Origin of the sequence: Amycolatopsis sp. WAC 04182, assembly GCF_003947465.1 — a bacterium.
GTDB lineage: Bacteria > Actinomycetota > Actinomycetes > Mycobacteriales > Pseudonocardiaceae > Amycolatopsis.
In genome coordinates, this window is sequence record NZ_QHJJ01000004.1 from 738,199 (window position 1) to 794,389 (window position 56,191).

Annotated in this window: 59 protein-coding genes (2 of these 59 running past the window's edge); 26 read left to right on the forward strand and 33 right to left on the reverse strand. The window is 68.5% G+C overall.

Annotated elements, in window-relative coordinates; genetic code table 11:
• A protein-coding gene (locus DMH01_RS23735; protein ID WP_125679430.1) for an FtsX-like permease family protein crosses the window boundary here: on the forward strand, positions 1-1,174 show its 3' portion. Its footprint begins 1,076 nt before the window's first position; only the last 1,174 of its 2,250 coding nucleotides appear in the window; its start codon lies beyond the left edge, outside the window; its stop codon occupies positions 1,172-1,174.
• A gap of 220 nt (positions 1,175-1,394) precedes the next feature.
• On the opposite strand, the gene trmB is transcribed toward DMH01_RS23735, so the two are convergent.
• The 6 genes from trmB to DMH01_RS23765 form a co-directional block, all read right to left on the reverse strand.
• Complete coding sequence (gene trmB, locus DMH01_RS23740; RefSeq protein WP_233621664.1) at positions 1,395-2,078, reverse strand: tRNA (guanosine(46)-N7)-methyltransferase TrmB; 684 nt, start codon at positions 2,076-2,078, stop codon at positions 1,395-1,397.
• 44 nt (positions 2,079-2,122) lie between these two features.
• Complete coding sequence (locus DMH01_RS23745) at positions 2,123-2,638, reverse strand: hypothetical protein (protein WP_125679432.1); 516 nt, start codon at positions 2,636-2,638, stop codon at positions 2,123-2,125.
• Between the two features lie 195 nt (positions 2,639-2,833).
• Entirely contained in the window at positions 2,834-3,586 is a 753-nt protein-coding gene (locus tag DMH01_RS23750) for a hypothetical protein (RefSeq protein WP_125679433.1), read from the reverse strand.
• Complete coding sequence (locus DMH01_RS23755) at positions 3,583-4,500, reverse strand: ABC transporter ATP-binding protein (protein ID WP_125679434.1); 918 nt, start codon at positions 4,498-4,500, stop codon at positions 3,583-3,585. The genes DMH01_RS23750 and DMH01_RS23755 overlap by 4 nt, the downstream gene beginning before the upstream one ends.
• Before the next feature lie 148 nt (positions 4,501-4,648).
• Positions 4,649-5,380, reverse strand: a complete 732-nt coding sequence (locus DMH01_RS23760; RefSeq protein WP_125679435.1) for an ABC transporter permease — start codon at positions 5,378-5,380, stop codon at positions 4,649-4,651.
• A gap of 40 nt (positions 5,381-5,420) precedes the next feature.
• Positions 5,421-6,359: an ABC transporter ATP-binding protein gene (locus DMH01_RS23765; protein WP_125679436.1), complete on the reverse strand. Its 939-nt coding sequence runs from the start codon at positions 6,357-6,359 to the stop codon at positions 5,421-5,423.
• Positions 6,360-6,549: 190 nt separating this feature from the next.
• Here DMH01_RS23765 and DMH01_RS23770 point away from each other — a divergent pair, with 190 nt between their 5' ends.
• Together DMH01_RS23770 and DMH01_RS23775 are read left to right on the forward strand one after the other, a co-directional pair.
• A complete protein-coding gene (locus DMH01_RS23770; RefSeq protein WP_125679437.1) occupies positions 6,550-7,128 on the forward strand; it encodes a TetR/AcrR family transcriptional regulator in 579 nt (192 codons plus the stop codon).
• Positions 7,129-8,040 (forward strand): SDR family NAD(P)-dependent oxidoreductase, encoded by a 912-nt coding sequence (locus tag DMH01_RS23775; protein WP_125679438.1) that lies wholly within the window; start codon positions 7,129-7,131, stop codon positions 8,038-8,040.
• Positions 8,041-8,226: 186 nt separating this feature from the next.
• Here the strand turns inward: DMH01_RS23775 and DMH01_RS23780 are convergent, their stop codons facing one another.
• The 3 genes from DMH01_RS23780 to DMH01_RS23790 form a co-directional block, all read right to left on the reverse strand.
• Positions 8,227-8,640, reverse strand: coding sequence for a VOC family protein (locus DMH01_RS23780; protein ID WP_125679439.1), 414 nt, complete (start codon positions 8,638-8,640; stop codon positions 8,227-8,229).
• A gap of 213 nt (positions 8,641-8,853) precedes the next feature.
• Positions 8,854-9,510 carry a response regulator transcription factor gene (locus tag DMH01_RS23785; RefSeq protein ID WP_125679440.1) on the reverse strand — a complete coding sequence of 219 codons (657 nt, stop codon included), beginning with the start codon at positions 9,508-9,510 and terminating at the stop codon, positions 8,854-8,856.
• Positions 9,507-10,685 carry a sensor histidine kinase gene (locus DMH01_RS23790; protein WP_125679845.1) on the reverse strand — a complete coding sequence of 393 codons (1,179 nt, stop codon included), beginning with the start codon at positions 10,683-10,685 and terminating at the stop codon, positions 9,507-9,509. The genes DMH01_RS23785 and DMH01_RS23790 overlap by 4 nt, the downstream gene beginning before the upstream one ends.
• A gap of 209 nt (positions 10,686-10,894) precedes the next feature.
• Between DMH01_RS23790 and DMH01_RS23795 the strand changes: the two genes are divergently transcribed.
• From DMH01_RS23795 to DMH01_RS23850, 12 genes are all read left to right on the forward strand, one after another.
• Positions 10,895-12,421, forward strand: a complete 1,527-nt coding sequence (locus DMH01_RS23795) for a dynamin family protein (RefSeq protein WP_125679846.1) — start codon at positions 10,895-10,897, stop codon at positions 12,419-12,421.
• 47 nt (positions 12,422-12,468) lie between these two features.
• Entirely contained in the window at positions 12,469-12,948 is a 480-nt protein-coding gene (locus DMH01_RS23800) for a hypothetical protein (protein ID WP_125679441.1), read from the forward strand.
• Positions 12,945-13,601, forward strand: coding sequence for a TetR/AcrR family transcriptional regulator (locus tag DMH01_RS23805; RefSeq protein ID WP_125679442.1), 657 nt, complete (start codon positions 12,945-12,947; stop codon positions 13,599-13,601). Before DMH01_RS23800 ends, DMH01_RS23805 begins: the two co-directional genes overlap by 4 nt.
• Before the next feature lie 39 nt (positions 13,602-13,640).
• Positions 13,641-14,126: a nucleotide exchange factor GrpE gene (grpE, locus tag DMH01_RS23810; RefSeq protein WP_125679443.1), complete on the forward strand. Its 486-nt coding sequence runs from the start codon at positions 13,641-13,643 to the stop codon at positions 14,124-14,126.
• The gene (locus DMH01_RS23815; protein ID WP_125679444.1) at positions 14,123-15,964 is read left to right on the forward strand and encodes a dynamin family protein; all 1,842 of its coding nucleotides are present in this window, start codon (positions 14,123-14,125) and stop codon (positions 15,962-15,964) included. The genes grpE and DMH01_RS23815 overlap by 4 nt, the downstream gene beginning before the upstream one ends.
• The gene (locus tag DMH01_RS23820) at positions 15,961-16,251 is read left to right on the forward strand and encodes a hypothetical protein (protein ID WP_125679445.1); all 291 of its coding nucleotides are present in this window, start codon (positions 15,961-15,963) and stop codon (positions 16,249-16,251) included. Before DMH01_RS23815 ends, DMH01_RS23820 begins: the two co-directional genes overlap by 4 nt.
• 109 nt (positions 16,252-16,360) lie before the next feature.
• The gene (locus DMH01_RS23825) at positions 16,361-17,080 is read left to right on the forward strand and encodes a DUF6802 family protein (RefSeq protein ID WP_125679446.1); all 720 of its coding nucleotides are present in this window, start codon (positions 16,361-16,363) and stop codon (positions 17,078-17,080) included.
• Positions 17,081-17,487: 407 nt separating this feature from the next.
• Complete coding sequence (locus DMH01_RS23830; protein WP_125679447.1) at positions 17,488-19,311, forward strand: phosphoenolpyruvate carboxykinase (GTP); 1,824 nt, start codon at positions 17,488-17,490, stop codon at positions 19,309-19,311.
• 86 nt (positions 19,312-19,397) lie between these two features.
• The gene (locus DMH01_RS23835; protein WP_125679448.1) at positions 19,398-20,270 is read left to right on the forward strand and encodes an LLM class F420-dependent oxidoreductase; all 873 of its coding nucleotides are present in this window, start codon (positions 19,398-19,400) and stop codon (positions 20,268-20,270) included.
• The gene (locus DMH01_RS23840; protein WP_125679449.1) at positions 20,267-20,872 is read left to right on the forward strand and encodes an ABC transporter ATP-binding protein; all 606 of its coding nucleotides are present in this window, start codon (positions 20,267-20,269) and stop codon (positions 20,870-20,872) included. The genes DMH01_RS23835 and DMH01_RS23840 overlap by 4 nt, the downstream gene beginning before the upstream one ends.
• Entirely contained in the window at positions 20,866-22,113 is a 1,248-nt protein-coding gene (locus DMH01_RS23845; RefSeq protein ID WP_125679450.1) for a DUF6297 family protein, read from the forward strand. Before DMH01_RS23840 ends, DMH01_RS23845 begins: the two co-directional genes overlap by 7 nt.
• Before the next feature lie 76 nt (positions 22,114-22,189).
• Positions 22,190-22,765, forward strand: coding sequence for an EndoU domain-containing protein (locus DMH01_RS23850; protein WP_233621647.1), 576 nt, complete (start codon positions 22,190-22,192; stop codon positions 22,763-22,765).
• Here the strand turns inward: DMH01_RS23850 and DMH01_RS23855 are convergent.
• A complete protein-coding gene (locus DMH01_RS23855) occupies positions 22,762-23,037 on the reverse strand; it encodes a helix-turn-helix domain-containing protein (RefSeq protein WP_125679452.1) in 276 nt (91 codons plus the stop codon). The genes DMH01_RS23850 and DMH01_RS23855 overlap by 4 nt on opposite strands.
• Before the next feature lie 217 nt (positions 23,038-23,254).
• Positions 23,255-24,871: an alpha/beta hydrolase gene (locus DMH01_RS23860; RefSeq protein ID WP_125679453.1), complete on the reverse strand. Its 1,617-nt coding sequence runs from the start codon at positions 24,869-24,871 to the stop codon at positions 23,255-23,257.
• A 203-nt stretch (positions 24,872-25,074) separates the two neighbouring features.
• On the opposite strand from DMH01_RS23860, the gene DMH01_RS23865 reads away from it, so the two are divergent.
• A complete protein-coding gene (locus DMH01_RS23865; RefSeq protein ID WP_125679454.1) occupies positions 25,075-25,353 on the forward strand; it encodes a DUF3311 domain-containing protein in 279 nt (92 codons plus the stop codon).
• Complete coding sequence (gene mctP / locus DMH01_RS23870) at positions 25,350-26,993, forward strand: monocarboxylate uptake permease MctP (RefSeq protein ID WP_125679455.1); 1,644 nt, start codon at positions 25,350-25,352, stop codon at positions 26,991-26,993. Before DMH01_RS23865 ends, mctP begins: the two co-directional genes overlap by 4 nt.
• Before the next feature lies 1 nt (position 26,994).
• Here the strand turns inward: mctP and DMH01_RS23875 are convergent, their stop codons facing one another.
• From DMH01_RS23875 to DMH01_RS23910, 9 genes are all read right to left on the reverse strand, one after another.
• Positions 26,995-27,615 carry a hypothetical protein gene (locus DMH01_RS23875; RefSeq protein ID WP_125679456.1) on the reverse strand — a complete coding sequence of 207 codons (621 nt, stop codon included), beginning with the start codon at positions 27,613-27,615 and terminating at the stop codon, positions 26,995-26,997.
• Between the two features lie 298 nt (positions 27,616-27,913).
• Entirely contained in the window at positions 27,914-29,134 is a 1,221-nt protein-coding gene (locus DMH01_RS23880; RefSeq protein WP_125679457.1) for an RNA polymerase sigma factor, read from the reverse strand.
• 7 nt (positions 29,135-29,141) lie between these two features.
• Entirely contained in the window at positions 29,142-29,498 is a 357-nt protein-coding gene (locus DMH01_RS23885) for a YciI family protein (RefSeq protein WP_125679458.1), read from the reverse strand.
• A gap of 57 nt (positions 29,499-29,555) precedes the next feature.
• Positions 29,556-29,831: a hypothetical protein gene (locus tag DMH01_RS23890; RefSeq protein WP_125679459.1), complete on the reverse strand. Its 276-nt coding sequence runs from the start codon at positions 29,829-29,831 to the stop codon at positions 29,556-29,558.
• 1 nt (position 29,832) lies between these two features.
• Positions 29,833-30,756, reverse strand: coding sequence for a helix-turn-helix domain-containing GNAT family N-acetyltransferase (locus tag DMH01_RS23895; protein WP_125679460.1), 924 nt, complete (start codon positions 30,754-30,756; stop codon positions 29,833-29,835).
• 235 nt (positions 30,757-30,991) lie between these two features.
• Positions 30,992-31,141, reverse strand: coding sequence for a hypothetical protein (locus tag DMH01_RS43065; protein WP_007032374.1), 150 nt, complete (start codon positions 31,139-31,141; stop codon positions 30,992-30,994).
• A gap of 213 nt (positions 31,142-31,354) precedes the next feature.
• Positions 31,355-32,593, reverse strand: coding sequence for an FAD-binding oxidoreductase (locus DMH01_RS23900; RefSeq protein ID WP_158633256.1), 1,239 nt, complete (start codon positions 32,591-32,593; stop codon positions 31,355-31,357).
• Positions 32,594-32,663: 70 nt separating this feature from the next.
• Positions 32,664-33,854 (reverse strand): ATP-binding protein, encoded by a 1,191-nt coding sequence (locus tag DMH01_RS23905; protein WP_007032375.1) that lies wholly within the window; start codon positions 33,852-33,854, stop codon positions 32,664-32,666.
• A 279-nt stretch (positions 33,855-34,133) separates the two neighbouring features.
• Positions 34,134-34,895, reverse strand: a complete 762-nt coding sequence (locus DMH01_RS23910; RefSeq protein ID WP_125679462.1) for a MerR family transcriptional regulator — start codon at positions 34,893-34,895, stop codon at positions 34,134-34,136.
• Positions 34,896-34,966: 71 nt separating this feature from the next.
• Between DMH01_RS23910 and DMH01_RS23915 the strand changes: the two genes are divergently transcribed.
• Entirely contained in the window at positions 34,967-35,998 is a 1,032-nt protein-coding gene (locus DMH01_RS23915; RefSeq protein WP_125679463.1) for a glycerophosphodiester phosphodiesterase family protein, read from the forward strand.
• A 129-nt stretch (positions 35,999-36,127) separates the two neighbouring features.
• Positions 36,128-36,634 carry a DoxX family membrane protein gene (locus tag DMH01_RS23920; RefSeq protein WP_037307370.1) on the forward strand — a complete coding sequence of 169 codons (507 nt, stop codon included), beginning with the start codon at positions 36,128-36,130 and terminating at the stop codon, positions 36,632-36,634.
• Between the two features lie 60 nt (positions 36,635-36,694).
• Here the strand turns inward: DMH01_RS23920 and DMH01_RS23925 are convergent, their stop codons facing one another.
• The 4 genes from DMH01_RS23925 to DMH01_RS23940 all read right to left on the reverse strand — a co-directional run bounded on the left by DMH01_RS23925 (position 36,695) and on the right by DMH01_RS23940 (position 40,299).
• Entirely contained in the window at positions 36,695-37,066 is a 372-nt protein-coding gene (locus tag DMH01_RS23925) for a YciI family protein (RefSeq protein ID WP_125679464.1), read from the reverse strand.
• A 120-nt stretch (positions 37,067-37,186) separates the two neighbouring features.
• The gene (locus DMH01_RS23930; RefSeq protein ID WP_125679465.1) at positions 37,187-37,990 is read right to left on the reverse strand and encodes an ABC transporter permease; all 804 of its coding nucleotides are present in this window, start codon (positions 37,988-37,990) and stop codon (positions 37,187-37,189) included.
• Complete coding sequence (locus tag DMH01_RS23935; RefSeq protein WP_125679466.1) at positions 37,987-38,940, reverse strand: ATP-binding cassette domain-containing protein; 954 nt, start codon at positions 38,938-38,940, stop codon at positions 37,987-37,989. Before DMH01_RS23935 ends, DMH01_RS23930 begins: the two co-directional genes overlap by 4 nt.
• 69 nt (positions 38,941-39,009) lie before the next feature.
• A complete protein-coding gene (locus tag DMH01_RS23940) occupies positions 39,010-40,299 on the reverse strand; it encodes an acetyl-CoA C-acetyltransferase (protein ID WP_125679467.1) in 1,290 nt (429 codons plus the stop codon).
• Positions 40,300-40,392: 93 nt separating this feature from the next.
• Here DMH01_RS23940 and DMH01_RS23945 point away from each other — a divergent pair, with 93 nt between their 5' ends.
• Together DMH01_RS23945 and DMH01_RS23950 are read left to right on the forward strand one after the other, a co-directional pair.
• Entirely contained in the window at positions 40,393-41,727 is a 1,335-nt protein-coding gene (locus tag DMH01_RS23945) for a 3-oxoacyl-ACP reductase (RefSeq protein ID WP_125679468.1), read from the forward strand.
• A gap of 2 nt (positions 41,728-41,729) precedes the next feature.
• Positions 41,730-42,575 carry a MaoC/PaaZ C-terminal domain-containing protein gene (locus DMH01_RS23950; protein WP_125679469.1) on the forward strand — a complete coding sequence of 282 codons (846 nt, stop codon included), beginning with the start codon at positions 41,730-41,732 and terminating at the stop codon, positions 42,573-42,575.
• Here the strand turns inward: DMH01_RS23950 and DMH01_RS23955 are convergent.
• A complete protein-coding gene (locus DMH01_RS23955) occupies positions 42,558-43,223 on the reverse strand; it encodes a TetR/AcrR family transcriptional regulator (RefSeq protein WP_125679470.1) in 666 nt (221 codons plus the stop codon). The genes DMH01_RS23950 and DMH01_RS23955 overlap by 18 nt on opposite strands.
• Positions 43,224-43,350: 127 nt before the next feature.
• On the opposite strand from DMH01_RS23955, the gene DMH01_RS23960 reads away from it, so the two are divergent.
• Together DMH01_RS23960 and DMH01_RS23965 are read left to right on the forward strand one after the other, a co-directional pair.
• Positions 43,351-43,986 carry an SCP2 sterol-binding domain-containing protein gene (locus DMH01_RS23960; RefSeq protein WP_125679471.1) on the forward strand — a complete coding sequence of 212 codons (636 nt, stop codon included), beginning with the start codon at positions 43,351-43,353 and terminating at the stop codon, positions 43,984-43,986.
• A 29-nt stretch (positions 43,987-44,015) separates the two neighbouring features.
• Positions 44,016-44,663, forward strand: a complete 648-nt coding sequence (locus tag DMH01_RS23965) for an SCP2 sterol-binding domain-containing protein (RefSeq protein WP_370323551.1) — start codon at positions 44,016-44,018, stop codon at positions 44,661-44,663.
• A 69-nt stretch (positions 44,664-44,732) separates the two neighbouring features.
• Here DMH01_RS23965 and DMH01_RS23970 read toward each other — a convergent pair whose 3' ends face one another.
• The 7 genes from DMH01_RS23970 to pdhA form a co-directional block, all read right to left on the reverse strand.
• Complete coding sequence (locus DMH01_RS23970) at positions 44,733-45,215, reverse strand: FxsA family protein (protein ID WP_125679472.1); 483 nt, start codon at positions 45,213-45,215, stop codon at positions 44,733-44,735.
• A gap of 58 nt (positions 45,216-45,273) precedes the next feature.
• On the reverse strand, positions 45,274-45,774 hold the full coding sequence (locus DMH01_RS23975; RefSeq protein ID WP_125679473.1) for a DNA topology modulation protein FlaR: 501 nt from the start codon (positions 45,772-45,774) through the stop codon (positions 45,274-45,276).
• A gap of 2 nt (positions 45,775-45,776) precedes the next feature.
• Entirely contained in the window at positions 45,777-47,720 is a 1,944-nt protein-coding gene (locus tag DMH01_RS23980; protein ID WP_125679848.1) for an ABC transporter ATP-binding protein, read from the reverse strand.
• A 23-nt stretch (positions 47,721-47,743) separates the two neighbouring features.
• Positions 47,744-48,313, reverse strand: coding sequence for a TetR/AcrR family transcriptional regulator (locus DMH01_RS23985; RefSeq protein WP_125679849.1), 570 nt, complete (start codon positions 48,311-48,313; stop codon positions 47,744-47,746).
• A 148-nt stretch (positions 48,314-48,461) separates the two neighbouring features.
• Positions 48,462-49,793 (reverse strand): dihydrolipoamide acetyltransferase family protein, encoded by a 1,332-nt coding sequence (locus DMH01_RS23990; RefSeq protein WP_125679474.1) that lies wholly within the window; start codon positions 49,791-49,793, stop codon positions 48,462-48,464.
• Between the two features lie 16 nt (positions 49,794-49,809).
• Positions 49,810-50,802: an alpha-ketoacid dehydrogenase subunit beta gene (locus DMH01_RS23995; RefSeq protein WP_125679850.1), complete on the reverse strand. Its 993-nt coding sequence runs from the start codon at positions 50,800-50,802 to the stop codon at positions 49,810-49,812.
• Position 50,803: 1 nt separating this feature from the next.
• Positions 50,804-52,009 (reverse strand): pyruvate dehydrogenase (acetyl-transferring) E1 component subunit alpha, encoded by a 1,206-nt coding sequence (gene pdhA, locus DMH01_RS24000; RefSeq protein WP_125679475.1) that lies wholly within the window; start codon positions 52,007-52,009, stop codon positions 50,804-50,806.
• 373 nt (positions 52,010-52,382) lie between these two features.
• On the opposite strand from pdhA, the gene DMH01_RS24005 reads away from it, so the two are divergent.
• Together DMH01_RS24005 and DMH01_RS24010 are read left to right on the forward strand one after the other, a co-directional pair.
• Positions 52,383-53,795: a M20/M25/M40 family metallo-hydrolase gene (locus tag DMH01_RS24005; RefSeq protein ID WP_199745605.1), complete on the forward strand. Its 1,413-nt coding sequence runs from the start codon at positions 52,383-52,385 to the stop codon at positions 53,793-53,795.
• A gap of 84 nt (positions 53,796-53,879) precedes the next feature.
• Positions 53,880-54,737, forward strand: coding sequence for an alpha/beta fold hydrolase (locus DMH01_RS24010; RefSeq protein ID WP_125679477.1), 858 nt, complete (start codon positions 53,880-53,882; stop codon positions 54,735-54,737).
• A 159-nt stretch (positions 54,738-54,896) separates the two neighbouring features.
• Here DMH01_RS24010 and DMH01_RS24015 read toward each other — a convergent pair whose 3' ends face one another.
• Entirely contained in the window at positions 54,897-55,895 is a 999-nt protein-coding gene (locus DMH01_RS24015) for an ABC transporter substrate-binding protein (protein ID WP_125679478.1), read from the reverse strand.
• Positions 55,896-55,961: 66 nt separating this feature from the next.
• Between DMH01_RS24015 and DMH01_RS24020 the strand changes: the two genes are divergently transcribed.
• Positions 55,962-56,191, forward strand: partial view of an iron ABC transporter permease gene (locus DMH01_RS24020; protein ID WP_233621648.1) — the 5' end (the start) only. 802 nt of this gene lie beyond the right edge of the window; 230 of the gene's 1,032 nt are visible here — the first part of the coding sequence; it begins with the start codon at positions 55,962-55,964; its stop codon lies off the right edge, out of view.

Genomic DNA, 56,191 nt, shown 5'->3' on the forward strand with positions numbered 1-56,191 from the left:
CCTGCTGGTCGGGTCGGCGGCGATCATCGGACCGTGGGTCACCTCGGCGGTCGGCGGCACGTTCGTCCGGATCTGGCGCAAACCGGCGTCGCTGCTGGCCGGACGCAGGCTCCGCGACGACCCGAAGAGCGCCTACCGCGCCACCGCGGGTGTCGTGCTGGCCGTCTTCACCGGATCGATGGCGCTGACCCTGCTGCCCTCGTTCGAATCGATGGCGGGCGGCGGCCGGACCTTCAAGGACAACGTCCTCTACGCCGACTCCGACGCGGCCCACGCGCAGCAGACGGCCGACCAGACCAACGCCTCTCTCGCCCGCTACGGGATCACCGAGAAGGCCGTCCCGGTCGGGCAGGTCTACCTGGCCACCGGCGAAACGGGGACCCGCTCCGAGCGGTTGAACCGGGCGTTCGTGATGAGCTGCGAGGACGCCACCCAACTCCTGCGGGTGAACATCGCCGGTTCCTGCCAGGCGGGTCCCGCGATCTACAGCGGGTCCGTGCTCGACCCGGCGGCGTATCGCGTGACGTCGGAGTACGACAAGGCCGGCGCGCCGCTGGACCCGAAGGCCACCGTGCACGTCCTCCCGCGGGGTGACGAAGACACGTCCAGCACGATCGTCATCGACCCGGCTCTGGTCCCCGCGGGTGTCACGCCGGAGTTCTTCGACGTGATCGTGCCGACCACGGCGGAGAACGCCGAGGTCGTGCGGACCGCGCTGGTCGGGGCGGCACCCGGCCAGGAGGTCGGCAGCCGCGGCCTGCACCTGATCGGCCAGCAGCAGGAGCTCGGCGACCTGCGCCGGGTCACCGTGATCGGCCTGATCGCCGCCGGCGTGCTCGCCGGGTGCAGCGCGGCCGTGGCGACCGCGGGCTCGGTGATGGACCGCCGTCGCACCTTCGGGGCGCTCATCGCGGCCGGGACACCGGTGCGGGTGCTGTCGAGGGCGCTGCGGATGGAAGCGGCCCTGCCCGCGATGGTGGCCACCATCGGCGCGGGTGTGGTCGGGATCGGGGTCGGCATGGGGCTTTACAGCCTGGTCGAGAAGGAAGCGGTCGTGCTGAGCCCGTGGCTGCTGGCGCCCGTGGTGCTGGGAATCGGGGTGGCGTTGCTCGGGGCATCCGTCTCGACCCCGGCGCTCAAGCGGGTGCAGTCGGAGCCTCTGGCCGACGAGTAAAAAGATTCGCCCGAATGGCGTCATGGCGCCTGGGCGGGCAGGTCTCGTGGGTGGAGTCGGTGGTGATCCACCCACGGGCCGGGTGCCCGGTCGTCTCTCTGTCGGGGGAGGGACGAACGGGCACCGGGGACGCGCAGGGGGCGTTCCAAGGCGCGGGGGTGTTAAGAAAGGGCCGGTCAGGGACGTGGGGACGTCCTGACCGGCCCTTTCTGTGTCGTCGTCAGACCCGCTCGAAGATCAGATCGTGCGAGATCCGGCCTTCGACGTCGGCACGGTTCTCGAACTTCGTGATCGGCCGCCACTCCGGCCGCGGCGCCCAGCCGCCGGGCTCGCCGGCGAACCGGTTGCGCAGGAGCGGCTCGGCCGAACAGACCTCCATCATCTGTTCGGCGTAGTTCTCCCAGTCGGTCGCCATGTGGAAGGTGCCGCCCGGCGCCAGCCGCGAGGCCACCAGCGAGACGAACTCCGGTTGCACGATCCGCCGCTTGTGGTGCCGCTTCTTCGGCCACGGGTCCGGGAAGAACAGCCGGACCCCGGCCAGCGAACCCGGCTCCACGTGCGAGGTCAGCAGCACGACGGCGTCACCGTGCATCAGCCGGAGGTTCTTCACCCCGAGCTTCTCGGCGCGCAACATCAGCTGGCCGAGCCCCGGGTCGTAGACCTCGACCGCGACGTAGTTGAGTTCCGGCGCGGCGGCGGCGAGCTGGGACGTGGTCTCGCCCATGCCCGAACCGATCTCCACCATCACCGGCGCCTGCCTGCCGAACCAGTCGTCGAAGTCCACCGGTCCTTCGGGCAGTTCGCCGACGGTGCGGCCGAGCGACGGCCAGAGTTCGTTCCAGGCTCGCTGCTGCCCGACGGTCATCCGGCCGCCGCGTTTGACATAGCTGACCACGCTGCGCATCCGTGGCTGGTCCTCGTTTTCCACCAGCCCATTAAACGTGGTTGTTACCGGACGGCTTCGAACTCCCCCAGCCGCGACCGCAGTCCGGCGAATCCGGCGACCGCGATCGGCGACGGTGTCGTACTGGAATGGGCGGGGAGGACGTCGATCCAGCCGTCGTGGCGGCTGGTGTTGAGCACCGTGGTCGGGATCGAATGCCCGGACGCTCCGCGTTCGGAAGGCATGAACTCCCAGTAACCGGATTCTCCGTCCGCGGCCCACGGGACGAATTCCCAGCCGGGCCGCCTGCCGAGCAGGCCGGCGATCCGATCTTCGATGCGGAAACCGAGTTCCCGCGATTCGAGCCTGCCGTCCACGACGGCGCGCAGCCACCACGGCGCGGGGATTTCGCCGTGCATTCCACTGGACGCGCGGTACAGCGCGACAACGAGATCTTCGGGTGCGCGGTGTACCCAGGCGCGGCGGATATCGGATGGCCGGGTCGCGGACGCGACCGTGCGGGGCAGTTCGATCGCCTGTGACCATTCGAGGTCGAGCATGGGCTCGAGCCGGGGCTGCATACTTTCCGTGCGGGCTTGCGGGATCGTGCGTTCTACTCCCTGACCGGAATCCACCGTCAAGGATCACCTCCGGGGCCGAGAGCCGAAAATAGGCTCGTCCCGAGCATCGCCCGGTCGGGAACAGTATGTCCGCTCCGTGTGAGAGAAGCCACAGGCTCTTAACGTGGACTTAACTCCTTTGGCCGCGGTAAAAGCTCACGCATCCCTTCGATGGGTGATCATCAGCCCGGCCGCATAGACAATCACGCAGATGCCGCCGAAATAAGCCAAATATCCCCACGGCCCCAGCGGCGGTTCGAGTTTCAACATCGACACCGTGAGATCCGGCCCGGAAAACTGATTCGCCGCGAAGAACGGCATCCACTGGTAGATGTCGTCGCCCACTTTCGGAATCAGCACGACGAGTCCCTCGAGCATCTGCGTCCAGGCCAGCGCGAACCCGAGCGCGAACGCGGGGCTGCGGAACAGCAGTCCGAGGCCGACGCCGAGCAGTCCGGTCAGGAAGAAGGTCAGGCCCTGGCCCGCCACCGCACGCCAGTCGGCGCCCGAAGCCAGGCCCAGGTCGGCGGCCGGTTTGATCAGGTAAGCGACCGCCCACGAGCCGAAGCCCACCAGCAGCCCGATCAGCCCGGAGAACACCCCGACGACGGCGCCCTTCGCCAGCAGGGCCGGCACGCGCGACGGCACCGCCTGGAAGGTCAGCCTCAACGTGCCCCAGTTGAACTCCGTCGCCGCCGCGAGGATGGCGAGGACCAGGACCACGGTGCGGCCGAGCGCGCTGGCGACCTGCGTCGAGGTGACGCCCGACTGGCCTTCCAGCGGAACGAAGCCGAAGAAGAGCGCGGTGTAGGCCAGTGCGACCACCACCGCGATGGCCGCGCACCACCACGGAGCGCGCGTGCTCAGCAGCTTGATCCGCTCCGCGCGGAGCATGTTCGCCGCGGTCATCGGGCCACCTCCGGTACGCCGGCGCCGTACTCGACGGACTCGGCGGTGAGTTGCATGTACGCCTGTTCGAGCGAGCCGGCGAGCGGCTTCAGCTCGTGGAGGGTCGCGCCGGCGGCGAACGCGAGTTCGCCGATGGTGTCACTGTCCATTTCGGACACGACGAGCGCGCCGTCCTCCTCGCGGAACTCGGCGCCCTTGTCGGTGAGCGCGGTCCGCAGTTCGGGCAGATGCGGGCTGCGGACCCGCACGCCGAGGCCCTTCGCCCGGCCGACGAACTCCTCCATCGTGCCCTGGTAGATCAGCTTCCCCCGGCCGATCACGACGAGGTCCTGCGCGGTCTGCGCCATCTCCGGCAGCAGGTGGCTGGACACGAACACGGTGCGCCCCTCGGCGGCGAGCGCGTGCATCAGCTTCCGGATCCACACGATGCCCTCGGGGTCGAGCCCGTTGACCGGCTCGTCGAACAGCAGCACCCGGGGGTCGCCCAGTAGCGCCGTGGCGATCCCGAGCCGCTGCGACATCCCGAGCGAGAACTGCCCGGCCCGTTTGCGGGCGACCGAGTCGAGCCCGACCAGCCGGAGTACCTCGTCGACGCGCTTGTCCGGGAGGCCGTTCGTCGCGGCTATCCACCGGAGGTGCTCGCGGGCGGTGCGGCCGGGATGCCGCCAGGTGGCGTCGATCATGCCGCCGACCGTCCGAAGTGGATCACGAAGCTCGCGGTAGGCCATGCCGTCGATCGTCACCGAGCCCGCCGTCGGGTTGTCGAGCCCGAGCATCATCCGCATGGTGGTGGACTTCCCCGCCCCGTTGGGGCCGAGGAATCCCGTCACCCGGCCCGCTTCGGCGGTGAAGGAAAGTCCGTCGACGGCGAGCTTGTCGCCGTAGCGTTTCGTGAGTCCGGTGGCCTCGATCATCAGCCTCCCTCCAGTGGATTCGACATTACGCGGGAAAGGACCGGGCTGCCCCCCGATAGGCGGCCCGGTCCTTGTTCCCCTTTTTCTCCCCGTCCGGATGCCTCACTCCCCCGAGCGGGACATCCGGCTTTCTCCCCTGTGGAAGTCCTTACGCGTCGCGCTTGTTCGCGACGACCAGCGAGATGACCAGCAGTACCAGCGCGAAGCCGGCGAAGTAGGCGAGCGACCCGGCTTGGCTCAGCGGCGCTTCCGCCGCCGCGGGGCCCGAGCCGGTGAGGAAGCGGTCCGCGACGTGGAAGGGCATCCAGTCGTAGATGTCCTTGCCGATCTTCGGGATGAGCTGGATCAGGTTCTCCACCGCGAGGGCGTAGATCAGCACGAGCGAAATGGCCCCGGCGCTGTGCCGGATCAGGATGCCGACGGCGATCGCGATCACCGAGGCGAGTGCGAACACCACGCCCACTCCGGCGACACTGGTCCACTCCGCGGCGGTGTTCAGCGCGAGGTCTTCCGGCCGCATGACCGAGGCGAGGCCCCAGGCACCGAACGCGGCGACCTCGCCGACCACGAGCGACAAGGCCGCGACCACACCGGTCTTGGCCAGCAGCGCCGCGGTGCGGTTCGGTACGGCCTGGAAGGTGGTCCGGATGGTGCTGAAGCGGTATTCGGTGGTCACCGAAAGCGCGGCGAGCACCATGATCACGGCCATGCCGAAGCCGTAACCGAACTGGGTCAGGCTGACGTCGGTGAGTTCCCCTTCGGGTGCGGCACTGGAGACGATGGCGGCGAAACCGATCACGACCGCGAGTGCGGCCAGCGCGCACCACCAGGGTGAGCGGGTGGTGAACAGCTTGATGCGTTCCACGGCGAGCAGAGTCATGGCTTTTCTTTCCTCGGCAGTGTTCTCGAAAGAGTGACGGCTACTGGGCGGCGGTGACCACTTCGGCGGCTTCGGCTTCGAGACCGGTGTGGTACTCGACCGAGTCGCCGGTGATCTGCATGAAGGCCTGCTCCAGGGAGCCGGTCTGCGGGCTGAGCTCGTGCAGCACGATCTGGTTGGCCGCGGCGATCTCGCCGATCTTGTCACTGTCCAAACCGGACACCACGATCGCTCGGTCGGCGTCGGTCACCTGAGCGCTCGCCTGCGTCAGTGCGGCGCGCAGCGCGGGCAGTTGCGGCGACCGCACCTTGACCGTGTTCTCGGCGGCCCGTGCCACGAAGTCCTCGGTGGAGGACTGGGAGATCAGGCGCCCCTTGCCGATCACGACCAGGTGGCTCGCGGTCAGCGCCATCTCCGAGAGGAGGTGCGAGGAAACGAACACCGTGCGGCCTTCGTCGGCCAGCCGGTGCATGAACTTGCGGATCCAGAGGATGCCCTCGGGGTCGAGGCCGTTGACGGGCTCGTCGAAGAGGAGGACCTCCGGGTCGCCGAGCAGGGCCGCGGCGATCCCCAGCCGCTGCGACATGCCGAGGGAGAACCCACCGGCGCGCTTCCCGGCGACGCTGGTCAGACCGACGATGTCGAGCACCTCGTCGACCCGGCCCGCCGGGATCTTGTTGGACCGCGCCATCCACTGCAGATGCGCCCGCGCCGACCGGTTGGGGTGCACCCATTTGGCGTCCAGCAGTGCGCCGACCGTCCGCAGCGGGTCCTTCAGTTCGCGGTAGAGCTTGCCGCCGATGCGGACCTGGCCCGCGGTCGGGTTGTCCAGGCCGAGGATCATCCGCATGGTCGTCGACTTGCCCGCCCCGTTGGGCCCGAGGAACCCGGTGACCTCCCCCGCCGCGACGGAGAAGGACAGGTCGTTCACCGCCAGTGTCTTGCCGTACCGCTTGGTGAGGCCCGCTGCCTCGATCATGTCTGCTCCCCTCGGCGACTGCGAGAACAATCGTCGTCCATGTGGGTGGCCGAGCGCGTCATCCTGAGGTGCCAACCTGGTACCCGACCTGAGACGTAGCTTGCCGTCTTCCGGCGGCGTACGCGATCGGTGATGCCCCTGAGAGTGACCCTGATTCGCCAGGGTTAATGAACCGTGGTTCAATAATGAGGTGGCGAGACCCCGCAGCATCACCGACGAACGACTGCTCACCGCGGCGGAGGCCGTGATCGGCATGGTCGGCCCCGGTTTCACGCTGGCCCAGGTGGCGGCGGAGGCCGGTGTCGCGGTCGGCACCGTCGCCCAGCGATTCGGTTCGAAGAACGGGCTTCTGCTGGCGCTGAGCCGGGCGAACACGCGCTCCGTCGTGGGACGGATGCGGGAATGCGGCGAGCTGGCCGATCCGGTGGAGGCGCTGCGCGCGGCGGTCGTCGTGGTCTACGAGGGCTTGGGCGACGCGGAGACGGCGGCGAACCATCTCGGGCAGCTGGGCGTGGACATCGGCGACCCGGAACTCCGTGCCCTGCTCGGTGAACATTTCACCGCCGTGGAAGCGGAATTACGGCGGCTGGTGCGCGTCGCGGCGCGTGAGCTGCCGGGTGCGCCGGGTGTCGTCCGCGCGGCGCGAGTGCTGCTGGGGGTGGCGAACGGGGCCGCGCTGGACTGGTCGATCCGGCCGAAGGGCCGGATCACCGATCGGATGGGGCAAGACGTGGACGCGGTGCTGACCGCGTGGAAAGGAGTGTCCTGAATGGACCGGAAAGTGGCTGTGGTCACGGGGGCGACCAGGGGATGTGGCCGCGCGATCGCGGTGGAGCTCGGCAGGCTCGGCTGGACGGTGTTCGTCACCGGCCGCACGACGCGGGATCACTCGTCGCCGATGAAGCGGCCGGAGACGATCGAAGACACCGCGGAACTCGTCGACGCGGCGGGAGGCTGGGGTATCCCCGTCCGGACCGATTTCACCAAGGTGTCCGATGTGGACGCGCTGCGGGCCAGGATCGAGTCCGAAGTGGACGGCCGGATCGACCTCCTGGTCGACGACGTCTGGGGCGGCGACCCGTTCGCGGACTTCGAGGGGGCGTACTGGGACTCCAGCCTCGACGACGCGCTCACGCTGGTGCACAACGCGATCGACACGCATCTGATCGCGCTGCACCGGCTGCTTCCGCTGGTGGTGCGGCGCGAGGGCGGCCTCGTCATCGAGGTCACCGACGGCGACCACGACGAGTACGTCGGCGCGGGGGTCCCGTACTTCCTCGCGAAATGCGCGATCCGCGCGATCGGCAGGGCGCTCGGCGCCGAACTGAAGAAGTACGACTGTGTCGGCATGACCGTCACGCCCGGTTTCCTGCGTTCGGAAGCCATGCTCGACCACTTCGGGGTCACCGAGGAGACGTGGCGGGACGCGGTCGGCAAGTCCGCTCCGGTCGATTTCGCCATCTCGGAGACCCCGGCGCTGCTCGGGAGGGGTGTCGCGAAGCTGGCGACCGACCCGGAGGTCTCGCGGTTCGCGGGCAAGACGCTCGCGTCGTGGACGTTGATGAACGAGTACGGCCTGACCGACGTCGACGGTTCACGCCCCGACTTCGGCAAGTGGATGGCCGAAGTCCGGGACGCGGGCAAGGATCCGGAGACCGCGGAGCACGCCCTGTACCGCTGAGACCGTGCTGGCCGGGGCTACTGAAGAGTGGTTACTGAGGAGAAGATCGAACGTGTCGCGTTCGTGGGCCTGTGGTGGGCTGAAGGCTCCCTTCGCCGCGTCTGATGCGGTGAAGGGAGCCTTCAGCCTCGTCGGATACGGGGAGGTAAGAGGCCCTCACGGACACGCCACGTCTGCCTTGCCTCACTACTTCTTCCCGGCCAGCACGTCCAGGTAGTGCTGGTTGAACATGACGCCGAGGACGTTGCCGAACGGGTCGACGACGGCCGCGGTCACGAATCCCGGCCCGCGCTCGATGATCGGCTCGTACTCCTTCGCGCCCTTCGCGAGCAGCTTCGCAAAGGCGTCCTCGACGTTGTCGACGGCCCAGTTCGCGATGGCGCCACCGGGGCCGGGCTGGGCCAGCGGCGGCCGGTAGTCACCCCGGACCAGGCCGAACTCGTGCTGGTAGTCGCCGATCCGGAACTCGACGTACGCCGGCGTCCCGTCGGGACCGTTGCGGACGAAGTACGGCTCGATCCCGAAGAGATCGGAGTACCACTCGATCGCGGCGGTCATGTCGTCGGCGTAGAACGTGGTGGTGGTGAGACCTCGCAGCATTTCCTTCTCCTCAAGTAGTGGCTCTGAAGACAAGGATCCACCGCAAAGTGCTCACCGAATGACCACTTTTCCGAAGACTTGTGTGACGGGAGACCGAACTCGCGTGATCGGAGGCCGAACTCGCGTGATTGGAGGCGGAACTCGCGTGATTGGAGGCGGAACTCGCGTGATCCGGCTGGAAACACGCGTGATCCGACTCCGGAGGACTTTCTCTCAGCTCACCCCGGGACGCGCCAGCCCGGTCTCGTAGGCGAGCACCACGGCCTGCACCCGGTCACGCAGATCCAGCTTCGACAGGATCCGCCCGACGTGCGTCTTCACCGTCGCCTCGGACAGGAACAGCGTCTCGGCGATCTCCAGGTTCGAAAGGCCCTTCGCGATCAGCACGAGCACCTCCCGCTCCCGTTCGGTGAGGACGTCCAGCTCGGCCGCGTCCCGCAGGGGCTTCCCACCGCCGCCGACGAACCGGTCGAGCAGCCGCCTCGTCACCGACGGCGAGACCACGGCGTCGCCCGAAGCGACCGCCCGCAGTGCCGACACCAGGTGATCCGGCTGCGTGTCCTTCAGCAGGAACCCGCTCGCCCCGCCCTGCAACGCCGAATAGACGTACTCGTCAAGGTCGAACGTCGTCATCACGAGCACCCGCGCCGTCCCGGCTTCGACGATCCGCTTCGTCGCCTCGACCCCGTCCAGCACCGGCATCCGGACGTCCATCAGCACGACGTCGGGCCGCAGTTCCTCCGCCAGGCGGATGGCCTGCGCGCCGTCACCCGCCTCGCCGACGACATCGATGTCGGCCTGCGCGCCCAGGACCATCCGGAACCCGACGCGCATCAATTCCTGGTCGTCGACGACCACCACCCGTATCACGTCGCCAACCTAACCGGGAGCCTCGCGTGCACCTGCCACCCTCCACCGGGGGCGGGCCCGACCTCCAGCGTGCCGCCGAAGACGTTCGCCCGTTCCCTCATTCCGATCAATCCGTTCCCACCGGGGACGGTGAGTCTTCGAGGCGGCGCGGCGTGCTTCGCCGCCGCGGGCACCAGCTGTTTCGCGCGGCCGGCGCCGTCGTCGGTGACCTTGACGTCGATCACGTCCGCCTCCCGCCGCACCAGCACCTCGGCCTGCGCGCCCTGGCCGGCGTGTTTCAGCGTGTTCGTCAGCGACTCCTGGACGATCCGGTACACGCCGAGGGACACCCCGGCGGGCAGCCCGTCGAGCGCGTCCGAACCGATCGCCAGCGTCACCGGCACGCCCGCCTGGCGGATCCGGTCCGCCAGGTCGGTCAGCGCGCTGGCGTCGGGCTGTGGCACGCGCGGCTCGTCGTCATCGTCGCTGCGAAGCACGTCCAGCAGCCGCCGCAGCTCGGCGAGCGCGCCGCGGCCGGTCTCCGAAATCGTCTGCAAGGCCCGTTTCGCCATCTCGGGATTCCCGTCGACCGCGTAGGACGCGCCGTCGGCCTGCACGACCATCACGCTCACCGCGTGCGCGACGACGTCGTGCAGCTCACGGGCGATACGCCCGCGTTCTTCGCCGACGGCGATCCTGGTCGCCTGGTCCCGTTCCGTCTCAAGTAGATGCAACCTGGCTTCCACCTCCTCGTGATAGGCGCGCCTCGCGCCGGCGAACTCGCCGAGCGTCCAGCACAGTGCGAAGGAGAAGACGCCGATGATCGCCAGCACCCACACGTCCTCCGGCGGGTCGGCCCACAGCTGGAGCGCCGAGGTGACCAGCGTGATCACCAGGTACAGCAGGCCCTGTTTGCGCCCGACGTAGACCAGCACCGAGTAGATGCTGATCATCATCGCCAGCCCGCTCGCCGCGCCCAGCTCGAGCGCGCTGTGCGGGATGCCGAGCAGTAGCACCAGGTACGCCGACCACAACGTCGCCTTCCGCCGGAAGATCAGCGGCGCGACCATCGCGATGTCCAGCGGCACCGTCACGTACCAGGGCGGCATCGGGACCTCCGGCGTCTCGACCGCGGCCACGTAGAGCAGCAGGTCGGTCAGCAGGAGGACGACGGCGATGACACTGTCCCCCGCCATGGGGTGGGCACGCATCCAGAGGCTCAACCGTCGCACCTGGTAACACTATGTCGGCCGGTGCCGCTCGCGCGTCGGTCGCCGGTACCACCTTCGGTGCGACCCGAGGATGAGCGGCATGGCACGATTCCCCTCGGTGTGCTCGACGACTGGGAGGGGTGGGCACCGTGACCTCAGCGACGGAGCAGGGCCGTCTCGCCGGCCCGCTGTCGATGTCGGTGGCGAACCTCTGCCACCGTCTCCAGCCCCAGGTGTCCGCGCGGACCGCGGCCGGTTTCGCCGAGGTGCTGCGGCGCTTGGGCGGCCCGCTGCAGGTCGCCGTCGCGGGCCGGATCAAATCGGGGAAGTCCACCCTGGTCAACGCCCTGATCGGGCGCCGGGTCGCGCCGACCGACGTCGGCGAGTGCACCCGGCTGGTGACCAGGTTCCAGTACGGCACGGTCGACCGCGTCGAGATCGTCTTCACCGACGGCCGCAAACAGGTGCTGCCCTTCTCCGCCGACGGGATGATCCCGGCCGAGCTGGGCATCGACATCGACAAGGTCTCGCATATCGAGGCGTACCTCACCAACGCGGTCCTGCAGGGCATGACCGTCATCGACACCCCGGGCCTCGGCTCGCTCGACGCCGCTTCGGTGTCGCGGACCGAGGAACTGCTGGGCGCGGCGAAGCACCGTAAGCCCGAAGACGGTGACGAGGAGGACGAAGAAGGCTCCGACGAGCTGGACGACACCTCGCGCAACGCCGTCGCGGGTGCCGAAGCCGTGCTCTACGTGGTCACTCAGGGCGTGCGCGCCGACGACCAGCAGGCGCTCGCCGCGTTCACCGCCGCGACCGCGAGCCGCGAGGCGGGCCCGGTCAACGCGATCGCGGTGCTCAACAAGGCGGACACCATCGCGCCGGAGTCGGTCGAAGGCTCCGGCGGCGACGTGTGGAAGGCCGCGACACTGCTGTCGGAGAAGCAGGCCGCGACGCTGAAGCCCCGCGTCGCGGACGTGCTGCCGGTGATCGGGCTGATCGCGGAGTCGGCCGAGTCCGGCGGGTTCACCTCGCCCGACGCCGAAGCGCTGCGCCAGCTGGCCGAGATGGACGACGACATCCTCGAGACCATGCTGATCTCGGCGGACATCTTCACCAGCTGGGAATGCGACGTCGCGGCGGGCACGCGGCTGCGGCTGCTGGAGAAACTCGACCTGTTCGGCGTCCGGTACGCCGTCGAGGCGATCCGCAAGGACCCCGAGATCACCGCGGGCTCGCTGCGGCGGAAGCTGCTCGACGCCTCCGGGCTCGAAGCCGTCCGCCAGCGGCTGAGCATCGTCTTCGCCGCCCGCGCCGACGGCATCAAGGCGGCCGCCGCCCTGGCCTCGGTCACCGCGCTGGCCCACGCGTCCGGCGACCCGGCCGAACGGCAGCGCGTCCACGACGCGATCGAGGTCCTGCTCGCCAAGCCCGAGGCGCACCAGCTGCGGTTGCTCGAAGCGCTCACGCTGGTCGCGTCCGGCGCCGTCGACATGCCCGAGGACCTGTCCGAGGAGGTCCTGCGGGTCGGCAGCAACGCCGACATCGGCGCCCAGCTCGGCAAGCCGGGTGCTCCGCGCGCCGAGCTGGCGGCCCACGCCCTGGAGCGCGCCGGCTGGTGGCGCTCCTTCGCGTCCTTCGGCGCGACGCCCGCCCAGAGCCGCGTCGCGCACGTCGTGCACCGGGCGTACTTCCTCATCTGGCAGCAGATCCGCGACTGACCTCCCGCGAGTTTGATAAACCGAGCGCTCGGTCTAATAATGGGCGTATGGAAACGATCGTCGACGAGCCCCAGTGGCTGCGCACGGCCTCTTGGCTCGGCTGTCCGCTGGCGGGCGCCGCGCTCGGCTGGTTCCTCCAGTCGATCTCGGGCTGGGTGGCGTCCCTGAGCTGGGTCCCGTTCAAGGGCCCCTTCCAGCTCGTCTCGGACATGCCGCGGCCATGGGGCATGGTCACCGGGATCGGCGTCGGCCTGGCCCTCGGCCTGTTCTTCGCCGCGGTCTGGGCGCACGAACGGCTGATCGTCAAGGTGACGCCGACCCGCATCACGCTGACCACCAAGGGCCGCAGCCGCGCGTACGAAGCACGGCTGGAGGCCGTCTTCCTCGACGGCAAGGAGCTCGTCCTGCTCGCCGCGGACGGCCGGGAACTGGTGCGGCAGAAGGGCGACGTCGACCGCAAAGCCGTCGCCAAGGCCTTCCTCGACCACGGCTACCCGTGGCAGGACGAGCCGCCGGCGGTGAAATGAGGACGGTCGACCCGGCCAAGCACGAGGCGAAACGCCGCGCCATCCTCGACGCCGCCGCGGGCTGCTTCGCGATGAAGGGCTTCGAGAAGACGACGACGGCGGAGATCTGCCGCGCCGCGGGGATCAGCACCGGCAGCCTGTTCCACTACTTCCCCAACAAGCGTGCGGTGTTCGTCGGCATCTTCGAGCAGGACGCCGACGAGACCGCGGCCCTGCTCGCGGCCGCCGAAGAGCTCGAGGATCCGTGGGAAGCCATCCTCCAGGTCATCACGCACGTGTCGGAACAGCTTCTGCACCCGGTCATCGCCAAGCTCGTCCTCGAGGTCGCCGCGCAGTGTTCCCGTGACCCCGAGCTGGCCAGGCTCATCCAGGGCAACGACCGCGCCCTGCGCGACGGTCTCGTCGGCCTGGTGACACGGGCGGTGGACGCGGGCCGGATCGATCCCGGTTTCGAGCCGAAGACGGTCGCCAGCTGGCTCGTCGCCTTGGTCGACGCGCCGCTTTCCCGCGTGATTCTGGAGCCGGACCTCGATCCGGCGGCGGAACTCGCGGTGATGAAGGAGCTGATCGCCAGATTCCTCCGTCCCGTTCTTTCGATTTCGCCCCCGGCTGGCGGACGCGTACCCGACACTGGTGAAATCTCCCCGGGCTGATCGGTAGGCCCGGGACACCAGTTACGGGGGTCGATTCGGGTGGGTGCCTGGCTGCGCAAGAAGCCGGTCGATGACGTGAATCCGGACGACGTGCCGACCGGCCAGATTCCGGCGGCGATCATCGCCGAAGCGGATGGCGAGACTTCGCCGTCCGAGGGAACCGAGGCCGTCGATGCCGCGTCGAAGACCGATGTGGAGTCCACGACCACGGGTCCGGCCGACCTCGAACAGGCTCTCGCCGACAGGCAGGCGCTGATCCAGCTGTGCCTGTACGCCCTCGATCGCGCCCGCAGCGGCGGCGTCGTCGAGCGGCTCGAACACGGGCTCGCCGGGATCGGCGTCCGTGCCCTGCGCCCGGACGGTCAGCGGTTCGACCCCACCGTGCACGAGGCGGGCGGCGCGGTCGCGACCGAGGATCCGGCGCTCGAAGGGCTCGTCGCGGAGACCGAGGTGGTCGGGTTCGCCGATCACGAGCGGGTCCTGCGCGCGCCGATCGTCATCGTCTACGCGAAGAAGGCCCTGTGACGGCTCCGAGCGCGGCCGCCAACCTCCCGGCGGTCGTGAAGAGCACGCGCGAACAACTGCTCACCGTCGTCCGCGAAGCGGATCCTCAGGCCGCGAAGTGGGTCGAGGACATCCGGAAGGCGCGGCCGAAGAAGCCGTCGGTCGTGGTGGTCGGCGAGACCAACCGCGGCAAGAGCTCGCTCGTGAACGCGCTCCTGTCCATGCCGGGACTGTCCCCTGTGGACGCCGACGTCGCCACGGCGACCTATCTCGTCTTCGAGCACGGCGAGCAGTGGTCCGCGCAGGCCTGCTACCCGGGCCAGCTGGCGCCGGTGCCGATCAACCTCAACGAACTGATCCACTGGGTTTCGGCCGCGCACGAACTGCCGGAAGGGCAGATCCCGCCGCGTTACGTCGAGGTCTCCGGTCCGGTCCCGCTGCTCGAACGAGTGTCCATTGTGGATACACCGGGGGTCGGCGGGCTCGACTCGATGCACGGCGAACTGGCGAAGGAGGCCGCCGCCGGCGCCACCGCGCTGCTGTTCGTCGTGGACTCGTCGTCGCCGTTCACCGCGCAGGAACTGCAATTCCTGCAGGACATGGGCGAACGCGTCGAGACCGTGCTGTTCGCCCTGACCAAGACCGACCAGTTCCGCGGCTGGCGCGAGGTCCTCGAAGCCGACCGGCGGCTGCTCGCCGAGCACGCCCCCCGGTTCGCCGACGCGGTGTTCCACCCGGTTTCCGCGCGCATGTTCGAGACGGCGGCCAAGGCCCCGAACGAGCAGATGGCCACGATGCTGCGCGAGAAGGCCGGGATCGCCGCGCTGCAGGGTGCGTTGCAGGAGATGCTGGTCGGCCGCTCGGCGATGCTGGGCGAGGCCAACACCCTGCGCGCGTTGTCGAGCGCTCTCGGCGAGCTCAAGGCGAAGCTTCAGGCGGAAAGCCGCGCGCTGTCGGCCGGCGAGGCCGAAGCCGAACAACTGCGCCAGCGCCGCGACGACCTGACCACCGAACGCCGGTCTTCGACGCGGGGCTGGCAGCTGAAACTGCGCGCGGAGATCCAGCGGACCCGTGTCGAGGTCGGGCACGAGACCAGCAGGCAGATGCGCGACGCGTCGACGCATTTCCGGCAGCTGATCGACGGCGCGAAACGGGACGCCCTCGCCGCGCTGCCGCAGCAGGTCGACATCGCGTTGCAGACGACGTCGCAGCGGATCTCGATGCTGCTCTCCCAGCGGCTCAACCAGGTCACCAACGTCGCGCTTTCCGAGCTGTTCTCGCCCGAAGAGCTCGAAATCATCCGCGGCCAGTTCGCCAGGGCGGGCGGCCCGCCGGTCGTGCTGCGCCCGCCGGACAAGAAACCGCCGACGGCCGAGGACAAGCTCCTCATCTTCATGGGGGTTTCCGGTGGCCTCGGCGCCGGGAAGGTCGCCGCGCTGCCGCTGGCGGGGGTCGCGATCCTGAATCCGGTGATCCTGCCGGCCACGATCATCATCGGCCTCGGCGCCGGCTGGTGGATGGCGCGGACCCGCAAACACGCGTCGGACAAGCAGCATATGAAGCAGTGGCTGGTCGAGGCGATCGCCGACGCGCGGTCCACGCTGGACCAGCTCGTCGCGGAGCAGCTGATCGAGGCCGAACAGCAGCTGTCGATGGCGCTGGACGAAGCACTCGGCCGCCGCATCGACGCGATCGAGGCGGAGCTGAAGGAAGTCGACAAGACGATCAAGATGGGCGCGCAGGAACGGGCGAAGAAGATCTCGGTCGTCGCGAAGCGCCTCAAGGACGTCTCGGACGGCCGAGACCGCGCCGAGGCACTGCTCGGTCGCATTCGGTCACTGCGCGACAATCAGGCGTGACCTTCCCTCAGCGGCCGCAGCAGCCGCCTTACGGACAGCAGCCGCCCTTCGGGCAGCAGTTCCCGCAGCCGGGTCCCGCGCTGAACCCGTTCCCGCCGCTGCCGCCCCAGAAGGGGTTGCCCGCGAAGCTCCAGCGGCTGAGCGAAACGGCCCGTGACCCGCAGGGCCGCAAGAAGCTGATCCTGCGGGTGCTCCTCGCCATCGTGGCTGTGGTGATCCTCGTCGTCGGGGTGGTCTTCCTCGTCGGCGTGGTGATCGCTCCGGCGATCGACCACCTGTCGAAGTAGCCCGCTCCGGACGGCTCGGGCGGGTGGTCCTGTTGTGGACCGGAACCGAACCGGCCTACGGTGAGTCATAAGCTTCGACACACCAGCAGGTCAACGAGGGGGTTATCCCATGTGGGTCGACGAGAGCGGCGGCACGGACACCGAGACGGGCTCCACGGAGGCGGTCACGGTCCACGTTGACGGCGAGGAGTACCAGGCCGAGCTCAACTACGACCTCGACAAGGACGGCGTCAACGACGCCGCGGTCATCCAGCACGAGGACGGCACCGGCCAGGCGTTCGTCGACACCGACGGCGACGGCGAGGCCGACCAGTACGCGGTGCTCGACGAGAACGGCAAGGTCGTCCAGGAGGCCGTCTACGACGAGGCCTCCGGCGCCTGGGTCGAAGCGGGCGGCGGCAGCGGCGACGACGGTTCCGACGCGGGCACCAGCGGCACGATGCACGCCGACATGCCCAGCGGCGACGTCGAGGTCGGCCCGCCGACCATCGACACCGACGGTGACGGAACCCCCGACACCGCCGTCGTCCAGACGGAGGACGGCCGCACGATCGCCTTCACCGACAAGGACGGCGACGGCAGCGCCGACATCGCGGTGGAGACCGACGCCTCCGGCAACTCCAAGACCTACGAGCACACCGGCCCCGGCCAGTGGAGCGAGGTCGGCAGCGGCGTGGTCAACAACGACATCGGCGCGGCCTTCGCGAGCGTCCCGGCGACCGGAGGGGACCCGGCGGGCGACGCGGCGTGGGGTGGCGCGGGCACCGAAACACTCGAAGGTGTGGCGAAGATCGATTCCGCCACCGGCCAGTGGATCAGCCCCAACTGATTCCCGAAATGGCCTGGACCAATACAAGAATGGTCCAGGCCAATTTGAAGCGGCAATTCCTGTAATCCTGGTCACAGAACAGCCCGGTACGACCCCTCGTACCGGGCTTTCTCATGTCCGATTCGTCCTTCGCGGGCCTCGCGCCTGTGCCATCGATCACCGGAAGAATTTCTGCGTATGGCCCATTCCGGTGATACTGAATCGATTCCCTTATCGTTCTTGTGAGAGAACCGACAGGTCAGCTCTCGGTTACCTGCCGGTCATCCGGCTACTCTCGGGGAATCCCAAAACCTGCACACCGGCTTTCCCGCCGGTGTGCGAAGCCATTCGGTCGCCGGCATCGAAGCCCGCATCGGAACAGCGTCGTTCCCGGTGTGGGCTTCTGCCGTCGGAAGTCAGGAGTAGAGATGACCGCAGTCGCCATCCCTGGACTGGAAAATGCGCCGACGACGCACAGTGGCGTGCTGTCCTGGGTCCGGGAGGTCGCCGAACTGACCACTCCGGACCGCGTGGTGTGGGTCGACGGGTCCGACGAAGAGGCCGCGCGCATCAACGCCGAGCTGGTCACCGCCGGCACGTTCGTGCAGCTCGACGCGAAGCCCAACTCGTACTGGGCCGCTTCCGACCCGAATGACGTCGCCCGTGTCGAAGAGCGCACCTTCATCTGTTCGCAGAACGAAGAGGACGCCGGTCCCACCAACAACTGGATGGACCCGGCCGAGATGAAGGCCACGATGACCGAGCTGTACCGCGGCTGTATGCGCGGTCGCACGATGTACGTGATCCCCTTCTGCATGGGCCCCCTCGGAGCCGAGGACCCCAAGCTCGGCATCGAGATCACCGACTTCGCCTACGTCGTCGCCTCCATGCGCGTGATGACCCGCGCCGGCAAGGCCGCGCTGGACAAGTTCGTCACCGAGGACGGCACCGAGCGCGAGTTCGTCCCCGCCCTGCACTCCGTCGGCGCGCCGCTGGAGCCGGGCCAGGAGGACGTCTCGTGGCCGTGCAACACCACCAAGTACATCTCGCACTTCCCCGAGACCCGTGAGATCTGGAGCTACGGCTCCGGCTACGGCGGCAACTCGCTGCTGGGCAAGAAGTGCTACTCGCTGCGCATCGGCTCGGTCATCGCCCGCGACGAGGGCTGGCTGGCCGAGCACATGCTGATCCTCAAGCTGATCTCGCCCGAGGACAAGGTCCACTACGTCGCGGCGGCGTTCCCGAGCGCCTGCGGCAAGACCAACCTCGCCATGCTCCAGCCGACCATCCCCGGCTGGCGCGCCGAGACCCTCGGTGACGACATCGCGTGGATGCGGTTCGGCGAGGACGGCCGCCTGTACGCGGTGAACCCCGAGTTCGGCTTCTTCGGCGTCGCGCCGGGCACCGACTGGCACACCAACCCCAACGCGATGCGCACCATCGAAAAGGGCAACACGGTCTACACGAACGTCGCGCTCACCGATGACGGCGACGTCTGGTGGGAGGGCATGGGCGAGAAGCCCGCGCACGCCACCTCCTGGAAGAAGCAGGACTGGACGCCGGAGTCGGAAGAGAAGGCCGCGCACCCGAACTCGCGCTACTGCACGCCGATGTCGCAGTGCCCGATCCTCGCGCCCGAGTGGGACGACCCGCAGGGCGTGCCGATCTCGGCGATCCTGTTCGGCGGCCGCCGCAAGACCACGGTCCCGCTGGTGAACGAGGCCCGCGACTGGCAGCACGGCGTGTTCATGGGCGCCACCATGTCGTCGGAGACCACTGCGGCCGCCGCCGGCGCGGTCGGCAACGTGCGCCGCGACCCGATGGCCATGCTGCCGTTCCTCGGCTACCACGCCGGTGACTACTTCAAGCACTGGCTGGACCTCGGCAAGAACGCCGACGCTAACAAGCTGCCGAAGATCTTCTACGTCAACTGGTTCCGCCGTGGCGAGGACGGCCGCTTCCTGTGGCCGGGCTTCGGCGAGAACTCGCGGATCCTGAAGTGGGTCATCGACCGCGTCGAGGGCAAGGGCAACGCGAACGAGACCCCGGTCGGCTTCGTGCCGAAGGCCGAGGACCTCGACACCGAGGGCCTCAAGGAGCCGCTGGCCGACATCCAGGCCGCGCTCGACGTCTCCGCCGAAGAGTGGCGCCAGGAGCTGCCGCTCATCGAGGAGTGGTTCGAGAAGATCGGCGACAAGGTCCCGGCTTCGCTGCGTGACGAGCTGGACGCGCTCAAGCAGCGTCTCGGCTGATCGTCCGAACGTAGGAGAAAGGCCTCATCCCCGGAGTCATTCCCGGGGATGAGGCCTTCTTCTTTCGCTCTCGGTACCGTGGCCGCATGGTCAAATTCGGCGTCAACATGGTCGTCCCGGAGACCCGTGCGGCGTGGGTCGGGAAGTGCCGCAAGGCCGAGGACCTCGGATTCGACGTGATCGGCGCGGCCGACCATCTCGGCATGGCGCCGCCGTTCCCGGCCCTCGTGCTCGCCGCCGAGGTGACGAGCCGCCCACGGCTCAACACCTTCGTCATCAACACCGCCTTCTACAACCCGGTGCTGCTGGCCCGCGACGTCACCGGCACGGATCAGTTCACCGAGGGCAGGCTGGAACTCGGCCTGGGGGCCGGTTACGTGAAAGCCGAATTCGAAGCGGCGGGGATGGAGTTCCCGCGCGCCGGAAAGCGCGTCGACCATCTCGAAAACACCATCAAGGTGCTGAACCGGCTCTATGCCGACGAAAGCCACAAACCGCCGACGGTGCAGAAGCCGGGCCCGCCGCTGATGATCGCCGGACGCGGCGACAGGCTGCTCACGCTCGCCGCCGAACACGCCGACATCATCGGATTCACCGGCACGGCGGCCGTTCCCGACGGCGGCGCGCTCGCCGTCGACGACGCGGCCGGAATCGAGGAGCGGGTGAACTTCGTCCGCGGGAAACTGAACGGCCGCGAAGCCGAACTCAATATCCTCTCGCATTTCGTCGCCGTGGTCGAAGACCGGCGAACGGGTTTGGAAAGCCTGCGAGAACTGCTCGACGGCAAGCTCACCGTCGACCAGCTCGCCGAACTTCCGACGGCTCTCGTCGGCACCCACGAGCAGATCGCCGAACAGATCCTGGCGCACCGCGAGCGGTTCGGTTTCACCTATTTCACCGTGCTGGAGCACAACATGGACGCGCTCGCACCGGTGATCGAGCTGTTGCGCGGCAAATGATCGACGTACGCGGGCTCGGCGTCCAGGCCGGGGAGCACTGGCTGTTCGACGGCCTCGATTTCGAGGTCGAGGCGGGCGAATGCGCGGTCATCGTCGGCCCCAACGGGGTCGGGAAATCGACCCTGCTGAGGTGCCTGTACGGAACGCAGACTCCACAGCGGGGCCGCGTCGTCGTCGCGGGCGGTAAGCCTGACGAACGCGAGATTTCCTTCCGCCGCAAGGTTTCTGTGTTGTTCGACGACTCCGACTTCTTCGCCGAGCTGACCCCGTTGCAGCATCTCGAACTGCTGGAAGGCTCGTTCGGTACCGATCTCGGCGATTTCGACGCGCTTCTGGTGGACGCGGGGCTCTCGGAACGCGCGAAGGTCACCGCGGGCAAGTTCTCGGCCGGGCAACGCCGTCGTCTGCTGCTCCTCGGCGCGACCGCGCGCCCGCACGACGTCCTGCTGCTCGACGAGCCCGAGCGGGCGCTCGATGCCGCCGGGAAGGAATGGCTGACGTCGTTGATCAAGCGGTCGACCGACGCCGGGGCGGCCGTCGTCGTGGCCACGCACCATCCCCCGCTGCTCGAAGCGGCCGACTCCACCCTCGAGTTGTGGTGACCACGAAAGCCCCCACGCACGTCCCGGGACGACAGCGATTCGGCGGCCTGTTCAACGGTGACTACCAGACCTTCCTGGCCCTGTTCGGCTTCGGCGCGCTGTTCACCGCCTTCCAGAACCTGCCCAAGCTCAGGAATTTCCTTTTTGGACAGTCCGTTGTGGACTTCCCGGCGGTGTTCGGGCTGCTGATCGTGCTGTGCGCGATGTTCTGGCGCGGCCTGCTGCGCCGCGGCTTCGTCTGGGCCGAACCGGCGGCGCTGACGTGGATGGACTTCGCCCGCGTCGACCGGCGCCGCGTCGTCGTCAAACGGATGTGGACGCTCTGGTCCGGCCTGGTCGTCGTGGTCGGCTACACCGGGGCGCTGGTCACCGCGATCGGTGGCGGTGCGAAGGACGTGTGGGTCGCGATGTCGGCGCTGACCGCATCCGGGGCGATCCTGGCGGCGGTCACCGTGCGGCGGACCGCGATCCGCGGGGAAACGCTCGCGCCGGTCGTGCTCGCCATGGCCGGTTTGGCGTTCGCGGCCGCGGGATGGGGCCCGATCGCCGTCGAGGCGCTGGCAGGCGCGCTGTTCGTGGTGGCGGTCGCGGTGGCCTTCGGCGGCGAGCCGATGTCCGGGGTCGGGCGCCAGGAACTCGTCGACGGCTGGAACGCGCGGCTCCTGCGGGCGATGGCCGCGGTCTTCATGGACCCCATGCTGCTGATCCCGGAATCGAAGCCGGTGCCGTGGCTGTCGCTGCGGCGGCCGACGACGCTGCGTCTTGCGTGGGCCGGGGTGCTCGGCCGCATGCGCTACACGGCGGCCAGTGTGGTGATCGCGTGCCTGGTCGGCGTCGCGCATCTGGCCTTCCCCGCCATCCCGGCCGCGCCGCTGTTCGCGATCGGCGCGTACGCGGCGCTCGTGCCGTTCGTCGGCGGGCTCGGCGAACTGTGGCGCAACCCCGGCCGCAGGCGGTGGCTCGGCGCGTCCGACTGGGAGTTGCGGCTGGTCAACGGCCTGGTGATCGCGCTGCTCGGCCTCGTCTGGGGGATCCTGCTCGGCCTGGTGACGGTGACGCTCGGGGTGGTCCCGGCCTGGCCGGTGTGGCTCGCGGTCCCGCTCGCCGTGGTCGCCGCGGCGCGGACGGCGACCCGGCCGCCGATGAACTACGACGTCAGCGGCGGGGCGGCCGGGCTGCAGGCCCTGCGCGGCGTCGACGTGCTCGTCGTCGGCGCCGTCTTGCTCAGCGTGATCACCTGAGGTCACCCGTTCCCGCGTTCGGATCATTCGAATACTCCGAACGCGGGTTACCCTCGATGCGACGAAAGGAGCACGAGTGGGCGGCGGGCACGCACCGGGAAAGGGACGGCGGGCGACCAGCGAGTTCCCCGCGGGCTGGACCGACGAGCAGATCATCGCGGTGATCAAGGACGTCGCGAACGATCCGAGCGAACCCCGCGTCAGACTCCACAACGGCCGCTGGCGGTGCGCCGGCGAACGGTACGGCGTGCACCTGATCGTGCTGGTCGAGGACAACGGCAACGTCAAGACGGGGTATCCGGTGGCGGGTCCCGGCGTGGTCCGCAATCCCGACACCGCCGCCGACCCGGCGAACCCGACCGTCGCGGACCTGGCCGCCGGCCGGATCAGCTTCTTCGGGGACAGCCTGCTCGACCAGCTCTCCGACCGGATCGCGCCGGACGTCCTGGCGTTCTACCGCACCCTGCACTGGTCGGGCGAGTGGGAAGAGCTGGCCGACGTCCTCGTCGCGCACGCCATGAAGGAAAACCTGCAGCTGGGCGTGGACGAATACGCGACGCTGGAAAGCCTGCTGAACAGCTTCGACCTGCCGATCGACGGCTTCCTCTACCTGAACGACCGGGCCCACGCACTGGACGCCCTGCGCCGCTAACTCGCTTCCGCGACCTGTGTGGTGCCGTGCTCGGCGGCCGCTCGCAGCGCGTCCAGCGGCAGCCCGACCGCGTCCGCGATCGCCATCACCGTGAAGAAGGCGGGCGTCGGGATCCGCCCGGTCTCGATCTTCCGGAGCGTCTCGACCGAGATCCCGGCCTCCGCCGCGACCTCGACCATGCTCCGCGAAGACGCCGCGCGCGCGTCCCGGAGCGCCAGCCCCAGCCGCTCGCCGCGTTCGCGTTCCTCGTCCGTCAACGGCACTCGCACCATGGCGCCAATACTAATACCGGTCCGGCCCGACACACGCGAGTTACGCCTCCAATCACGCGAGTTGCGCCTTCAATCACGCGAGTTCCGCCCCGGCGACCGAGTTGTCCCCACCGAGTTACCCCCAGCCTGTGGACAACTCTGTGCACAGGTCGTGGACAACTCCAAGAAAAGGGCCCCGCCGAGCCGAAGCTCGACGGGGCCACAATCCCTAGTGGCTTCAGGCGCCCGCGGGCACCGGAAGTGGGAGTCCGGGGAGGCTCTGGTCGTTCGGCACCTTGCCGTCGACGAGGTAGTCCTCCACGACCTTGTCCACACCCGCGTTGCCGCCGGCGTAGATACCGTGGTCACCCTCACCGGTCACGGTGATCATCCGCGAACCGGCGAACGCGCGGTGCGCACGGGTCGCGCCCTCGAGCGGGGTCGCCGGGTCGTTCACCGACTGGACGATCAGCACCGGCGGGACACCGCGGCCGTCGAGCTTCGGCAGGTCGACCGGCTTGTTCTTCCAGAAGATGCACGGCTGGATCAGCCAGCCGGCGCCGAGCAGCGGCAGATCGCGGTCGATCAGCTTCTGCGACTGGCGGATGACGCTCTGCCGGTTGCCGGTCCACTTGCCCTCGTTGCAGGGGATGGACCAGAAGCTGGCGTTGTAGGAGTCGCCGTCGGTCGGGACGAACAGTGGCTGCGGGCCGATGACGCCGTCACCGTCCACCGTCTCCGCCTTGACCTTCTGCGCGGCCGTGGCCTTCTGCTGCTGCGTCGAGGTGCCCTCGGTCAGCGTCTTCAGGTTGACCAGGTAGTCGGCCAGCGCGGTGAAGTTGCGCTTCGAGTAGAGGTACGACGCGATGGTCGAGTCGAGGGCGTTGGCCGAAACCGGGACGCCGTCCACCTCGACGGGGTTCTGGGTCAGCGCGAAGCGGACCTTCTCGTAGGTCTGGCGCGCGGCTTCACCGGTCTTGCCGAAGCCGTAGACCTTGTCGTACTTGCCGATCCACGGCAGGAAGTCCTGACGCCAGCGGCGCTCGAAGCCGAGCGGCTGCCAGTCGAACGAGTTCTGCCAGGTGGTGGTGAACTCGGTCGCGGAGTCGAGCAGGAAACGCCCGGTCCGGGTGGGGAACTGCTGCGCGTAGTGCGCGCCCATCCAGGTGCCCGCCGAGTAGCCGACCCAGTTGATCTTGTCGCGGCCCAGCAGGACGCGCAGCAGATCGATGTCGCGGATGGTCTGCGCGGTGTTGATGAGCGGGCCCAGTTCGCCGGACTTCACCTGGCAGGAGTCCGCCGCGTACTTGGTGGCGTCCAGGATCAGGTTGAGGTTCGCCCGGCTGCGGTCGCGCGGGTCGAGGTCCGAGCCGGTGCCGATCGCGTTGCCGCAGGTGATGTTCGTGCTCTTGCCGGTGCCGCGCGGGTCGAGACCGATGATCTCCTGGCTCGCGCGCAGCTTCGTCTGGTTACGCAGACGAGCCGGGAAGTTACGGCCCGGAGCGCCGGGGCCACCCGGGTTCGTGATGACGCTGGCCGTCGCCTTGCCGCTGGTGGCGGCGAGGCGGCTGACGGCGATCGTCAGGTCGATGTTCTCGTTCGTCTTGTACCAGTTACGCGGCGCGCGGTACGTCGCACACTCGATGTTCTCGGCCCCCGGAGGCGGCGCGGACGGCAGCTCACTGGCGGTGCACTTGTGCCAGTCCAGCTTCTGGTCCGCGTACTTCGCCGGAATGTTGGTGGAGTTCAGCGGCTGCTGCCCGGCAGCCTCCGGCCCTGCGAACGCAGGCGTGAACCCGGCCAGCATGGTGCCGGCGACAGCCGGGATCACCACCGCATAGCGGAGTTTCTTCATCCGATGCCCCTTTGATCTTGCGTGCGAAGTTCCTGTTCGCGACTGCGGCTATTGATATCCGGCGGGGACTCCGACGGCAACCGCCCTTCGTCGTATGGGGCGTCGCTGATCAAATCGATATCGGGCACGCGTGACCCGGGCGGGGGAGAGGTTCTAGGGTCATCGGGACCATCCGGGGGTAAGGGAACGTTAGGTGAGGTCCGATGGCGTCAGGTAAGGCAGACGGGAAGGTGAGGGGCTTTCAGTTCAGCCCCTGGAACCTCCTGTTGATCATCCCGTTGCTGGTGCTGATCACGTCCTTGTTCAATTCGGACGGTCCCCGGCTGTTCGGGATGCCGTTCTTCTACTGGTTCCAATTCGTGTTCGTGGTGGTCGGTGTCCTGTGCACCTGGATCGTCTTCGTGATGACCAAGGACAAGCCGACCAGTGAGCGTCCCGACCGGCTGTCCGTGGACGAGCTCGACGAGGGGGACGCCAAGTGACCAACATCCAATGGCCAGAGCTGATCATCTTCACGATCCTCTTCGCGGTGGTCACCGTGCTCGGCTTCGTCGCGTCGCGCTGGAAGGCCGGCAACACCCTCGACCACCTGGACGAATGGGGTCTGGGCGGCCGCAAGTTCGGCTCGTGGATCACCTGGTTCCTGCTCGGCGGTGACCTCTACACGGCCTACACGTTCGTCGCCGTCCCCGCGCTGATGTTCAGCGCCGGCGCGATGGGCCTGTTCGCGCTGCCGTACACGATCATCGTCTACCCGATCGTGTTGATGCCGGCGCTGCGCATGTGGTCGGTCTCGCGCGTCCGCGGCTACGTCACGCCCGCCGACTTCGTTCGCGGCCGGTTCGGTTCGCCGACGCTGGCGCTGCTGATCGCGATCACCGGCATCATCGCGACGATGCCGTACATCGCGCTGCAGCTCGTCGGCCTCGAAGCGGTGCTGCGGACGATGGGCATCAACGGCTCCGGCATCGTCGGTCACCTGCCGCTGCTGGTCGCCTTCATCATCCTGGCGGTCTACACCTACCAGTCGGGTCTTCGCGCGCCCGCGCTGATCGCGTTCGTCAAGGACATCCTGATCTACCTCGTGATCATCGTCGCGATCATCTACCTGCCCTCGAAGCTCGGCGGCTGGTCGGCGATCTTCGACGCGGCGGACGCGAAGTTCGACAAGTCGCCGTCCCCGTCGGACGGCATCCTGCTCAACGCCAACAACCAGTTGCAGTACGCCACGCTGGCGCTCGGTTCGGCGCTCGCGCTGTTCCTGTACCCGCACTCGCTCACCAGCGTGCTCGCCTCGCGTGGTCGCAGCGTGATCAAGCGGAACATGGTCGCGCTTCCGGCGTACTCGCTGGTGCTGGGTCTGCTGGCGCTGCTCGGCTACGTCGCGATCAGCGCGTCGGTCTCGCCGATCACCAACAACGCGACCGGCAAGCCCGACACGAACACCGTCGTCCCGGTGCTGTTCGACACGCAGTTCTCGTCTTGGTTCGCCGGGATCGCGTTCGCCGCGATCGGCATCGGCGCGCTGGTGCCCGCGGCGATCATGTCGATCGCGGCGGCCAACCTGTGGACCCGCAACATCTACAAGGAGTACATCAAGAAGAACGCGACGCCGGGCGAGGAAGCGAAGCAGGCCAAGCTCGCTTCGCTGATCGTGAAGTTCGGCGCGGTGGCGTTCATCCTGTTCATCGACCCGCAGTTCTCGATCGACCTGCAGCTCATCGGCGGTGTGCTGATCCTGCAGACGCTGCCCGCGGTCGCGATCTCGCTCTACACGCGGTGGTTCCACCGCTGGGGCCTGATCGCAGGCTGGGTGGTCGGTATCGGCTGGGGCCTGATCATGCTTTACAACATCCCCAACCCGGCGACCGGCAAGGCGCACTTCGGTGGCTCGGCGCTGAAGCTCGGCGATCTGTCGATCTTCGGCTGGCACCCCCTCAGCGGCTCGCAGCTGCAGATCTACGTCGGTTTCGTGGCGTTGATCGCGAACCTGCTGGTCGCGGTGATCTTCACGGTGATCGCGCGGCAGCTGAAGGTCTTCAACGGCACGGACGACACCGAGGCCGAGGACTACCACGCCGACGAACACGACAAGGATCTCCGCGAAATCGGCGTCCACTGAGTCAGCCGTGAGAAGGGGCCGCGTCCTGCCTGGGCGCGGCCTTTCTCGTGGCCGCGGTCGCCGCCAGGTAGAGGACGAGGCCGTTCAGCAGGTGCCAGAGGAAGTGCGTCCCGGCGGGGAAGTTCCCGCAGACCGTGTGGTCGGCCGTGCGGAACGACAGGGACACCCCGAAGACGCCCGCGGCGAGGGCGAACCTGCGGCGATCTTCACCCCGGAGGATGACGGCGAAGATCACGAGCCCGATCAACGCCGAGAGGTACAGCCCGCCGCCCAGCGACGCGACGACGGCGGTGAAGGCGAGGAACACGGGGATACCGAGCCACGCCAGCCGTCGGCCGACGCCGAAGAAGACGCGCGGGAACACGGCGGCGTAGTACAGGACGAACACCAGGATGAAGCCGGTGTCGGCGGCCGCGGACCAGCGGGTGGCGAGCAGGTGGAACGCCGTGCTGCCGAGGAACACCAGACCGATGAGGACGCCGAACACGCGGCCTTTCGGTTGCCGCCAGACGGCGATCGCCGCGATCAGGAACGCGAGATTGCTGAGGCTGTTGAGCGGCTCGCCCCACAGGCCGGGCGCGAGGCGTTCGCAGTAGCCGTCGACGTACGCCGTCCAGTTCACTCCCCCAGCCAACCCTGCCCGCGTGAACTGCGGATGTCTTCGCCGCCTCCGCTTTCGGGAAGCCGACGCGTTGCGAAAGCCACTTTCGCAACCTTCAACGTTGCGAAAGTGGCTTTCGCAACATGACCACCGTTATCCCTCGTCGAGTTGTCCACACCCACCCGCCATTGTGGACAACTCGCCCCTGAATCCCTCCGAACCCCGCCCCGCGACACCCCCTCCCGATACGCTGGTGCGGGGCGCGCCCCCCTGGGAGTGGTGGGGGTGGGGTACGCGCGGGGCAATGCAGAAGTGCTGGTCAGGGAGTTGTCGCGCAGGCCGTCAGGCGTCGGGTGAGGAAGCGGCGTTGCGGTTCCGAGCAGGGCAGCGCGAGCGCTCGCCGGTAGTGCTCCGCGGCTCGCACGGGGTCGCCGGCCCGCAGCCACAGGGCGCCGAGGACGGCGGGCAGCAGGGTGTATTCCGGCAGGCCGGCCTCGATGGCTTCGAGTTCGGCGATCGCTGAACCCAAAGCGCCGTCCACCATCGAAAGCGCGATCGCGCGGTTCAGCCGCGCCACCGGTGACGGCCGCAGCGCCAGCAGATCGTCGTACAGGCCGACGATCCGGCGCCAGTCCGGCGGCGAAGCCGTGCTGTGGCACAGCGCTATCGCCGCTTCGACGTGATACGCCGACATCTCCGGCCCGGTGCACGCCCGCTCGAACAGCCGCGTCCCCTCGGCGATCATCGCGTGGTCCCAGCGATCGCGGTCCTGCTCGTCGAGCAGCAGCAGGTCACCCTCCCGGTCCACCCGCGCGGGCAGCCTGCTGCCCTGAAGCAGCATCAGCGCGACCAGCGCCCGCACCCTCGGCAGATCCGTCTTCGGCTCGGCCAACAGCAGTCGTCCCAGCCGGATCGCCTCCCCGCACAGTTCGCCGCGCACCGCGACCTCTCCGGTCGTCGCGTCGTAGCCCTCGTTGAAGAGCAGGTAGAGGACGGCCAGCACACTGTCCACTCTGGACTCCAGCGCGTCCGGCCCCGGCAGGGATAGCGGCTTCCCCGACTCCCGCAGCCACTTCTTCGCCCGCACGAGCCGCTGCGCCACCGTCGCCGGTTTCGTCAGCAGGGCCGCCGCGATCTCGTTCACCCCGAGCCCGCCGACGGTCTTCAACGTCAGCGCCACCTGCGAGACCGTCGGCAGCGCGGGATGACAGCACAGCAGCATCAGCACGAGTTCGTCGTCCGTCCCCCGGTCGGCTTCGTGACCGTCGAGTTCCCCGAGCTGCGGGAGCAGGGTGCGCAGAGTCTGTTCGCGCCTGACGACGTCCATCGCCCGGTTCCGCGCGGCCCGGAACAACCAGCCTCGCGGGTTGTCCGGAATCCCGGCCTGCGGCCAGGTGCGCAGCGCCTGTTCCAGCGCGTCGGCGACGGCCTCTTCGGCCAGGTCCAGCCGTTCGGGGCCGAGCGCCCTGGCCAGCGTGGCGACGATCCGTCCGGCACTGTGCCGGAACAGATGCTCCACCACGCCGGCCGGGCGGCTCATGACGGCATCAGTCCTCACAACCGCGTTCGCCGACCTTGCGCACCTCGACCGGCCCGAACGCCAGATGCGGATGCGTCGCGAAGATCTTCTCCGCCTGATCGAGGTCCGCGGCTTCGATCACCTGATAGCCGCCGACGATCTCGGTGGCCTCGGTGTGCGGCCCGTCGGTCGCGCCGACCTCGCCGCCGGAACCGCGCAGCACCCGGCCACTCCTCGACAGCCCGCCGCCGCCGACGAAGCGGCCCTCCTTGGTGCGTTCGTCAGCCCAGGCGATGTAGCTCTCGAGCACGCGTTGCGCTTCGTCGGGGCCGAGGTGATCATGCGAGTCCGACTGGGACCGCAGGAAACCGATGTACTGGGGCATGGCGTCCTCCTTGGGAATCGATGGTCCCTAGACGAACGAGCGCTCCGCGAATCGACATCAGTAGCGGAAGAGCCGGTCGTGCAGTTCCCGCTGCCGCGCGAACCAGGCCCCCAGCCTGGTCCGGCGCCGCCGTCGTTTCAACACCTGCCGGACTTCCCGCACGCAGGGCTCATGGGGCGCGAAGGACTTCCCAGTCAGCAGGACGGCGTAGTGGCCGTCGGGGCAGCGACCGGAAACGGAGATCATGCCCGGGGTCAGGTCGTCGACGAAATCGATTGAGCCGACCCCGACCACGGACCGCCGATCGCAGACGGGGCAGTAGACGACGAACACGTCACAGCTCCAGCCGCCAGGTCTGCCCGGTCAGCTCGTAACCGAAGCCCGTGATCGTCTCTTCGCTCACCAGCTGGAAGCCGGCCTTCCGGTAGATCGCTCGCGCCGCGTCCAGCAGCGAGACCGTCCAGAGTTCCATCGCCCGGTAGCCGGATGCCCTCGCGAACTCGACGCATTCGGCGACCAGGCGTTTTCCGACGCCACGGCCTCGGGCGGCCGGCTCCAGGAGCAGCATCCGCAGCTTCGCGGTGGTGCCGTCTTCGGCGGGCATGCAGAAGATGCTGCCGACGCGCTCGCCGTCGAGTTCGGCGATCCAGCCCGCTTGGCGCGGGTCTCCGCGCCTCTCGACGTACTCGGCGACGACGCGGGCGACGAGTGCTTCGAAGCGTTCGTCCCAGCCGTACTCGCGGGAGTAGAGGGCGCCGTGGCGGTGGACGACCCAGCCGAAGTCACCCGGCCGGGGTGGGCGCAGGACCAGCGCGGGATTCGAGGCGCGCTCGCCGACCAGCGACGAGATCGTTTCCATGGCGCCGAGCAGCCGCTCCTGCTCGTCTTCGCCGAACTTGCCGAGCAGCGAGCCGATCCGGCCCACCGACCGCTGGTCCAGGACGGCGAAGGCCTTGCGGCCGTCCTCGGTCAGCCGGACGATCTGACGGCGAGCGTCCTCGTCACTGCGCTCGCGGGTGAGGAGACCTCGTCCTTCGAGCCTCGCGAGCAGCCTGCTCGCGTATCCGGCGTCGAGGTCGAGACGTTTGCGCAGGTCGGTGACCTGGGTCTGCTCCTGCTGCGCGAGTTCGAAGATGACCCTGGCTTCGCTCAGGGAGTACTCGGCGTCGGCCGGTCCTTCGTCGAGGACGCCGATCACGCCGGTGTACAGGCGGTTGAAGGCCCGGACGGTCGCCACCCGGTCCACGGATAGATTCATTTGACCACCTCAACAGATTCGTTGACTGGGTCAAGTGTTACCCCGCGAAGCGGTGAAGGCAAGAAATCTTTCCGGGGGTGGACATATGGAAACCCCGTGATGCTGCCAGGTCGGGGGTCCGCCAGCATCACGGGGTCGTAATGGGTATCGACGCCACGTTCCGCGGCGTTACACCTCACGCACTATGTGTCGTAGGTCACTCGAATGGGCGACACCTACAACGGTTGTCGTCGGGTCAGCGCATGTGCGTGTGACGCGCCTGGGAGATAGCGATGAGCTCCTGACGAACGGTCGCGGTGGCCGCGGTGTCGATCGCCCGGTTCAGGGCCCGGCGAGTGCGAGCCTCGGCGCGACGGGCACGGAGCTTGGCGGCGATGTTGTTCATCGGTTTTTGTCATCCCCTTGGGAGTAGATCTTGCGTCTTCGTGGCTGTGCTTCTAGTATGCACCCTTTTTCACAAGGAAGCCAACGATTATCCGGTGACTTGGCACACTTGCCGATGAATCATCGGCAACATGAGCGTAAAACCGGAGAGATTTGGTGGTGCCGGTCACTTCTTGGTAACGCTGGACGTCTCTAGCGTCCGCGCGATGAAGCGTTAGAAACCCTCATGGAGCAGGCGCCGGGCGAGTTTCGACGGTCCCCGCCGGAGTGCGCCGAGGACGCCGCGCCACGGGATGGTCGTCGAGGTCATCGCCTCTCGCAGCGCGACCCCTTCCGGATCGGCCGCGCCGGGGCCGAGGACGAGGTCGCGCACGAGCGGCCCCGCGGTCAGGGTCAGTGCCACTCCGCTGCCCGCGAACCCGACGGCGTAGACGACGCGATCGGTGACGGCGGACCGGGCCAGCTGGGGGACCTCCGCCGAAGAGACGTGGAGAGGCCCGCCCCAGCGGTGGGTCGCCGGGGTCCCGGCTTCGGCGGGAAGCCGACGCGCGAGCAGCCTGTCGACCTTGTGATGTGCCCGCGGTAGCGCGTCGGCTTCGGCACCGGGTGTCAGTCCGCCGAGGTCGAGCCCGCCGAACAGCAACCGCCCGCGGTGTCTCCGCCAGTAGGCCATCCCGAGCTCTGGCGCCGTGCGGAACAGGTCGTCGTCCACGTCCTCCGGCTCCCCGGCCCGCATATACGTGTGGACCACCCGGCCCGCCGGTGGATCCGGAAGCGACAAGCCGCCGGTGTACGCGCCCGTGCAGACCACCACGCGGTCCGCTCGCACGACTTGCCCGCTCCGCAAGCGGACGACGACGCCGTCGTCCGCCGGTTCGACCGAGTCGGCCGGGCTGTTCTCGAACAGGGCACCGCCGGCGGCGCTCAGTTCGGCGGCCAGTGATTCGGCGAGAGCGGCAGGCTGGATGGTCCACGATCCGAGCGAGAATCCCGCGGCTTCCTGCTCGACCTCGATCCCCGACGCGGTCACGGCGTCCGCGACCACGTCGAGACCGGCGGCGAGGAAGGCGGAGCCGCCGATCAGCCGCATCCGGGTCCGCGTGATCTCGCCCGCCGGATGGAGGCCGCGCAGTTCCCGCATCCGGGTGTCGATCCGGTCGTGCAGGAGTCGCTGCATCTCACGCGGGTCGTGCGCGCCCGCGCTGCCGGGTAGCAGCCACGGGAGGACGCCCAGCGGGAGCACGCCGCCCGCGTTCCGCCCGCTCGCGCCGAATCCGGCGTGCCGGGCCTCCAGCACGATCACGCGGCCGCCGGGGCGATGTTCCAGCAGGTCGAGGGCGATCGACAGACCGGCGAACCCGGCGCCGATCACCACGATGTCCGCCGAAGCCGGGGGAGGCTCGGGGGCAGAGACTCGCTCCGGCAGGACGTCACGCCAATAAACGCTGGTCACCCTGGCCAGTGTGCCGAAGTAGCGCTCTCTATCGCTTTCTAGCGTCGAGACGATAAAGGCGGATAGAGGCTTAGTCCCGGCCGAGGAGGTAGTGACCGAAGTGCGGGACGGTGAAGGCGATGTGCCCGCGCTCGGCGGAGTACACCAGGCCCTTCTTCATCAGGCTGTCCCGTGCCGGCGACAGGGATGAAGGCTTCCGCCCCAGGTAGACGGCCACATCGGCGGTACCGGCGGACTCGTCCCGGCCCTGGGTCAGCTCGGCCATCGCGAGCAGGTACTCGCGTTCGGCTGGCGTCGCGCGCTCGTAGCGGGAGCCGAAGAAGCCGACCGCGAGCTCCGATTCGGCCTCCGGCGCCGCGACCTGGACGTCCTTCACGGTGATCGGATCCGCCGGCGCGGCATCCCAGGCGGCCTTGCCGTAGGCCTGGATGAAGTACGGATATCCGCCCGACGCGTCGAACAGGGCGTCCAGCGCCTCCGGCTCGATGCCCGCGTCCTCGCGTTCGATGGGCGCCATCACCGCGAGGTCGGCGTCTTCGCGCTCCAGGCGGTCGATACGCGCGTAGCGGAAGAGGCGTTCCGAGTACGACTTCGACGCCGAAAGGACGGCGGGCACGTGCGGCAGCCCCGCGCCGACCACGACCAGCGGCGCCCCGGACTGCGAGAGTTCGTGGCAGGCGGCGCAGAGCGCGGAAACGTCCTCCGGCAGCAGATCCTGGATCTCGTCGATCAGCAGCGCGACCCCGGTGCCGACGTCGGCCGCCAGCTCCGCGACCTCGGTGAACAGCTCGACCAGGTCGATCTCGATGTCGCCCGAATCGGCGCGGCCCTGCGCGGCGGGCACGTCGATGCCCGGCTGCCAGCGGTCACGAAGCTTCGCGTCCGGTTTGTTGGCGCGCAGCGCGAACGCCTTGAGCACGCCGAGCACCTGCTCGACCCGGTCCGGCGCGCGATGGCGCACGGCGAGGTCGCGGATCGCGCGGTGCAGCGCGGCCGAGAGCGGCCGCCTGAGTTCGGTGTCGGGGCGGGCCTCGATCTTGCCCGCGCCCCAGCCGTGCTTGATGGCCCGCGAGCGCAGCTCGCCCAGCAGCACCGTCTTCCCCACGCCACGCAGGCCGGTCAGCATCAGGCTGCGTTCGGGTCTCCCGCGGGCGACCCGTTCAAGTACGACCTCGAAGGCCTGCAGCTCGCGCACGCGGCCTGCCAGTTCGGGCGGCCGTTGACCGGCGCCCGGGGCGAAGGGGTTGCGGATGGGATCCACTCTCACACGCTATCGGCGTTTCTAGCGTGGACCCGATATTCAGTGATACTCGCCTACGGCGTGTCGCAGTAAACGAGGCCGAATGGTCTCCCCAAGGGCGCTCTGCGCCCGACGGAGACTTCACCGTCGCGCGCCTCTTTCGGGCCGGAGGCCCACGGAGACGGTTTGCAGGGCGGCGGCTTTGTCCGTCAGAGGTCTAATCCGGTCTCCGCCCTGCGGGGCGTCTTCGTCAGCGCGCGACAGAGAACAGAGACGGGTCTGCAGCCCCGTCCCTCGTTTCTAGTCGCGCAGGTTGCGCTCGGCGTAGACCGCCATCGCGTCACGGATGTACTCCGCGGTGCCCGCGCCGTGCTTCTCGTCGTACTGCCCGTAGCGCGGGTCGTCGACGTACAGCTGCCCGAGCCCGGCGAAGTAACCCTTCGACACGGCCCGCACGGCCGGCCGAAGCCACTCGTACAGCCGCTGCGTGATCGCCTGGGCCTCGTCGCCGTCGGCGGGCAGGCCCTTGGCGCGGGCCTCACCGAAAGCGGCGGCGATGTCCTTCTGTTCCTGCTGGTGCGCCTTCTTGTCCTCGGCGCTCAGCGACTTCCACCACCGGTCGCCCTGCTTGTAGGCGTCGGCGCCCCAGCGTTCGGTGACCTCCTTCTCGTACTTCGTGTGGTCGAAGCCGTCGAACACTTCCGTTGCCATCAGTCGTTCACCTCTCTCCGTCTTCTTCAAGGTCGTCCTGACCGATTCGATCTGCCGTCCGAGCCGCTGTCGCTCCTGCTCCAGCCACTTCAGGTGCGTGCGCAGCGCCGCTGTCGTGTCCTGCTCCCCTTCGAGGACTTCGCCGATCGCGGGCAGGCTCAGCCCGAGTTCGCGAAGCAGCAGAATCCGTTGCAGCCGCACCAGCGCGTCCTGGTCGTAGTAGCGGTATCCGTTGCTCCCCACCCGGCTCGGTTCGAGCAGCCCGATGTCGCCGTAGTGGCGCAGCGTGCGGCTCGTGGTTCCGGCCGAGCGGGCGATGTCCTGGATCGACCACTCCTTCTCGTTCGGCATGTCCACGAAGGTAGAGGTTGACGTTGCGTCAAAGTCAATCGCAGTTCACCCGTCCGTGGCATGGTTCACGAATGAAGACATTCGCGCTGGTCATCGCCGCTGCGCTGACCTTGACGACGGCCGGGGTCGCCGACGCGCATCCGCGTCGCGCCTTCGACATCCAGGCCCACCGCGGCGGGCTCGGCCTCACGGTCGAGAGCACGCTCGCGTCGTTCGGCAAGGCGATGGAGCTGGGGGTGACCACGCTCGAACTCGACATCCAGATCACCAAGGACAGTCGCGAGGTGATCACCCACGACCGCAAGACGACACCCGCGAAATGCCGCGACACCGCGCCCGCGACACCCGGCGACCCGGCGTACCCGTACGTCGGCAAATACGTGAAGGACCTGACGTTCGCGCAGGTCCGCACGCTGGACTGCGGTTCGATCCGGCAGCCGGCCCACCCCGGCCAGACGCTCTCCCCCGGCGCCAAGATGCCCACGCTCGCCGAGCTGTTCCAGCTGGCAAGGGACCATCGCGCCTGGGGCATCAAGTTCACCATCGAGACCAAGGTCGAGGCGGCGGCGCCGCACGAGACGGCACCGCGTGAGCAGTTCGTCCAGCGGGCGGTGCGCGAGATCGTGCGTGGCGGCTTCGCGCACAACGTCTCGATCCAGAGCTTCGACTGGGGCGCGCTGATGCGGTTCCGCGAGGTCGCGCCGTGGCTCCCGACGGTCGCGCTGACCCAGCCCGAATTCCTGCAGGTGGGGCAGCCGGGCAAGTCTCCGTGGCTCGGCGGGATCGACATCGACGACTTCGGCGGCAGCCCCGTCCGCGCGGTGAAGTCGTTCGGCGCGAAGGCGCTCTCGCCGGTGCACGGCAACCCGCAAGGCGGCAAGGTCGGCGACCCCGACTACCGGCCGTTCACGACGAAGGCGCTGGTCACCGAGGCGCACCGCGCGGGGGTCAAGGTCGTGCCGTGGACGATCAACGACCCGGCCACCATGCACAAGCTCATCGACGACGGCGTCGACGGCATCATCACCGACTATCCGGACCGGCTGCGGCAGGTCGCGGCCGACCGCGGGTTCAAGCTGCCCAAGGCGTATCGGTCCCGCTAACGAAACCTAGCCCTGTCTAGTGCCAGAGAAATATTCCCGGATACACCGTTAGCGCGGTTCGGCGGCGTGGTGGGCGGGAAGACTGGGGTTAGGTTTGTTTCCCGGGTCCGGATCAGAAAGGTTACGACCGTGATTCTCCGTCGCGTCGCACGTCCGCTCCTCGCCGCGATCTTCATCTCCGGCGGGATCGGCGCGCTGAGGGACACCCAGGGGCACGCCAAGGCCGCGGAGCCGTTCCTCACCGAGTCCTTCGACAAGCTGGAGGGCGTGGTGCCGGAATCGGTGCCGCGTGACCCCGCCACCCTCGTCCGGATCGACGCCGCGGTGAAGGTCGGCGCCGGGGTCGCGCTCGCCGCGGGCAAGGCACCGCGCCTGGCCTCGCTGCTGCTGCTCGGCAGCCTCGTCCCGACGACGCTGGCCGCGCACCGGTTCTGGGAGATCAAGGAACCGGCCGAGCGTCAGCAGCAGCAGATCCAGTTCATCAAGAACGCCGGCCTCGCCGGTGGCCTGCTCCTGGCCGCCGCGGACACCGCCGGCAAGCCGTCGCTCGGCTGGCGCGCCCGCCGCGCCGCGTCGAAGACGGAGAAGCGCGCCGAGAAGCTGGCGAAGAAGGCCGAGAAGGCCATCACGAAGTGACGGCCCGCGTTCAGTCCTCTGGATGCGTAAAGGCGCATCCAGAGGACTGAACGCGTGGGGTCATGAGGTGAAGGCGGCGATGTCCTCTTCCTCGACGACAGTGCGCACCTCGACCTCGATCTCGTCGAACAGCGCCGCGTAGGACTCCGCGAACGCGACGGCCTCGGCCAGGTCCTTGGCGTTGATCAGCGCGAACCCGCCGATGACCTCCTTGGCCTCGGTGAACGGGCCGTCGGTCGCGGTGATCTTGCCGCCGCGCACCTTGCGGACCTTCGCGCCCTTCTCCGACGGGTGCACGCCCTCCGCCGTGATCAGGATGCCCTTCTCGAACGAGTCCTGGATGAAGGCGCCCATCTGCTCGATGAACTCCTTGCTCGGGTTCCAGGCTTCCGGGGCGCTCTCGTCGAGCCGGTGCATCATCAGAAACCGCATCGCTGCTCCTCAGTGTCTTGGCGGGGCTGTTTCTACCCCGCCTTCACCGACGCGTCGAGCGGCTCGACGGCGGTTCGACATTTCGTTCAGAAAAATGTTTCAGCTGCATAGAAGTTTTTTCTAGCGGCTCGCCACCTTCTTGTACTGGGCCGTCGCGAGCGGCGCGAAGATCGCGATGATGGCGACGCAGCACAGGATCGCGTACAGCGAAGCGTTCTCGGCAGGCCAGCCCGTCGGCGCCGCGCCGAAGCGGTTCCCGAACAGGTCACGGGCCGAGTTGATCACCGCGGTGAACGGGTTCCAGTCGGCGATGGCCTTCAGCACTCCCGGCAGCTTGTCCGCCGGGACGAACGCCGTCGAGATGAAGCTCAGCGGGAACATCCACATCAGCCCGGCGCTCTGCGCGACCTCGACGCTGCGCGCGACGAGCCCGATCCACGCGCCGACCCAGGACAGCGCCCAGGCGAACATCAGCATCACGAGGTAGCCGAGTACCGCGTCGAGGAAGCTGCCGCGGATCCGCCAGCCGACGAGCAGCCCGCACAGCGACATGACGATCAGCGCGACCACGCTGATCACCAGGTCGGACGTCGTCCGGCCGAAGATCACCGCGAGGCGGGAGATCGGCAGGGAACGGAACCGGTCGATGATGCCCTTCTGCAGGTCGTTCGCGAACCCGATCACAGTGAACGCCGAGTTGAACGCGACCGTCTGCGCGAAGATGCCCGCGATCAGGAACTCCCGGTACGCGAGCCCGCCCGCCTCGCCGCCGATCGCGTCGCCGAAGACGTACGCGAACAGCAGCACGAACATGATCGGCTGCAGGGTCGCCGCCATCAGCCAGTCCGGGTTGCGCTGGACGTTCTTCAGGTTCCGCCAGGTGATCACGCCACCGTCGGAAAAGGCCTTCGCGACCGCGCTCACTTCTTCTCCCCCTCGTCCGTGGCGTGTCCTGTCAGCGAAAGGAAGACGTCGTCGAGCGTCGGCCGGTGCAGCGCGACGTCCTGAATGGCGACGCCGTGGCCGTCCAGCCGCCGCAGTGCCTCGATCAACGCCTTCGGCCCGCCCTCGACCAGGACGTCGACCTTGCGGGTGTGCTCGTCGACCGACGGCGTGCCCGAGCCGACCTCGGTCAGCACCTGCGTGGTGATCGCGAGATCGCTTGTGTTCGCCACGACCAGTTCGAGCCGCTCGCCGCCGATCTCCTGCTTGAGCTCGTCGGCGGTGCCGCGCGCGATGACCTTCCCCTTGTCGATCACCACGATCGAGTCGGCGAGCTGATCGGCCTCCTCCAGGTACTGCGTGGTCAGCAGCACCGTGGTGCCGTCGGCGACCAGCTCCTTGATGACCTCCCAGGTGTCGATCCGGCCGCGCGGGTCGAGCCCGGTGGTCGGTTCGTCGAGGATCACCACGGTCGGCTCGGCGACCAGCGCCCCCGCGAGGTCGAGCCGTCGCCGCATGCCGCCGGAGTACGTCTTGGCGGGGCGGTCCGCCGCGTCCTCCAGGCGGAACCGCGCGAGCAGCTCACGCGCCCGGGATTTCGCCGCGGCCTTCTTGCTCCCGTACAGCCTGCCGACCATGTACAGGTTCTCGAACCCGGTGAGGTTCTCGTCCACGGCGGCGTACTGCCCGGAGAGCCCGATCGACCGCCGGACGGCGTCGGGGTGGGCCAGCACGTCGTGCCCGGCCACCTCCGCCTCACCCGAATCCGGGCGGAGCAGCGTGGTCAGGATGCGGACCGTCGTCGTCTTCCCGGCACCGTTCGGCCCCAGGAGGCCCAGCACCTTGCCCTTCGGGATCGACAGGTCGACCCCGTCGAGCGCCCGTGTGGACCCATAGGTCTTGACCAGCGCTTTCGCCTGAACTGCGAACATGCGCACACGCTAGACCCGGGCACCGACAAAGGCACCCGGGTTTTTCCCCGATCCGCTCCCGGCGAACGGTTACTTTTCGAGGATCGCGGTGACGCCCTGGCCGCCCGCGGCGCAGATCGAGATGAGTCCGCGGCCGGATCCCTTCTCGTTCAACAGCTTCGCGAGCGTGGCGACGATGCGGCCGCCGGTCGCCGCGAACGGGTGCCCGGCCGCGAGCGAAGAACCGTTGACGTTCAGCTTCGCCCGATCGATGGAGCCGAGCGGCTCGTCGAGGCCCAGCTTCGACTTCGCGAACTGCGGGTCCTCCCACGCCTTGAGGGTGGCGAGCACCTGCGACGCGAAGGCCTCGTGGATCTCGTAGAAGTCGAAGTCCTGCAAGGTGAGCCCGGCACGCGTGAGCATCTGCGGGACGGCGTACGCGGGCGCCATCAGCAGGCCTTCGTCACCGTGGACGTAGTCGACGGCCGCGGTCTGCGAGAACGTCAGGTACGCCAGCACCGGCAGTTTCCGCGCCTTCGCCCACTGCTCGGTCGCGAGCAGGACCGTGGACGCGCCGTCGGACAGCGGCGTCGAGTTGCCCGCGGTCATCGTGCCGTCAGGACCACCGAAGGCGGGCTTCAGCTTCGCGAGCTTCTCGACGCTGGAGTCCGGCCGCAGGTTCTGGTCGCGCGCCAGCTTCAGGTACGGCGTCACCAGGTCGTCGAAGAAACCCTTGTCGTACGCGGCGCCGAGGCGCTGGTGGCTGGTCGCGGCGAGTTCGTCCTGCGCCTCGCGCGTGATCTCCCAGACCTTCGCGGTCAGCGCGGCGTGCTCGCCCATGGAGAGGCCGGTGCGCGGCTCGGAGTTGCGCGGGATCTCGGGGACGATGTGGCCGGGACGCAGCTTCGCGGCCAGCTTCAGCCGTTCGGGGAGTGTCTTCGCGGCGTTGAGCTGCACGAGGATCTGACGCAGGTCGTCGTTGACCGCCAGCGGCGCGTCGGATGTGGTGTCGACGCCGCCCGCGATGGCCGAGTCGATCTGGCCGAGGGCGATCTTGTTGGCGACGTTGATGATCGCCTGGAGGCCGGTGCCGCAGGCCATCTGCACGTCGGAGGCCGGGGTGGCGGGGTTCAGCCTGCTGCCGAGGACGCTTTCGCGGGCGAGGTTGAAGTCGCGGGCGTGCTTGAGCACGGCGCCGGCGGCGACCTCGCCGATCACCTCGTCCTGCAGGGAGAAGCGGCTGACCAGGCCGTCGAGGGCGGCCGTGAACATGTCCTGGTTCGACGCCTTCGCGTACGGGCCGTTCGAGCGGGCGAAGGGGATCCGGTTACCGCCGATGATCGCGACCTTGCGCACGGGTGCCGTCCTTTTCGTGGCCATTTTTTTCCACTCCTCCGTAGGCTCTCTCACACTGTAACCTACTAGCGAGTAGGTTAGAATGCGACGTGACGCAAACTGCACGGGAGGCAAGCGATGGCTGACAGGTACCAGCAGTTCACGAAATCCCCGGTGGGGAAGTTCGTGGTGCCGAAGCTCGGCCTGCCGAATCCCGCGACGCTCCGCCGGTACAAGCCCGGTCAGCCCCCTCTCGAGGGTCCCGCACTTCTGGGCGCCGCGCCGGGCGGTCGCCTCGAAAAGGTGATCGAGGCGCAACTGCACCGCGCGGGCATCGAGGTCCTCTCGGCGGCCGCCGACAAGCACGCCGCGCTCGTCTTCGACGCGACAGGCGTGAAGGACCCGAAGCAGCTTCGCGAGGTCTACTCCTTCTTCCACCCGGTGATCCGGAGCGTCGGGCCGTCGGGTCGCGTCGTCGTCCTCGGAACGCCGCCGGAGCTGGTCGAAGGGCACGAGCGGATCGCGCAGCGTGCCCTCGAAGGCTTCGTGCGCTCCGTCGGTAAAGAGCTGAAGCGCGGCGCGACCGCTCAGCTCGTGTACGTCGCCGAAGGCGCCGAAGAGGCCACTGAGTCCACGCTCCGTTTCCTGCTGTCGGCGAAGTCCGCCTTCGTCGACGCCCAGGTCATCCGCGTCGGCACCGAGACCAAGACCGCCTCCGCCCCGGCCGACTGGACGAAGCCCCTCGAAGGCAAGGTCGCCCTGGTCACCGGCGCTTCCCGCGGTATCGGCGCCGCCATCGCCGAGGTGCTGGGCCGCGACGGCGCCCACGTCGTCGCGCTCGACATCCCCGCGCAGGGCGCGGACCTGTCCAAGGTGGCCAACAAGGTCGGCGGCTCGTCGCTGCAGCTGGACATCACCGCCGCCGACGCGCCGGAGAAGCTCGCCGAGTACCTGACCTCGCGCCACGGCGGCGTCGACATCGTCGTGCACAACGCGGGCATCACCCGCGACAAGACGCTCGGCAACATGACCGAAGGCGGCTGGGACTCCGTCATCGCGGTCAACCTCGCCTCGCAGCTCGCGGTGAACGAGAAGCTCGTGGCCGACAAGGTGCTGCACGAGAACGGCCGCATCATCGGCGTCTCCTCGATCGCCGGGATCGCCGGCAACGTCGGCCAGACCAACTACGCCACCAGCAAGGCAGGCGTCATCGGCATGGTGAACGACGGCGCGCCGAAGCTCGCCGAGTACGGCGGCACGATCAACGCCGTCGCGCCCGGTTTCATCGAGACCAAGATGACCGCCGCCGTCCCGCTGTTCATCCGCGAGGCCGGGCGGCGGCTGTCCAGCCTCGGCCAGGGCGGGCTCCCGGTCGACGTCGCCGAGACGATCGCCTGGTACGCGAACCCGGCTTCGGCCGCGGTCAACGGCAACGTGGTCCGCGTCTGCGGCCAGGCACTGCTGGGAGCGTGAGCATGGCCGTCAAGGAACTCCACGAGTCGCCGAGCCTGTCTTCGCTGTACCCCAAGGCGTTGCTCGGCTCGCTGCGCAAGAGCGGCGGGAACACGCTGCCGGGCACCGAGTTCGTCCGCGAGGGCGTCGTCGTCGACCCGGCGCACCTCGCCGCGTACAACCAGGTGTGCGGATTCCGGCTGGACGACGTGCTCCCGGCGACGTATCCGCACATCCTCGCGTTCCCGCTGCAGATGGCGCTGATGACCGAGGCCGACTTCCCGTTCCCGTTGCTGGGCATGGTGCACGTCGCGAACCGGATCATCCAGCACCGGCAGCTGCGGCTCGACGAGTCGTTCACCCTGCGCGTGCGCGCCGAGGATCTGCGCCCGCACGAGAAGGGAAAGCAGTTCGACGTCGTCAGCGAGCTGCTGGTCAACGACAGTCCTGTGTGGACGGACGTCAGCACCTACCTGCGCCGCGGCGGCGGCAGCGGCGAGAAGACCGCGCGCGGTCAGCTCGCCCAGCCGGCGGCCAACGCGATCTGGCACGTGCCCGGCGACATCGGCCGCCGCTACGCCGAGGTCTCCGGCGACCGCAACCCGATCCACCTGCACCCGATCACCGCGAAGGCGTTCGGCTTCCCGGCCGCGATCGCGCACGGCATGTGGACGAAGGCGCACGCGCTCGCGGCGTTCGAAGGCAGGCTGCCGGAGGCGTTCACCGTCGACGTCAAGTTCAAGCAGCCGGTGCTGTTGCCGGCGAAGGCGGCGTTCACGACCTGGAGTGAAGGCGGGGGCTGGGCCTTCGAACTCTGGAACGCGCGCAAGCCGAAGCCGCACCTGGAGGGCTCAGTCGTCGCTCTCTGACGGCTTCCAGATCTCGCCTTCGACGAGGTCGTTGAACCCGAGCCACACCAGGTTCATCAGCCACGAGGCGAGCACGCCGTCGGAGACGTCGGGGTGGTCGAGGGCCCAGTCGGCCAGCGACTCGGCCGCCCCGACCAGCGCGGCGGACAGCCCGGCGCCGGAGAACTCGGCCTGCTCGCCGAGGCCCTTGCGGGTGCCCGCGGAGACGACCAGCGCGGCGACCAGCTCGATCGCGCGGGTGCGCATGTCGGTGATCTCCGCGGCGAAGGTGCCGCCGACGGTCATGGCCTGGCGGTGCAGCACCGTCCAGGACTCGCGGTAGTCGGCGACGAACCGGTAGAACGCGCGGAGCCCGTGCCAAAGCTGCATGTCGGGCGGCAGATCGGGTTTGATCCCGGCCTGCACCGCCTCCAGCAGGCGGGTGGCTTCGCGGCGGATGCAGGCGCCGAAGAGATCTTCCTTGGACCCGAGGTAGGTGTAGATCATCGGCTTGGAGACGCCGGCGACCTCGGAGATCTCGTCCATCGACGCGGAGTGATAGCCGTAGCGCGAGAACACCGAGACCGCTGCGTCCAGGATCTGGCGTTCCCGCACCGCTCTCGGCAGCCTTTTGGCGCGTTCGGCGGGACGCGGTACTTCCTCGGACACTCAGGACCTCCCCTTAGTTCGCGTAAGACGCTACCGGGCTACCACCGGCAAGGGTGATTTCGGCACGCTTGCCCGCCTACCTACTCGCGGGTAGCCTTACGCTCGGGTAGGTGGAACTGGAGGGAAGATGACCGAGATCGTGGGGCTGACCGGCCGCGCGCTGGTCGACGCGCTGGAGCGGATCGAGCCGGATTCCGCCGAAGCGCACTCTCTCGACGTCAACGAGGTCGCGGGCGCCATCGACCCGAAGGACCTCGGCAAGGACGACGTCCGCAGGCTGCTGGCCGCGCTCGGACGGCTCGCCGAGTCCGCGCCCGCGTTCGACCTCCGCAAGGTCGACCCGGCCCGCTTCGCGAACCTCGTCGCGCGCGCCTCGCGTACGCAACTCGAGAGCGTCGTCGCCGAACGGCCGCTCCGGGAGCGCGTGCTGCGCGAGATCTTCGACCGCATGGGCGCCCACATCCGGCAGGACCGCGCGAGGACGCTGCACGCGGTGGTGCACTGGCGGCTGTCCGGCGGCACCGGCGACGGCGGGTACGACCGCTACGAGACGGTGATCTCGCACGGCGAGTGCACGGTGGATCGGGACATGAGGGAGAAACCGAGGGTGACGATCACGATCGCGCCCGTCGATTTCTTCCGGCTCATCACCCATCAGGCGACACCCGCTGTGCTATTCGTCACCGGAAAGATCAAAGTAAAAGGTGACCTGGCATTCGCGGCCGGTCTGATCGGTTTCTTCGACCTGCCGAAACCGTCCTGAACCCGGCCGAGCAGATACACTTCCGTGCCGTGCCCCGAAATCCTCCGAACCGGCGCTGGCGGGACAAGGTACGCCTTTCCCATCCGTCGAGGCCGCACAAAACGCGCACCGGCGGCGAGCACGTCGTCAACGCCTTCGCGGAGAAACTCGAGCTCACCAACCTGAGCCCCGAGCAGTTCACCCAGGTGCTGGAAACCCTGCACATGCTGGGCGAAACCGGCGCAGGCATCGAGCTGAGCTCACTGGAGACCGAGGTGCTCGTCGACGTCGTGCAACGCGCGTCGCGGGAGCAACTCAAGGCCATCGCCGATCATCCGGAACTGCGTTCGGCTTTCCTCGACGAGATTTTCCGCAGAATGTCGGACCATTTCGTTCCCGAACGCGCGCGACATGTCGACTTCGTCGTCGCGTGGCGTTTCACCGACGGTGGCGGAGAAGACGGTTTCGATCGCTTTCAAACGGTCATCGAAGACGGCGTCTGCGTTTCCAGCACCGATCTCGCGCGTACTCCGGACACCACCATCACGCTGTCCGTCGACGACTTCATCCGGATGGCCACCGGCAACGCGGCGGTGGCGGCGATGTTCGTGACGGGCAAGGTGAAGGTGAAGGGCGAGTACGCGCCGGCGGTGCGGTTCAGCGGGTACTTCGACATCCCGAAGCCGAGCGTGGGCTGAAAGCGTCCTTCGCCGCATACGACGCGGTGAAGGACGCTTTCGTCGCGTGCGATGCGGTGAAAGCGTCCTTCAGCCTTCGACGATGCGGCCCTCGATCACCGGCGGCTGCTTCTTGGCGGTCTCCGCGGGCGGCGTGTCCACGACGACCTCGCTGTCCACGACCATCACCGGCCCGCGCGTGCGGTTGGCGAACTTGACCGCCCGGCGCGCCATCCGCTTCCGCCAGACCTTGCGCGCGACACTCCGTGTCGGCGGCAGGATGAACAGCAGGCCGATGACGTCGCTGACGAAACCGGGCAGCAGGATCAGCAGACCGCCGAGCCCGATCAGCATCCCGTCGGTGAGTTCCTTCTCTGCGTCGGCCGGTCGGCCGAGGCGCGCGGACTCGGCGAACGCGCGGAAGGCGCGGCCGCCTTCGCGGCGCGCGAGCCAGGAGCCGACGAACGCGCCGGCGAAGAGCAGCGCGATCGTGCCGAGGACGCCAACGGCCGAGCCCACCGCCCACACGGCGGCGATCTCGGCGACGACATAGAGCAGGAACGCGACAGCCATACTGGGACAACGTACGGCTTGCCCGTTTTGCTCCCAACCCCCGATACGGTGACCTGGGTCAACCGATCCGGCGCAGGAACTCCTCCGCCTCACGCGGCCTGGTCAGCACGATCCGCCGCGCGTGCGCGCCCTGTTCCGCCAGCCGCCGCACCGTCCGTTCCCGGTGGTGCTTCGGCCAGCGCCAGACGTAGGAGTAGAACTCCAGGTCCAGCCTTTCGGGGCAGCCGGGTGCCTGCTTGTCCTGCCCGTACTCGCGCAGAGACCGCATCAGCACCCGCCGGAGGCAGATGCGGCGCGGGAGGTCGAGGAAGATGATTGTGTCCGCTCGCGGGAGCCGCAGATGCATCGACGCTCCGTAGTTCCCGTCGATCACCCAGTCATCGGACGCGATGACCTCCTCCTGCGCGGCATGGAACTCGGCGTCCGGCGCCGGTGTCCACCCCGGCCGCCAGTAGAGCCGGTCGAGATGGATGACCGGCAGCCCGAGCGCGGCGCCGAGCCGTCGCGCGAACGTCGACTTCCCGGCGCCACTGCACCCGACGACCATGATCCGGCGCAACGTCAGGCCTCGTCGAGATACGCGGCGGCCTGCAACGTGAACAGCTCGGCATAGCCCGCCTTCGCCGCCATCAGCTCGTCGTGTGTCCCGTATTCGGCGACCTTTCCGTGCTCCAGCAAGAGAATCCGCTCCGCCTGCCGGACGGTGGAGAACCGGTGCGAGATGTACAGCGTCGTGCGCCCCTCCGAAAGCTCCCGCAGCCTTGAGAAGAGGTCGTGCTCGGCCTGCGCGTCCAGCGCGGACGTCGGTTCGTCGAGGATCAGGATCGGCGCTTCCCGCAGGAACGCCCTGGACAGCGCGATCTTCTGCCATTCACCGCCGGACAGGCTGACGCCCTGGTCGAACCAGCGCCCGAGCGGGGTGTCGTAGCCGCTGGGCAGGCGCTCGATCCGCTCGTCGGCGCCGGCCCGTTTCGCCGAGGTCTCGATCCGTTCGCGGTCGACGAGATGCGTCAGGTCGCCGAGCCCGATGTTCTCGGCCGCGGTGCCCTGATACGTCACGTAGTCCTGGAACATCGCGCTGATCCGCCGCCGCAGTTCCACCGGGTCGTACTCGCGGATGTCGACGTCGTCGAGCAGGATCCGCCCGCCCGTCGGGTCGTACAGCCGGCACAGCAGTTTGAACAGGGTCGACTTCCCGGCGCCGTTGCGGCCGACGACGGCGACCGTCTCACCCGGCCGGATTTCGAAGCTCACGCCGTCGAGGGCGGGGTCGGCCGCCCCGGGATAGGTGAAGGACACTTCTTCGAACTGGATATGTCCCTCCACTGTGGACGGAAGAGGGCGCGGCTCCGGTGGCGCGACGATCTCCGGTTTCGTCCCGAGGAAGCGATACAGCGTGTCCAGGTAGAGATTGTTCTCGTACATCCCGGAAAACGCGGTGAACAACCCTTGGACGGACGTCTGCACCGACGCCGCGGCGGCCGTGTACAGCGCGAGGTCGCCGAGCGTGAGCCTTCCGCCGACGGCCTCCAACGCGATGTACAACGCGATCGCGGACCCGGCGGCGGTGCTGAGCAAGCCCCACGACGTCGAGCTGACGCTGCGTTTGCGGGTCAGGGTGCGCTGACGGTCGTAGAAGACCTGGCCGAGCCGCTGGAACCGGTCGACGAAGTACGGGCCGAGCCCGAACAGCTTGGTCTCCTTGGCATACGTGTCCGTGGTGACCAAAGAGGACAGATAGTCCATCCGCCGTTTCAGCGGGGACATCATCACCGTCAGCCAGAACGCGCGGGCGCCGTACTTCGACTGCGAGATGAACGCGGGGATCGGCGCCACGAGCGCGACGAGCGCCAGCAGCGGGCTGATCGAGACGAGCAGCGCGATCATGCTGCTGAAGGTGATCAGCGTCCGGATCAGGCCCAGCGCCGAGTTCATCATCGACAGCGGCCGCGTCGGCGCCTCCTGCGCGGCCTGGCGCAGCATGTCGTAGGACGCGGAACCCTCGAAGTACGAGAGGTGCAGCTTGCTGGCGTGGTCCATCACCTGGTGGCGGATGGTCAGCGTCATCCGTTCCTGCAGCAGGGATTGGCCGTAGGTGGTCAACGCCTGCGAAATCGCGGTGAGCACGAGGATGCCGAACTGGAAGAGGGCGACACCGACGATCGCGCTCTTCGTCCCGTGTCCCTGGATCGCCGCGACCACCGAGTCGATCAGCAGCTTCGCGACGTACGCGGTCGCCGTCGGGAGGAGACCGGAAAGCAGCGTCACCAGGGTGATCACGATGGTCAGCGGCGGGCTCGCCTGCCAGGTCAGCTTCGCGACCTTCGGCAGGCCGCGGACCGTGCCCGCGATGTTGACCCACATGCGGTTGAGCCGGGACTTCAGGTCTTTCGGGAGGGCTTCGGGTTCGGGCTCCGGGATGTCGACCGGGCCGGTCAGCCCGCTGTCGGGCACCGTCGACGGCGGACGGCGTCGCCTGCCGCCGCGCGCCATGAACAGTTCCAGGCCTCCCCCACCGGGCGGGCCGATCACGCGGCCGCCAAGGCGCCGTTGAGGAACACGTCGACGAGCTCCATCGTGGTGGGTTCGTCACCGGTTTCGCTGAACCGGATCCGGCCGCTGAACAGCAACGACAGGAAGAGCGCCGCGGACTGCGTCGGCGGCAGGCGGAGCCGGTCCTTCTCCGGTTCGAACAGCTCGGCCATGGCGTCGCGCATGGCGCTCATCGACTCCTTCCGCCGGTCCCTGCGGTCGCCGTGGCGATGCTCCGGCCGCTTGCCGGAGCCGTGCATGACCGCCATGAGCGCGCCCATGCGCTGAAGGTGCGCGCTGAGCGCGTCGGCCGCTTCGATGAGCCTGTCGTCGAGGGGCTGGTCGAGGTCGATGACCGCGATCGCGTCGAGTACCTGGTCGGGTTTCAGCGCTTCGGCGAAGCAGGTGGCGAACAGTTCGTCCTTGTCTTTGAACACGCGGAAGACCGTGCCCTCGCCGATGCCCGCGGCGCGCGCGATCTGGCTCGACGTGACACCGGCGCCATGCTCCACCAGCAAGGGCAGCACGGACTGGACGATCATCCGGCGCCGCTCGTCGGCACTCATTCCCGGCGCTCGCCGCCGGGAGGCGGTTTCTGTCATGCGTCCAGTCTGCGGAGTGAGCGCTCACTCCGTCAAGCGATTAAGGCAGGGGTCCGTGAAGGCCTCCTTCCCTACTCTCAGGGTAAGGAAGGAGGCCTTCACGGACTTTGGGTCAGTAGGTGATCGCGACCGCGGGGTCGGCCAGCAGAGCGCCGACGTCGGCCAGGAACTCCGAACCCTGCTGCCCGTCGACCACGCGGTGGTCGAAGCTCAGCGAAAGCTGGAGCACCTTGCGCACCTTGATCTCGCCGTCGACCACCCACGGGGTGTCCTTGATCGCGCCGAGGCACAGGATCGCGGACTCGCCGGGATTGATGATCGGCGTGCCGGTGTCGACGCCGAAGACGCCGACGTTGGTGATGGTGATCGTGCCGCCGAGCATGGCCGCCGGGGTGGTCTTGCCTTCGCGGGCGACGTCGGTCAGCTCGGTGAGCGCGATCGCGAGTTCCTTGAGGGACATCGAATCCGCGTCACGGACCTTGGGCACGACGAGCCCGCGCGGGGTGGCCGCGGCGATCCCGAGGTGCACGTAGTCCTTGTAGACGATCTCCTGTGCCGCCTCGTCCCACACCGCGTTGACGTCCGGAGTGCGCTTGGCCGCCAGGCAGACGGCCTTCGCCGCGAAGGTCAGCGGGGTGACCTTGACCCCGGCGAACTCGCGCGACTTCTTGAGCTTCTCCCGGAACTCCATCATCGGCGTGACGTCGATGGTGAGGAATTCCGTGACGTGCGGTGCGGTGTAGGCGCTCTGCACCATCGCGGCGGCGGTGGCCTTGCGGACGCCCTTGATCGGCACCCGGCGTTCGCGCGTCGCGGGGTCGTAGCCACTGTCCACACTGGACGGCACAGCGGCCGGTGCCGCGGAACCGTTGGCGGCCGCCTGCACGTCGTCACGGGTGATGACGCCGCCCTCGGCGGTGCCGGTGAGCGCGTGCAGGTCGACGCCGAGGTCCTTGGCGAGTTTGCGCACCGGCGGCTTCGCCAGCGGCACGTACCCGCCCTTCGGCTTCGGAGCCGTCACAGGCTGGGGCGCCACAGCCACCGGCGCGGCGGCCGGAGCGGCCGGAGCCGCGCCCTTGCGCGCCCGCCGCTGCGTGACGACGGCCTTGGAGCCGTAGCCGACCAGCGGCTTCATCTCCTCTTCCGCCGGCTCCTCCGCCACGGGCGCGGCGGTGGGGGCCGGGGCAGCCTTGCCGTCCGGGTCGACGTCGATGGTGAGGATCGGCGCGCCGACCTCCACCGTCTGGCCCGGTTCGACGAGCAGTTCGGTGACGACGCCGGCCCACGGGATGGGCAGTTCGACGGCGGCCTTCGCGGTCTCGACCTCGACCACGATCTGGTTGACCGTGACCTTGTCACCCGGCTTGACCTGCCAGGCGATGATGTCGGCCTCGGTCAGCCCTTCGGCCGTGTCGGCGAGGGGGAATTGTTTGTACTCGGGCATTTCAGGAACTTCCCCCTTACCAGGCGAGTGAACGGTCGACGGTGTGCAGTACCCGGTCCAGGTCGGGGAGGTAGTGCTCCTCGAGCTTGGCGGGCGGGTACGGCGTGTCGAATCCGGTCACCCGCAGCACGGGGGCTTCCAGCGAGTAGAAGCACTCCTGCTGCACGCGCGCGGCGATCTCCGAAGTCAGCGACGACTCCGACGGCGCCTCGCTCAGCGCGATGAGCCGCCCGGTCTTGCGCACCGACTCGAACACCGGCTCCAGGTCGAGCGGGGACAGCGTCCGCAGGTCGATGACCTCCAGGGACTTGCCCTCGTCCTCGGCGGCGGCCGCCGCGTCGAGCGCGACCTTCACCGACGGGCCGTACGCGACGACGGTGGCCGTGGTGCCTTCGCGGACGACGCGGGACTTGAACAGCTCGTCCGGTGTGGCGTCGGTGTCGATCTCGGCCTTCAAAGCGCCCGAGTGGTACAGCTTCTTCGGTTCGAAGAACAGGATCGGGTCGTCGGACTTGATCGCCTGCTGGATACCCCAATAGGCGTCGACGGCGTTCGAAACCGACACGACCTTGAGCCCGGGGATGTGCGCGAACAGCGACTCCGGCGACTCCGAGTGGTGCTCGACCGCGCCGATACCGCCGCCGAACGGCACCCGGATCACGATGGGCATCTTGATCTTGCCCTGGGTCCGGTAGTGCAGCTTCGCGACCTGGCTGGAGATCTGGTCGAAGCCAGGGAAGATGAAGCCCTCGAACTGGATCTCGCACACCGGGCGGAAACCGCGGACGGCGAGGCCGACCGCGGTGCCGATAATGCCCGATTCGGCCAGCGGCGTGTCCAGGACGCGCTGCTCACCGAAGTCCTTCTGCAGGCCGTCGGTGATGCGGAAGACGCCGCCGAGCTTGCCGACGTCCTCCCCCATGACCAGGACCTTCGGGTCCTCTTCCATGGCGCGCCGGAGGCCGAGGTTGATCGCCTTGCCGATGGTGAGTTTCTGGAGGTCGGCCATTTCAGTGCTCACCCGCCCCGACGAAACCGTCCATGTAGGCCAGGAACTCTTCGCGCTGCGCGTCCAGCAGCGGCGTGGATTCCGCGTACACGTTGGAGAAGATCCGCTCGGGTGGCGGTTCGGGCATGTTGAAGCAGTACTCGCGCAGCTCGGCCGCGAACGCGTCCGAATCGGCCTGCACCTGGTCGAAGAACGCCTGATCGGCGCCGCCGCCGCGGGCGAGGTACGCCCGGACGCGCTCGATCGGGTCCTTCAGCTTCCACTCCTCCAGCTCGTCGGAGAGCCGGTAGCGGGTGGGGTCGTCGGTGGTGGTGTGCGCGTCCATCCGGTAGGTGAACGCCTCGATCAGCACCGGGCCGTTGCCGTGGCGGCATTCCTCGAGCGCCCAGCGGGAGACCGCGAGGCAGGCGAGGACGTCGTTGCCGTCCACGCGGATGCCGGGGAAGCCGTAGCCGCGGGCGCGCTGGTACAGCGGCAGGCGCGACTGGCGTTCGGTGGGCTCCGAGATCGCCCACTGGTTGTTCTGGCAGAAGAACACGAGCGGCGCGTCGTAGACGGCGGCCCAGACGAAGCCTTCGTGCACGTCGCCCTGCGAAGTCGCTCCGTCACCGAAGTAACAGATGGTCGCTTCGCTGTCGTCGTCGCCGACCTTGCCTTCGAACTTCTGGCCCATCGCGTAACCGGCGGCGTTGAGCACCTGGTTGCCGATCACGATGGTGTACGGGTGGAAGCCGTGGGCCTTGTAGTCCCAGCCGCTGTGGTCGGTGCAGCGGAAGATGCCGAGCACCTCTTTGAGGTCGACGCCGCGGGTGTACGCGACACCGTGTTCGCGGTAGCTGGGGAACGCCATGTCCCCCTTCCGCAGCGCGCGGCCGGAGCCGATCTGCGCGGCCTCCTGCCCGAGCAGCGGCACCCAGATGCCGAGCTGGCCCTGGCGCTGCATCGCGTTGGCCTCGCGGTCCGCGCGGCGGACCAGGACCATGTCGCGATAGAGGCCCTTGAGGGCTTCGGCGTCGATGTCGTCGACGTAGCGGTCGAATTGCGGCGAAGAGATCCGTTCGCCTTCGGGGGTGAGCAGCTGAGTCAGCTCAGCGCCACCTTCGCTCGTTGCTCGCAAACCGGCGATCACCTGTTCGGGGGAAGGCTGCGCCGATACGGCGGCGGGACCATCTCCAGGCTCCGGGTGCGTCCAGTGTTCGGACGGCATGCGCTGCTCTCCTTGATGTCGGCGCCTCTGGCGGCCACTTGTGGCGGCCACAGTGACTGCGCCGGCGGGGACCAGCGCGTCGGATCTGAAGCGCTGGGTCACCGTCGGCGTTGACGGTTCGTGCGGACATCCTGGCATGCCGGACGCCGTTTTGGTCAGTGGCGGATGCTGATTTGTTGCTGAGAAAGGGTGCCTGATCAGGGAAAATGCTAGGAAGCCCGAGTGTGGGGCCGCCGAAAGTAGGGAATTCACCCGCGGGCCGACCAGCGGACGACTCGTCCGGACGGGTGTCCTGTCCGGCTTGATCGATGACGATCCGTGCCCGCCGTTGTGATCCATCACACCCTCCGCGACCCGTGGCAGGATGGCGGACGTGGAGCACAAATCCGTACGCGAAACCGTGGTTTCGAACTGGACGAACGACGTCCTTCCCAGCCTGTCCGGCCTGGTGGCGATCCCCGCCTTGTCCCCGGCGTTCGACTCCGAGTGGGCGAAGACCGGTCATCTGGCCGCCGCCGTCGAGCACGTCCGCTCCTGGATCGCCGCGCGGGGGATCCCCGGCGCGACGCTCGAGGTCGTGGAGCTCGAAGGCCGCAGCCCGCTGCTGGTCGTCGACATCCCGGCGACGTCCGAAGCGGCCGAAAAGGGCACCGTGCTCATGTACGGGCACCTCGACAAGCAGCCCCCGGTCGGCGGCTGGTCCGAGGGGCTCGACCCGTGGACGCCGGTGATCCGCGACGGGCGGCTGTACGGCCGCGGCGCGGTCGACGACGGCTACTCCGGCTACGCGGCGACGACGGCGATCGAGGCCGTGCGCGCCGCCGGTGGCGAGCACTCCCGCGCGGTCGTGCTGCTGGAGACCGGTGAGGAGTCCGGCAGCCCGGACCTGCCCGCCTACGTCGAGCACCTGAAGGAGAAGCTCGGCGAGGTCTCGCTGGTCGTCTGCCTCGACGCCGGCGGCACCGACTACCAGCGCCTGTGGCTGACCACCAGCCTGCGCGGCATGCTGCACGTCAACGTCACCGTGAAGGTGCTCGAGTCCGCGCAGCACTCCGGCATGGCCAGCGGCATCGTGGCGAGCTCGTTCCGCGTCCTGCGTGCCCTCCTCGACCGGATCGAGAACGCCGAAACCGGCGAGATCAAGCTCGCCGAGCTGAGCGTCGACATCCCGGAGAACCGCGTCGACGAGGCGCGTGGCGTCGTCGAGATCGCGCCCGGTGCGGCGAAGACGCTCTTCCCCGTGGTCGGCCGGACGGTGTCCGACGACGACCTGGAACTGCTGCTCAACAACTCGTGGCGGCCGACGCTCTCGGTGATCGGCGCGGAGGGCTTCCCGGTCCCGGCCGAAGCGGGCAACGTGCTGCGCGACAGCACCACGCTCACCCTGAGCTTCCGCCTGCCGCCGACCGCCAACGCGCAGGCCGCGATGGAGGCGGTCCGCCGCGTGCTCACCACTGACGTGCCGTACGACGCTTCGGTCGAGCTCGGCGATTTCCAGGCCGAGAACGGCTGGAACGCGCCGGACACCGCGCCGTGGCTCGACGAGGCCCTGCACCGCGTGAGCGGCGAGGTCTTCGGCGCGCCGCACAAGAGCTACGGCATGGGCGGGTCGATCCCGTTCATGGGGCTGCTCGGCGAGAAGTACCCGGACGCGCAGTTCGTGGTCACCGGCGCCTGCGGGCCGGACTCGAACATCCACGTGCCGGACGAGTGGCTGAACATCGATTTCGCGCAGCGGGTCACCGAGGCGGTCGCGCACATCCTGGACGCGCACGCGCGGAGCTGATTTCCCCGCTCACGCTGCAATGAAGGGGCCTTTCATAGCAAAATTTGCCATGAAAGGCCCCTTCATTGCGGCCCCGGGAGGAACGTGTTCGAAGGCTTCGAGCTCGAAAACGTCGACACGGGCGAAGTGACGTTCAGGGTCCGCCACGGCGGATCGGGTCCGCCCGTCCTTCTCCTGCACGGGCATCCCCGCACCCACACCACCTGGCACGCCGTCGCGCCGAAGCTGACGGACGCGTTCAGCGTCGTCTGCCCGGACCTTCCCGGCTACGGCCAATCCTCGAAACCCGAGACCACCGAAGACCACTCCGCGCACTCGAAACGGGAGATGGCCAGGCATATCGTCGCGCTCATGCGGCACCTCGGCCACGAGCGGTTCGCCGTGGCCGGGCACGATCGCGGCAGCTACGTGGCGCACCGGCTGGCCATGGACCATCCCGAGGCCGTCACCAAGCTGGTCGTCCTCGACGGCGTGCCGATCGGCGAGGCCCTCGCCCGCGCCGACGCGGACTTCGCGCGGAAATGGTGGCACTGGTTCTTCTTCGGCCAGCTCGCCAAACCCGCCGAGCGCGTGATCAACGCCGACCCGGACGCCTGGTACGGCGGCGATCCCGAGGCGATGGGCGCGGAGAACCACGCCGACTTCCTGCGCGCGATCCACGATCCCGAGACGGTCCACGCGATGCTCGAGGACTACCGCGCCGGCCTCGGGCCCGACCGCGAAGCCGACGACGCAGACAAGGCGGCCGGGCGGAAACTCGGCTGCCCGATGCTCATGCTGTGGTCGAGCCGCGACGACATGGCCGAGCTGTACGGCGACCCGATCGCGGTGTGGCGCGAATGGGCCGACGACGTCCGCGGCTTCGCCATCGAGTCCGGGCACCACATGGCCGAGGACAACCCGGCCGACCTCGCGGCGGCGCTACGGGAGTTCCTGGGCTAGGCCGTGTCCTGCAAGTCTGTTCGCGGTCTCCGCGCCCAGGCGGCCCCTGACGGCACGGGCGGGCTCGGCCGAGTACGACCCGGTACGAGGCCGACCCGCCCGCACCGTCAGGAACCACCTGGATCACGAAGCCCATCGAACAGACTTGCAGGACACGGCCTAGGCGAACTTGTTCAGCGCCGCGGCCAGTTCCGTCAGCTGCGGCGTGAAGCGCTGATACGAGAACGGTGTCTCGTTGTTCCAGGGGATCAACTTCCCGGCCTTCACCGCGGGCAACTGGGCCCAGGTCGGCACGCCGCCGAGCCCGTCCGGGCCGAGCGAGAGCGAACCGCCGCGGTTGTCGTACATGATGACGTCGGCGGTGTACTTGCCGATGTTCTCCCAGCTGATCTGCTGGTAGTAACCGCCCTGGCTCGGGTCCGGAGCCTCGGGGAGGACGAAGTTCATGCCCTTGTTCTGGTAGTGCCTCGACGTCGCGAACGACGGCGGATTCGCGATGTAGACGGTGTCCTTCTGCGCGGAGATCAGGAGGACCTTCAGGCCGGATGCCTTCTTGATCGCGTCACCGAGCGCGGCGTCGGCCTTCTCGTACTCCGCCTTCGCGGCCTGGATCGCCGGAGTCTCCGTGTCGGCCCCGAGTGCCTTCGCCAGCGCGATGAACTTCGCGATCCCCTCTGGCATCGCGAGCCCCTGCAGCCGGACGCCGACACTCGGCGCGGCCTTGTCGATCTTCTCCGTCTGCGTGTCCGGGACGTACCACATCTGGTCCTTCAGGTACATCACGCTGACCAGCAGCTGGGGGTTCAGCGAGACGAACTTGTCGAAGTTGAACTCGTTGTAGACGTTCCCCAGCGAGGTCACCGCGTTCAGGTCGACGCCGCCCGCCTGCGGATCCGGTTTGCCGTCGGCGAACTTCGACGGGCCGAAGATCCCGATCGACTTCACGCCGAGGTCCCACAGCGCGGCCGCGGCGGTCACCTGCGCGACGATCCGGGTCGGCCGCTCGCCTTCGAGTTTGCGGCCACGGTCGTCAGTGAAGGACCAGGTCGCTCCTGCGCCCTGAGACGGCGTCTCTTCCTGATAGCCGCAAGCGGTCAGGAGGCCGGTGGCGCCGAGCGCCGCGGTACCGGCGAGGAAGCCGCGTCGGGAGAGGTGCATGGAGATCTTCTTTCACCGAGGGACCGAAGTTCGGCGTTAGGCTAGCCTTCCCTTATCGTGAACGCCATGGTCCAGGTCACGGAGCGCGTCAGATCACCGAGGACCAGCGTTTCCGTGCGAACGCTGGTCCTGGCGGGGTCGCTCGTAGCGCTCGCCGCGGTCATCCTGCTGTCGATCGGCTTCGGCTCGAACCGCCTCTCCCTCGGCGAAGTGCTGCACGCCCTCTTCGCCTACGACGGCAACTACAACGACGTCGTCGTCCGCGACGACCGCCTGCCCCGCACGGTGCTCGGCGT

Coding starts and splice junctions, on each gene's coding strand:
- trmB (WP_233621664.1), bottom strand. CDS start 2,078: ATGCGCAGCGTGGTCAGCTATGTCAAACGCGGCGGCCGGATGACCGTC.
- DMH01_RS23745 (WP_125679432.1), bottom strand. CDS start 2,638: ATGCAGCCCCGGCTCGAGCCCATGCTCGACCTCGAATGGTCACAGGCG.
- DMH01_RS23750 (WP_125679433.1), bottom strand. CDS start 3,586: ATGACCGCGGCGAACATGCTCCGCGCGGAGCGGATCAAGCTGCTGAGC.
- DMH01_RS23755 (WP_125679434.1), bottom strand. CDS start 4,500: ATGATCGAGGCCACCGGACTCACGAAACGCTACGGCGACAAGCTCGCC.
- DMH01_RS23760 (WP_125679435.1), bottom strand. CDS start 5,380: ATGACTCTGCTCGCCGTGGAACGCATCAAGCTGTTCACCACCCGCTCA.
- DMH01_RS23765 (WP_125679436.1), bottom strand. CDS start 6,359: ATGATCGAGGCAGCGGGCCTCACCAAGCGGTACGGCAAGACACTGGCG.
- DMH01_RS23775 (WP_125679438.1), top strand. CDS start 7,129: ATGGACCGGAAAGTGGCTGTGGTCACGGGGGCGACCAGGGGATGTGGC.
- DMH01_RS23780 (WP_125679439.1), bottom strand. CDS start 8,640: ATGCTGCGAGGTCTCACCACCACCACGTTCTACGCCGACGACATGACC.
- DMH01_RS23790 (WP_125679845.1), bottom strand. CDS start 10,685: ATGGCGGGGGACAGTGTCATCGCCGTCGTCCTCCTGCTGACCGACCTG.
- DMH01_RS23795 (WP_125679846.1), top strand. CDS start 10,895: ATGTCGGTGGCGAACCTCTGCCACCGTCTCCAGCCCCAGGTGTCCGCG.
- DMH01_RS23800 (WP_125679441.1), top strand. CDS start 12,469: ATGGAAACGATCGTCGACGAGCCCCAGTGGCTGCGCACGGCCTCTTGG.
- DMH01_RS23805 (WP_125679442.1), top strand. CDS start 12,945: ATGAGGACGGTCGACCCGGCCAAGCACGAGGCGAAACGCCGCGCCATC.
- DMH01_RS23825 (WP_125679446.1), top strand. CDS start 16,361: ATGTGGGTCGACGAGAGCGGCGGCACGGACACCGAGACGGGCTCCACG.
- DMH01_RS23830 (WP_125679447.1), top strand. CDS start 17,488: ATGACCGCAGTCGCCATCCCTGGACTGGAAAATGCGCCGACGACGCAC.
- DMH01_RS23835 (WP_125679448.1), top strand. CDS start 19,398: ATGGTCAAATTCGGCGTCAACATGGTCGTCCCGGAGACCCGTGCGGCG.
- DMH01_RS23840 (WP_125679449.1), top strand. CDS start 20,267: ATGATCGACGTACGCGGGCTCGGCGTCCAGGCCGGGGAGCACTGGCTG.
- DMH01_RS23855 (WP_125679452.1), bottom strand. CDS start 23,037: ATGGTGCGAGTGCCGTTGACGGACGAGGAACGCGAACGCGGCGAGCGG.
- DMH01_RS23860 (WP_125679453.1), bottom strand. CDS start 24,871: ATGAAGAAACTCCGCTATGCGGTGGTGATCCCGGCTGTCGCCGGCACC.
- DMH01_RS23865 (WP_125679454.1), top strand. CDS start 25,075: ATGGCGTCAGGTAAGGCAGACGGGAAGGTGAGGGGCTTTCAGTTCAGC.
- DMH01_RS23880 (WP_125679457.1), bottom strand. CDS start 29,134: ATGAGCCGCCCGGCCGGCGTGGTGGAGCATCTGTTCCGGCACAGTGCC.
- DMH01_RS23885 (WP_125679458.1), bottom strand. CDS start 29,498: ATGCCCCAGTACATCGGTTTCCTGCGGTCCCAGTCGGACTCGCATGAT.
- DMH01_RS23895 (WP_125679460.1), bottom strand. CDS start 30,756: ATGAATCTATCCGTGGACCGGGTGGCGACCGTCCGGGCCTTCAACCGC.
- DMH01_RS43065 (WP_007032374.1), bottom strand. CDS start 31,141: ATGAACAACATCGCCGCCAAGCTCCGTGCCCGTCGCGCCGAGGCTCGC.
- DMH01_RS23910 (WP_125679462.1), bottom strand. CDS start 34,895: ATGCCGAACGAGAAGGAGTGGTCGATCCAGGACATCGCCCGCTCGGCC.
- DMH01_RS23915 (WP_125679463.1), top strand. CDS start 34,967: ATGAAGACATTCGCGCTGGTCATCGCCGCTGCGCTGACCTTGACGACG.
- DMH01_RS23925 (WP_125679464.1), bottom strand. CDS start 37,066: ATGCGGTTTCTGATGATGCACCGGCTCGACGAGAGCGCCCCGGAAGCC.
- DMH01_RS23935 (WP_125679466.1), bottom strand. CDS start 38,940: ATGTTCGCAGTTCAGGCGAAAGCGCTGGTCAAGACCTATGGGTCCACA.
- DMH01_RS23940 (WP_125679467.1), bottom strand. CDS start 40,299: ATGGCCACGAAAAGGACGGCACCCGTGCGCAAGGTCGCGATCATCGGC.
- DMH01_RS23945 (WP_125679468.1), top strand. CDS start 40,393: ATGGCTGACAGGTACCAGCAGTTCACGAAATCCCCGGTGGGGAAGTTC.
- DMH01_RS23950 (WP_125679469.1), top strand. CDS start 41,730: ATGGCCGTCAAGGAACTCCACGAGTCGCCGAGCCTGTCTTCGCTGTAC.
- DMH01_RS23960 (WP_125679471.1), top strand. CDS start 43,351: ATGACCGAGATCGTGGGGCTGACCGGCCGCGCGCTGGTCGACGCGCTG.
- DMH01_RS23970 (WP_125679472.1), bottom strand. CDS start 45,215: ATGGCTGTCGCGTTCCTGCTCTATGTCGTCGCCGAGATCGCCGCCGTG.
- DMH01_RS23985 (WP_125679849.1), bottom strand. CDS start 48,313: ATGAGTGCCGACGAGCGGCGCCGGATGATCGTCCAGTCCGTGCTGCCC.
- DMH01_RS23990 (WP_125679474.1), bottom strand. CDS start 49,793: ATGCCCGAGTACAAACAATTCCCCCTCGCCGACACGGCCGAAGGGCTG.
- DMH01_RS23995 (WP_125679850.1), bottom strand. CDS start 50,802: ATGGCCGACCTCCAGAAACTCACCATCGGCAAGGCGATCAACCTCGGC.
- pdhA (WP_125679475.1), bottom strand. CDS start 52,009: ATGCCGTCCGAACACTGGACGCACCCGGAGCCTGGAGATGGTCCCGCC.
- DMH01_RS24015 (WP_125679478.1), bottom strand. CDS start 55,895: ATGCACCTCTCCCGACGCGGCTTCCTCGCCGGTACCGCGGCGCTCGGC.